This window comes from Streptomyces dysideae, assembly GCF_001514305.1.
Classification (GTDB): domain Bacteria; phylum Actinomycetota; class Actinomycetes; order Streptomycetales; family Streptomycetaceae; genus Streptomyces; species Streptomyces dysideae.
In genome coordinates, this window is sequence record NZ_KQ949083.1 from 219,332 (window position 1) to 277,002 (window position 57,671).

Below are 57,671 nucleotides of genomic sequence, written 5' to 3' on the forward strand. Positions count from 1 at the left end.
ACCACCGTCGTCGCGGGGTGCGCCGCGCTGACCGCCGGGCTGCACCCGCCGATCGGCCTGGCCACCGAGACACCGGTGTTCGCCGGCAGCGGCCTGCCTCCGCTGGCGTCCCTCGTCTTCGGCGGCCACGACACGGTGGACTGCCCCCTGCCCAAACGCGCGGAAGCGCTCGCGGCGGGCGGCGTCCTGCCGGCCGGTCTCCCCGCGGCTGTACGGGCCGAACTGTCCGCCGCCGACCGGGAGATCAGGCCCGGCGGCCCGCTCACCGGGGACGCACGAGGCGAGGAGGAGCTGATCGCCGCCTTCGCCGCGGACATACGGGACTTCGTACGCCGGTGCCGGCTCGCCCGGGCAGTCGTGGTGAACCTGGCCTCCACCGAGCCCACGGCCGCAGGCGACGCACTTCCGCCCAGCTCTCTGTACGCGGCGGCGGCCCTGCGCGCGGGCTGCCCCTACGTCAACTTCACCCCGTCGACCGGCCTGCACCACCCGGCGCTGACGTCGGCGGCGGCAGCGAGCGGCCTCCCGCACGCGGGCCGCGACGGTAAGACCGGCCAGACGCTGCTCCGCTCCGTCCTGGGCCCGATGTTCACCCAACGGGCGCTGGCGGTCCGGGCCTGGTCGGGCACCAACCTCCTCGGCGGCGGGGACGGCGCCTCCCTGGCCGACCCGGCCGCGGCCGCGGCGAAGAACGCGGGCAAGGAACGCGTCCTGGCCGACACTCTCGGCACCACCCCCGAGGGCGAGGTCCACATCGACGACGTTCCCGCGCTCGGCGACTGGAAGACCGCCTGGGACCACATCGCCTTCGACGGCTTCCTCGGCACCCGCATGATCCTCCAGACCATCTGGCAGGGCTGCGACTCCGCCCTCGCCGCCCCTCTCGTCCTCGACCTGGCACGCCTGACCGCCCGAGCCCATGAGGCAGGTCTGACCGGCCCGCTCGGCGAGCTGGCCTTCTACTTCAAGGACCCGGTGGGGGAGGCGCCGGCGGGGTTGGCGGAGCAGTACGGGGCGCTGACGGGGTTCGCGAAGCGGTTGCGGGACGTGGATGCGGGGGAGCCCGAGCGGCGTTCCGGCACGGGGGAGGAGGAGCGGTGAGGCGGCGCCGGGTGGGGAGGGGGCCGAGGGGGTCGGGGATACCGGCGGCACGTGTGGCAACGATGACGGGCGGACTGTTGGCACGCGTGGAAGCGGTGGGGTCTGGCGGACCGGCGGCACGTGTGGCCAAGGCGCTTGGCGGACCGGCGGCACGTGCGTCGGCAGCGACCTCCGGAACAACGGCACGCGCGTCCACGGCGACCGGCCGAACGGCCGAGCCCTCGAACCCCATGTCCGCCTGGCCCGAACTTCTCCGTCTCCCAGCCCTGTTCACGGTCCCCGGCGACTCCCTGGCAGGCGCTGCCGCGACCGGCGCTCCACCCAACTCCCGCACCCTGCTCGCCATCGGCTCCTCCCTCTGCCTGTACGAGGCCGGCATGGTCCTCAACGACTGGGCGGACCGCGAGGAGGACGCCAGGGAACGCCCGCACCGCCCCCTCCCCTCCGGCCGCGTCGGCCCGGCCACGGCCCTCACCGCGGCCTGCGCTCTCACCGGCGCCGCCCTGGCCCTCGCCGCCCGCGCCGGCCGCCCCGCCCTGGCGGTCGCCGCACCGCTCGCGGCCACCGTCTGGGCCTACGACCTCACGCTCAAGCACACTCCCGCCGGTCCCGCAGCCATGGCCGCGGCCCGCGCCCTGGACCTCCTCCTCGGCGCCGCGGCCACCACGGGCCACACCGGCGCGGCGTTCCCCTCCGCCGCTCTGCTCGGCACGCACACCCTCGCGGTCACGGCCGTGTCCCGCCGGGAGACGACCGGCGGCGCACCCCTGGCACCCCTGGCGGCCCTCGCCGCCACCGGAGTGTTGACCCGACTGGTGACGCGGCCGCCCGCCCGACCCCCGGCCGGCCGACGGGACGCAGCCGCCCGTGGCCTGTCCGGCGCCGGAGCGAGTGCGGTGCGCACCGCACTCACCGCCGCGTACGCCGCAACCGTGGCCCGCCCCTACTTCCACGCCGCCCTCAACCCGTCACCCCCGCTCACCCAACGCGCCGTCACCGGCGGCATCCGCGCCACGATCCCCCTCCAGGCCGCGCTCACCGCCCGCTCCGGCGCCGCCCCCACCGGCCTGCTCATCGCCGCCCTCACCCCACTCGCACGACGGTTCGCGAAGAAGGTGAGCATCACATGAGCCCCGAGAAGAACACCGTCTCCACGTCTCAGGACCTCACGGCGACACGGGCACTCACCGCCACCTCCCTCCGCTTCGGCTACGGCACCAACGGCCTGGCCGACCTCCGCCTCGACGACGCCCTCGCCCTCCTCGCCGACCTCGGCTACGACGGCGTCGGCCTGACCCTCGACCACATGCACCTCGACCCGCTCGCCCCCGACCTCGCCGCCCGCACCAAGCGCCTCGCACACCGGCTGGACGCGCTCGGTCTGGACGTCACTGTGGAGACGGGCGCCCGCTACGTGCTCGACCCGCGTCGCAAGCACGGCCCGTCCCTGCTGGACTCCGACCCGGACGCCCGCGCCCGACGTGCCGACCTGCTGCTCCGCGCCGTCGAGGTAGCCGCCGACCTCGGTGCCCACGCCGTGCACTGCTTCAGCGGGATCACACCGAAGGGAACGCCGTCGGACGAGGCCTGGCACCGCCTTGCCGACGCGCTCACCCCCGTGCTGGACGCCGCCGCCACCGCCGGCATCCCCCTCGCCGTCGAACCCGAACCTGGCCACCTCCTCGCCACCCTCGCCGACTTCCACCACCTCCGCCGCGCCCTCGGTGACCCGGAGCCCCTGGGCCTGACCCTCGACATCGGCCACTGCCAGTGCCTCGAACCCGTCCCGCCCGCCGACTGCGTACGCGCCGCCGCTCCCTGGCTGCGCCACGTCCAGATCGAGGACATGCGCCGCGGCATCCACGAACACCTCCCTCTCGGCGAGGGAGAGATCGACTTCCCGCCCGTCCTCACGGCCCTCGCCGCCGCCGGCTACCAGGGCCTGACCGTCGTCGAACTGCCCCGCCACTCCCACGCGGGCCCCCACTTCGCCGAACTCTCCCTCCCGTTCCTCCGTCACGCGGCGACCACCGCCGCCCCTCCACCCGGCCCCGCAGACGCGACCAGCTCGGCCGGCCACGCCGACGCAGCACACCCGGCCGCCCCGGCATCACCCACGCCGACCGCCACACCACCCCGAGGCGATCCCTCCGCCACCCCTGAAGGGAGCACCCCATGACCCACCCGGACACCACGCCGGGCACCTCGGCACAGGCCACTCAGGCCTCCACCTCGGCCACTCCGGCGGAGGGCGTCCGGGGGACCACGCCGGGCACCTCAGCCGAGGGCACCCAGGACACCACGCCGGGCACCTCGGCACAGGCCACTCAGGCCTCCACCTCGGCCACTCCGGCAGAGGGCGTTCGGGGGACCACGCCGGGCACCTCGGCACAGGCCACTCAGGCCTCCACCTCGGCCACTCCGGCAGAGGACGCCCAGGGCACCACCACCCCGGCCACCCCGTCAGCGGCCCCCCAGGCCCTCGCCCTTCCCCACACCCCTCCCACCGACCTACGCGACCACCTCGCCCCCCGCCTCCCCGCAACCGCCCGCACCTGGCTCGACCAGGCCCTCGCCGAGGCCGCCGCTCACCCCGGCACGCACGGGCCCATCTCCGTGTGGGAGTTGCGCCTCGCGGAGGCGGGACGCCGTTGCGGGCCGGAGCACGCCGATGCCGCCCGCGTCCTCATCCTGCACGCGGCCCGCGCCGACGCGGACGCCCTTACCCGCGTCTACTTCCAGGGCACCGCCGCCGAGCGCCGCGCCGTTCTGCATGCCCTGCCCCACCTCGTGCCGGGGCCGAACGCCCTGCCGCTCGTCGAGGACGCACTGCGCACCAACGACACCCGGCTCCTCGCCGCCGCCGTCGGCCCGTACGCCGCCCGGCATCTCGACGCCCACCAGTGGCGCCACGCCGTCCTGAAGTGCCTGTTCACCGGCGTGCCCGTCGACACCGTGGCCGACCTGGAGCACCGCGCCCACGCCGACGCGGAACTCGCCCGCATGCTCGGCGACTACGCCGCCGAACGTACCGCCGCGGGCCGTCCCGTGCCCGAAGACCTGCACCGCGTCCTGACCCTGACCGACCCCACGGCCACCCCGCCCGCCGACCACGGCCCCAGCCGCCGCGGCACCGACGGCAAGGAGTCCTGATGCGCATCTTCGACCCCCACATCCACATGACGTCACGGACCACCGACGACTACGAGGCCATGCACGCCGCAGGCGTCCGCGCCGTCGTCGAGCCCTCCTTCTGGCTCGGCCAGCCCCGCACCTCGCCCGCCTCCTTCCTCGACTACTTCGACTCCCTCCTCGGCTGGGAACCCTTCCGCGCCGCCCAGTACGGCATCGCCCACCACTGCACGCTCGCCCTCAACCCCAAGGAGGCGAACGACCCGCGCTGCGTCCCCGTCCTCGGCGAACTGCCCCGGTATCTCGTCAAGGACCAGGTCGTGGCTGTCGGCGAGATCGGCTACGACTCGATGACCCCCGCCGAGGACACTGCCCTCGCCGCCCAGCTCCAGCTCGCCGCCGACCACACACTGCCCGCCCTCGTCCACACCCCGCACCGCGACAAACTGGCCGGCCTGCGCCGCACCCTCGACGTCGTCCGGGAGTCCGCACTGCCCCCGGAACACGTCCTGGTCGACCACCTCAACGAGACCACTGTCAAGGAGGCCAAGGACAGCGGCTGCTGGCTGGGCTTCTCCGTCTATCCCGACACCAAGATGGACGAACGGCGGATGATCGCGATCCTCCGCGCGTACGGGCCCGAGCAGGTCCTGGTGAACTCCGCCGCCGACTGGGGAAGGAGCGACCCGCTCAAGACCCGCGAGGTCGGCCACCTGATGCTGGCCGAGGGGTTCACCGAGGACGACGTCGACCGGGTGCTGTGGCGCAACCCCGTCGCCTTCTACGCCCTCAGCGGCCGCCTCACCCTCGACGTCACCGCCACGGACGCGACCCACGAGGGCAACTCCATCCTCCGCGGCGCCCCGCAGGACCCCGACGCGCTGACCGGCGCCCCGGCCCCGGAGGCGTGAGCCATGCGCTTCCGGCACCCCGACGGCTCCACCGTCCACCTCGCCTACTGCACCAACGTCCACCCCGCCGAAACCCTCGACGGCGTCCTCGCCCAACTCCGGGACCACTGCGAACCCGTCCGCCGCCGCCTCGGCCGCGACCGCCTCGGCATCGGCCTGTGGCTTGCCAGGGACGCCGCCCACGCCCTCGTCACCGACCCGTCCGCCCTGCGCGGACTGCGCTGCGAACTCGACGGGCGCGGCCTCGAAGTCGTCACCCTCAACGGCTTCCCGTACGAGGGCTTCGGCGCCGAAGAGGTCAAGTACCGCGTCTACCAGCCGGACTGGGCCGACCCCGAACGCCTCGACCACACCACCGCCCTCGCCCGCGTCCTCGCCGGTCTCCTCCCCGACGACGTCACCGAGGGCAGCATCTCCACCCTGCCCCTCGCCTGGCGCACCGCCTATGACGACGCCCGCGCCGAGACGGCCCGCACCGCACTCCGCACGCTCGCCGAACGCCTCGACGCCCTCCAGGAGCTGACCGGCCGCGACATCCGCATCGGCCTCGAACCCGAACCCGGCTGCAGCGTCGAGACCACCGGCGACGCCATCGCCCCGCTCACCGTGATCGGCCACGACCGCATCGGCGTCTGCGTCGACACCTGCCACCTCGCCACCTCCTTCGAAGACCCGCACACCGCCCTGGACGCGCTCAACCAAGCCCGCATCCCCGTCGTCAAGTCCCAGCTCTCAGCCGCCCTGCACGCCGAACACCCCCATCTCCCCGAAGTCCGCGACGCCCTCGCCGCCTTCGACGAACCCCGCTTCCTGCACCAGACCCGCACGGCCACCGCCGCCGGCCTGCGCGGCACCGACGACCTCGGCGAGGCCCTGCGCGCGGACGCCCTCCCCGACGCATCACCGTGGCGCGCCCACTTCCACGTCCCCCTGCACGCGGCCCCGGCCGCGCCCCTCACCTCCACGCTCCCCGTCCTGCGGACCGCCCTGACCCGGCTCGTCGGCGGCCCGCATCCCCTCACCCGCCACCTCGAGGTCGAGACCTACACCTGGCAGGCCCTCCCACCCGAGCTGCGCCCCCGCAGCCGATCCCAGCTCGCCGACGGCATCGCCGCCGAACTCGCCCTCGTCCGCGACCTGTTGACGGACCTCGGCCTCAAGGAGCTCCCATGAGCACTCCCACCACAGGCCCGACCCCGCTTCTCGTCCTCGACGTCGTCGGCCTCACCCCCCGTCTCCTCGACCACATGCCCCACCTCAAGGCGCTCGGCCAGTCCGGCTCCCGCGCCCCGCTCGGTACTGTCCTGCCTGCCGTCACCTGCGCCGCCCAGTCCACCTTCCTCACCGGCACCCACCCGGCGGAGCACGGCATCGTCGGCAACGGCTGGTACTTCCGCGACCTCGGCGACGTACTCCTGTGGCGCCAGCACAACGGCCTCGTCACCGGCGACAAACTCTGGGACGCCGCCCGCCGCGCGCACCCCGGCTACACCGTCGCCAACATCTGCTGGTGGTACGCCATGGGCGCCGACACCGACATCACCGTCACTCCCCGTCCGGTCTACTACGCCGACGGCCGCAAGGAACCCGACTGCTACACCCGGCCCCCGGCCCTGCACGACGAACTCACCGAGAAATTCGGCACCTTCCCGCTGTTCCACTTCTGGGGCCCCGGCGCGGACCTGGTCTCCAGCCGCTGGATCATCGACGCGACCCGCCACATCATGCGCACCCGGCACCCCGATCTGACGCTCTGCTACCTCCCTCACCTCGACTACGACATGCAGCGCTTCGGCCCCGACGACCCGCGCTCCCTCAAGGCGGCCGCCGACCTGGACGCGGCCATGGCCCCGCTCCTCGACGACGCCCGCGCGGAGGGCCGTACCGTCGTGGCACTCTCCGAGTACGGCATCACCCGTGTGAACCGGCCCGTCGACATCAACCGCGCCCTGCGCCGCGCGGGCCTGCTGGAAGTGCACACGCAGGACGGCATGGAGTACCTCGATCCGATGGCGTCACGGGCCTTCGCCGTCGCGGACCACCAGATCGCCCACGTCTACGTGCGCCGCCCGGAGGACCTGGACGTCACCCGGGCCGCGCTCGCCGGCCTGCCCGGCATCGGGGAACTCCTCGACGACGAGGGCAAGAAGGCCCATCACCTCGACCATCCGCGCTCCGGCGAACTCGTCGCCGTGGCGGAGCCGGACGCCTGGTTCACGTACTACTACTGGCTCGACGATGCCCGCGCGCCCGACTTCGCACGGCTCGTCGAGATTCACCGCAAACCCGGCTACGACCCGGTCGAACTGTTCATGGATCCGCTCGACCCCTACGTCAAGGTCAAGGCCGCGACCGCGCTCGCCCGCAAGAAACTCGGCATGCGCTACCGCATGGCGGTCGTGCCTCTGGACCCTTCACCTATTCGCGGCAGCCACGGCCGCCTTCCGGCGAGCGACGACGACGGTCCGCTCCTCATCTGCTCCACCCCCCGCGCTGTCGGCGACCGCGTCGCGGCCACCGACGTGAAAGCACTCCTGCTCCAACTGGCCGGTCTCTGCTGACCGGTCACAAGTGAAGCACTCACCACTGACAACGCCCTCCGACCTCGAGGAGTTCCGGTCATGAGCCGCACCTTCCAGTCCGACCCCGAACTCACCCACCGCCTCACCAGACGTGGCATGCTCGGCGTGGCCACGGGCGCCACCGCCGCGGCCCTGCTCGGCGCGGCCGCTGCCCCCGCGACGGCTGCCACCGACACCGCGTCCGGCGTCGCCGGCCGCGGCCGTCCCGTCCTGCCGCCCGGCCGGCTCGGCATCCAGCTGTACAGCCTCCGTGACAAGGTCTCCACGCTCGGCTTCGCCCCCGTCTTCGCCGAGCTGGCGAAGTACGGGTACGACGAGGTCGAGTTCGCCGGGTACACCCAGGGCTCGGCCGGCCCGATCACCCTGGCCCAGCTGAAGCGGCTGGCCCGGAACCACGGCCTGAACTCGATCGGCAGCCACGTCGGCTACTACTCCAGCGACCCGAACGCCTACACCTTCGCCCAGAACCTCACCAAGGTCCTCGACGACGCCCAGGCCCTCGGCCTCAAGCACATCGGCACCGCCTCCGGCCCGTTCCGCTACGGCTCGACCGTCGACGCGTGGAAGCGCGCGGCCGAGGAGTTCAACACGTACGGCGCGGCCGCCAAGGCGCGGGGCATGAAGTTCTACCAGCACAACCACTCCGAGGAGTTCTCCTTCGCCACCGACAACCCCAAGGTCCGCCTCTACGACGTGCTGCTCGCCGAGACCGACCCCGACCTGGTGTTCCTGGAGATGGACATCTTCTGGGCGTACTCGGGCCAGTTCCGCTTCTCACAGCGGCCCGACGGCACACCCGCACCCTTCGAACCCCTCGACTACGTGCTCAGGCAGCCCCACCGCTACCCGCTCTTCCACGTCAAGGACGGGGTGAGCGATCCGGCGAACCAGTACGGCTACCGCATGGTCGACGTCGGTGAGGGCGACATCGACTACAAGGAGTTCATCTCGAAGGTCACCAGGCGCACACACGGCGGGCGGCGCTATCACCACTGGCAGACGGAACACGACAATCCCGTCGAGTCCTTCGCCTTCGCCCGCAAGTCCAGTGAGCACCTGAACTCACTGCGAGAGAGGTGCGGATATTAGGGATCCGTAGGCAGCAGGGCCGGCCCGGAATTCAGGAGGTTCCGGGGCCGGCCACCTGTTTTCAGCTCACTCGTTGAATGTCTTCCAGTTCGAGCAGGCGACCGGGGAGGTGTCACTCGAGCCGTCCACCGTACACACCCTCATCCGGTATGCGAGGCCCGTGAGGACGTCGTACCTGAATGATGCTTACGTGCCCGAACCCCTGCCGGTGTACACGGTGTCCGCCAGTGACCAGCGGTTGCCCACCGGGTGGAACACCTGCAAGGTCCCCCGCACCCCGTGGCCGTCGGCGCGGTCGTCCCAGACATGGAAGTCGTCACCGTCGTCGATGTGCACCATCGATGCGGACGATCCGAGGTATACCCAGGTGTTCCCGAGGATCGAAACGCCTCCGCCATCGGCGAAGGCTGAATCGACGCCAGTTATGGTGATCAGGGGAGCTGCAAGGATTGCTGCGACGCGGAGTGACCTTTGTCTCAGCATGAACGTCCCATCGCTCGAAGGTTGATCGCGCTCCCGTACCTGATCTCTTTGGTTCACGGCACGGGGCGCGCGGTACGAAGTGAGGGGCCCGGCCGAAGCCGGGGCCACTCCGGTGTGTGCGGTCAGGCGGGCTGGGGAATCAGTCCATCTCCCGGCTGATCGGCTGGGGATTCGGCTTGATCCCGCCACTGCTCCTGGTCCTGGGTCGTCCCGGTGGGGTCAGGAAGAGCGCCACGAATCCGGCGAAGAACGAGATACAGCCGGCCAGGATGAAGGCGCCGTCGAGCCCCCAGGCGTCGACGACCACGAAGCCCATACCCGCGCCGAGGCCGGACACGAGCTTCGAGCTGTAGACCATGCCGTAGTTGGTCGCGTTGTTGTTCTCACCGAAGTAGTCGGCGGTCATCGCCGCGAACATCGGGAAGATGGCGCCACCACCGAAGCCGGAGATGGCGGAGAAGATCAGGAACAGCGGAAGGTTCTCGGCCTCGGCCGACCAGAGGATGCCGAACTGGGCAGCGCCCAGAATGACGCAGACGTACAGCAGGCACCTCTTGCGGCCGTAGAGGTCGGAGAGCCAGCCGATCACACCGCGCCCGGTGCCGTTGACGATTGCCTTGAGCGACATGGCGGTGGCCACGATCCCGCCGGCGAAGCCTGCCTCCTTGCCGATGTCGATCTGGAAGGAGATACCGAAGATGTTCACGCCCGAAGTGCAGGCGAGACAGAACCACATCAGCGCCACCCGGCCGGTCTTCCATGCCTCCACGGGGCTGTACTGGTGTACGGCCGGCGGGTTCTTCTCCAGGGAGCGACGCGCGCGCCGGTCCTCCGGCGGGTTCAGCGGGTCGATCTCGGCAGGCCACCAGTTCTTCGGCGGGTCCTTGAAGAAGGAGCCGGCGACGGCCACGACACCGGCGAGGAAGACGCCGACCGTGACCAGGACGACCTTGAAGTTGGAGATGTCCATCACGTTGGTGAACAGGAAGACGAAGGGCACCGAGCCGTAGGCGAAGCCGCCGTTGACGAAGCCGGTCTTGCCGCCCTTGCGTTCCGGGTACCACTTGCCGACCATGTTGACGCAGGTGGCGTACACCATGCCCGCGCCCATACCGCTGAACATGCCGAAGCCGATGAAGGCGAGTGTGACACTCGGCGCGTAGGCCAGCGACAGATAGCCGCAGAGCGTTCCGAGGGCGCCGAGCATCATCGCCCAGCGGGCCGGCAGCTTGCCGGTCTCACGCAGCCGCCCCGCCGGGAAGGCCACCGCGGCCTGGAAGAACACCCAGGTGGTCAGCAGCCAGAAGATGCTGCCTTCGGACCAGAGATGTGCCTGGTGCAGAGTGTCCTCGGCGGACGCGAAGGCGTACTCGGCCGAGCTGATGCCCATCATGCCGACCCACGGCAGGATGACCATCCACTTGCGTTTGCGGCCCATGATGTCGATGTCGGTCTCACCGAGGCGGTAGACGCGACCGTTCGCGTCCGTCACCTCTCGGTAGGGAACCGATGTGGGTAGATCAGTCGTTGTCATGTCGTGTTGCACCCCTTGCGTTCGAAAGTTCTGGCCAGCGCCCCCTGTCCAATGCCTTTCGTGCGCGCTCGGGTCCCGGGGCCGGCCGACGCGCACCGTCGGCCGGCCCCCGCTCACTCACCTCATGAACCGCCCCCCAACAGGCCTGCCGCGCGCGCCCACCGGTACTTCGCGCCGAGCACGGCCACCGGCTTCTCGGTCGTGTACGGGTACGCCACGACCCCCCGCTCGAAGAGGTACTGGCACGCCTCCTCCACCTCGACGTCACCCGCGAGCGACGCCACCACTGGCTTCTCGATGCCGCGCTCCCGGAACTCGGCCACCACGCGCGCGGTGAGCTCCGCGAAGACCATCGGGGGAGTGACGATCGTGTGCCAGTAGCCGAGGACGAGCGCGTGGATGCGCGGGTCCTCCAGACCGAGCCGGATCGTCGCCTCGTACGTCGACGGCGGCTCGCCCCCGGTGATGTCCACCGGGTTGCCCGCGGCCCCGAAGGGCGGGATGAACTTCCGGAAGGCCTCGTCCAGATCAGTCGGGATCTCCATCAGGGACAGGCTGTTGTCGGTCACCGCGTCGGACAGCAGGACGCCACTGCCGCCGGCCCCGGTGATGATCACCACGTTGTCGCCCTGCGGGGCGGGAAGCACCGGCAACGCGCGCGCGTACTCCAGCATCTCGTTCAGCCCGGGCGCCCGGATGACACCGGCCTGCCGCAGCATGTCGTCGTACACGGCGTCGTCGCCCGCGAGAGCCCCGGTGTGCGACCCGGCGGCCTTCGCCCCCGCCGCCGTACGCCCCGCCTTGAGCACCACGACCGGCTTCTTCGGTACGGTCGCCCGCGCGGCCTCGACGAACGCGCGCCCGTCCTTCAGGTCCTCCAGGTGCATCGCGATGCACTCGGTGTGCGGGTCCTCGCCGAACCAGGTCAGCAGGTCGTCCTCGTCCAGGTCCGACTTGTTGCCGAGCCCGACGATCGCCGACACACCCGTCTTCGTGGTGCGGGCGAAGCCCAGGATGGCCATCCCGATGCCACCGGACTGCGAGGTCAGCGCCACCCCGCCCTTGACGTCGTACGGCGTGCAGAACGTGGCGCACAGGTCCTGCCACGTCGAGTAGTAGCCGTAGATGTTCGGCCCGAGCAGCCGGACGCCGTGCCGTTCGGCGATCGCCACGATCTCCGCCTGGAGTGCGTGCTCGCCGGTCTCCGCGAACCCGGAGGGGATCAGCACGGCGTTGGGGATCTTCTTGCGTCCCACCTCTTCCAGGGCAGAGGCCACGAACTTGGCGGGGATCGCGAAGACCGCCACATCCACCTCACCTGGAACGTCGGTGACACTCTTGTACGACTTGCGGCCGAGAATGTCATCGGCCCTGGGGTTCACCGGATGGATGTCCCCGGCGAAGCCGCCGTCGATGAGGTTGCGCATCACCGAATTGCCGATCTTGCCCGGCTCGTTGGAGGCGCCGATGACGGCGACCGAGCTCGGCTGCATCAGCCGGCGCATGGAGGTGAGGATCTCCTCGCGTGTGTACGTCCGCCGGGGCGGTGGCTGCGACTCGGCGAGGATCACCCGGATGTCGGCGGCGACCGCGGCCTCCGGGGTGGCGATCACCGGGTTGAGGTCCACCTCCGCGATCTCCGGGAAGTCCGCGACGAGTTGGGACACCCGGCGGATCTGCTCGGCGATCGCCCACCGGTCCACGGCCGCCGCGCCCCGCACCCCGCGCAGGATCTCCGCCGACCGGATCGAGTCGAGCATCGACAGTGCCTCGTCCGCGTCGACCGGCGCCAGCCGGAAGGTGACGTCCTTGAGGACCTCGACGAGGACCCCGCCGAGCCCGAACGCCACGATCTTCCCGAAGGTCGGGTCGGTGACCGCGCCGACGATGACCTCCTGGCCCTTGGGCAGCAGCTCCTGCACCTGTACGCCCTCGATGCGGGCGTCCGCGTCGTACGCGCGCGCGTTGTCGACGATCTTGTGGAAGGCGGCCCGCACGTCCGTGGCACCCTCGACGCCGACGATCACGCCGCCGGCGTCGGTCTTGTGCAGGATGTCCGGGGAGACGATCTTCATCACGACGGGCCCGCCGAAGCGTGCCGCGTACGCGACCGCCTCGTCGACGTCGGTCGCCAGTTCTTCTCCGGGCACGGCGATCCCGTACGCGTCGGCGATCACCTTGCCCTCGGGCGCGGTCAGCGCGGTGCGTCCCTCGGCCCGCACGGAGTCGAGGAGCGTGCGCACCCTCAGGACCCGGTCTTCGGCCATCACGTCAGATCACTCCGTTCGACTTGAGCAGGCGCAGCTCCTCGTCGCCGAGGCCGAGCTCGCCGATGTAGACCTCTTCGTTGTGCTCGCCGAGCAGCGGTGAACTGGTCACCTCGACGGGGGAGTCGGACAGCTTCAGCGGACTGCCCACGGTCACGAAGTCGCCCCGCTCGGGATGGGGCACGGTGACGACCATGTCGTTGGCGACCAGCGACCCGTCCTCGATGATCTCCCTGGTCGACAGGATCGGCCCGCACGGGATGTTGTGGGCGTTGAGCTTCTCCAGCACCTCCCACTTGGGCAGGGTCGAGGACCACTCCTCGATCAGCTGGAACATCTTGTTCAGCTTGGGCAGCCGGGCCTCCGGCGTCGCCCACTCGGGGTCGTCGGCCAGTTCGGGCCGGCCGATGAGCTCGCTGAGCGGCTGCCAGCCGACGGGCTGCACGATGACGTACACGTAGTCGTTCGGGCCGCCCGGCGCGCACTTGACCGCCCAGCCGGGCTGGCCGCCGCCGGACGCGTTTCCGGACCGGGGAACCTCGTCGCCGAAGTCCTCGTTGGGATATTCAGCGAGCGGGCCGTGTGCCAGGCGCTGCTGGTCGCGCAGCTTCACCCGGCAGAGGTTGAGCACAGCGTGCTGCATGGCCACATTGACCCGCTGACCGCGCCCGGTGTTCTCCCGCTGGTACAGCGCCGCGAGAATCCCCGCCACGGCGTGGACGCCCGTGCCCGAGTCCCCGATCTGGGCCCCCGTCGCCAGCGGCGGCCCGTCCTCGAAACCGGTGGTCGACATCGACCCGCCCATGGCCTGCGCGACGACCTCGTACGCCTTGAAGTTGGTGTACGGGCCCTCGCCGAACCCCTTGATGGAGGCATAGACGATACGCGGATTGATCTCCTGGATGCGGTCCCAGGTGAAGCCCATGCGGTCGATCGCGCCCGGGCCGAAGTTCTCGACCATGACGTCGGAGCGCCGGATCAGCTCGGTGAGGATGTCCTTGCCGCGCTCGGTCTTGGTGTTGAGGGTGATGCTCCGCTTGTTGCAGTTGAGCATCGTGAAGTAGAGGGAGTCGACGTCCGGGAGGTCGCGCAACTGCTTGCGCGTGATGTCCCCGGTCGGCGCCTCCAGCTTGACGACGTCGGCGCCGAGCCAGGCGAGCAGCTGGGTCGCGGAGGGCCCGGACTGGACGTGGGTCATGTCCAGGACGCGGATGCCTTCGAGTGCCTTGGTGGACGTAGCAGTCATCGGGGGCACCTCACTTGTACATGGTCTGGTTCATGGTTCCGGGGGCGTACGCGTCGGGATCGACCCAGACGTTGATCAACGAGGGCTTCCCGGACTCGCGGGCGCGGCGCAGCGCGGGGCCGATGTCGGCGGGGTCGCGGACCTCCTCGCCGTAACCGCCCAGCATCTGGGCGAACTTGTCGTAGTGGACGTCGCCGAGGGTGTTGCCGACCCGCTCGCGTTCCTCGCCGTACTTGGCCTTCTGGCCGTAGCGGATCTGGTTCATGGAGGAGTTGTTGCCGACGATGCCGACGAAGGGGAGGTCGTAGCGGACGAGGGTCTCGAAGTCCCAGCCGGTCAGGGAGAAGGCGCCGTCGCCGAAGAGGGCGACGACCTCCTTGTCGGGCCGCGCCTGCTTGGCCGCGAGCACGAAGGGGACGCCGACGCCGAGGGTGCCGAGCGGGCCCGGGTCCATCCAGTGGCCGGGTGACTTGGGCTGGACGACCTGTCCGGAAAAGGTGACGATGTCGCCACCGTCGCCGATGTAGATCGAGTCCTCGGTGAGGAAGTCGTTGATCTCGCTGACCAGCCGGTACGGGTGGATCGGTGAGGCGTCCGACCGCAGGCTCGGCAGCCGCTTCTCGATGGCGGTCTGCTCGGCCGCGCGCAGCTCGTCGAGCCACTCCTTGCGCTTCGACGCCCCGCCGTTGCTGTATCCATGAGAAGCGTGACCCGAGGCGGCCTCGGTGACCGCCTTCAGCACCAGCCCGGCGTCGCCGACGATCCCGAGGTCGATGTCGCGGTTCTTGCCGACGGTCCGGTAGTCGAGGTCGATCTGCACGACGGTCGCCTGCGGCGACAGCCGCTTGCCGTAGCCCATGCGGAAGTCGAAGGGCGTGCCGACGATGACGATGACGTCGGCGTTGGAGAAGGCGTAGCGGCGCGACAGCTGGAAGTGGTGCGGGTCGCCGGGCGGAAGTGTGCCGCGGCCCGCTCCGTTCATGTACGCCGGGATGTTCAGCGTCCGTACCAGCTCGATGGCCGCCTCGGTGCCGCGTGTCGTCCACACCTGGCTGCCGAGCAGGATGGCCGGCTTCTCGGCGTGGACCAGCAGGTCGGCGAGCTTCTCGATCGCCTCGGGGTCGCCGGCCGAGCGGGTCGACGCCCGGTAGGCGCCCGGCTTCGGCACGCGTGCCTTCGCCGCGGGCACCTTGGCGTCCAGCACGTCGCGCGGGATCTCCAGGAAGGAGGGGCCGGGCGCGCCGTGGTAGCACTCGCGGAACGCCATCGACACCATGTCCGCCGCGCGTGCCGTGTCCGGCACGGCCGCCGCGAACTTGGTGATCGGCGTCATCATGTCGACGTGCGGCAGGTCCTGGAGGGACCCCATCTTGTGCTGGGTGAGGGCCCCCTGGCCGCCGATCAGCAGCATCGGGGACTCCGCGCGGAAGGCGTTGGCGACACCGGTCACGGCGTCGGTCGTACCGGGACCCGCGGTGACCACCGCGCAGCCCGGCTTGCCGGTGATACGGGCGTAGCCGTCGGCGGCGTGGGCGGCGACCTGCTCGTGGCGGACGTCGACGACCTCTATGCCCTCGTCGACGCAGCCGTCGTAGATGTCGATGATGTGGCCGCCGCACAGGGTGTAGATGCGGTCGACCCCCTCGGCCTTCAGGGCTTTGGCGACGAGGTGACCGCCGGAAATCACGTCCTGGGTGTCGTCGGGCATGGCGAAGTCCTGTCCCTTCATAGGGGGTTGGAACGCTCTCGCAGTACATTGCATACAGTCGACGAATACTGTATGAAGCTTGTTATCCCGCATCCGGTGGGTGGTGTCCAGGGGGCGTGCGGCAATTTCCAGTCATCGGAGTTCGGCCTCGCGATGACTTCGCAGACAGGAGCCGAGATGGACCTGTACGAACACCAGGCAAGGGAACTCTTCGAAGAACACGGCATCTTGGTGCCGCGGGCCGAGGTCACCGACTCGCCCAAGGAGGCGCGCGGGATCGCCCGCCGCCTTGGTGGCCGCGTCGTAGTGAAGGCGCAGGTCAAGGCCGGCGGACGGGGCAAGGCGGGCGGCGTGAAGCTCGCCGCGGACCCGGCCGCAGCGGAGTTGACGGCACGCCAGATCCTCGGCATGGACATCAAGGGCCACCTGGTCGGCAAGGTGATGCTGGCCCAACCTGTAGACATCGAGAGCGAGTTCTACGTCTCCTACGTCCTCGACCGCGCGGCGGGCCGCTTCCTCGCGATCGCCTCCACGGAGGGCGGTATGGAGATCGAGGAGGTCGCCGCCAGTCGACCGGAGGCAGTCGCCCGTACACACATCGACCCGGCCGAGGGCGTCACCTCCGCGAAGGCGGCCGAGATCGCCGAGGCCGCCGGACTGCCGCCGCAGACCGTCGACGTCCTCATGCGGCTGTGGGAGGTGCTGGTCCGCGAGGACGCCGTCCTCGTCGAGGTCAACCCGCTCGTCCGGACGGAACGAGGCCGGATCCTCGCCCTCGACGGCAAGGTCACTCTCGACGACAACGCCCGCTTCCGGCAGGAGCGTTGGGGCGCCGAGGGTGTGGAGCACGGCGACGCGCTGGAGGCGGCGGCCGCGGCCAAGGGGCTCAACTACGTCAAGCTCGACGGCGAGGTCGGCATCATCGGCAACGGCGCCGGCCTGGTCATGTCGACCCTCGACGTGGTCGCCGGCTGCGGTGCCCGCCCCGCCAACTTCCTCGACATCGGCGGCGGAGCGTCCGCCCGCATCATGGCCGACGGCCTGTCCCTCATCCTCTCCGATCCGGCCGTCAAGTCGGTCTTCGTCAACGTCTTCGGCGGGATCACCGCCTGTGACGCGGTCGCCGACGGCATCGTGCAGGCCCTGGACGAGGTGCAGTTGACCAAGCCGCTCGTCGTCCGCCTCGACGGCAACAACGCCGCTCGTGGCCGCGCCATCCTCGACGAGCGCGCCCACCCGCTCGTCCAGCAGGCCACCACCATGGACGGCGCCGCCCGCCGTGCCGCCCAACTCGCCACCGCAGCCTGAGGAGACGGGAACCATGGCCATCTATCTCACCAAGGAGAGCAAGGTCCTCGTCCAGGGCATGACCGGCGGCGAGGGCATGAAGCACACCCGCCGCATGCTCGCGGCGGGCACCGACGTCGTAGGCGGCGTCAACCCCCGCAAGGCGGGTCGCACCGTCGACTTCGACGACCGTGCGGTGCCCGTCTTCGGGTCGGTCGCCGACGGTATGCAGTCGACCGGCGCCGATGTGACCGTCGTCTTCGTGCCGCCCGCCTTCGCCAAGGCGGCCGTCACCGAGGCCGCCGACGCCGGCATCGGCCTCGCGGTCGTCATCACGGAGGGCATCCCGGTCCACGACTCCGTCGCCTTCACGGCGTACGCGAAGTCGAAGGGCACCCGGATCATCGGCCCCAACTGCCCCGGCCTGATCACCCCCGGCCAGTCCAACGCGGGCATCATCCCCGCCGACATCGCCAAGCCGGGCCGGATCGGCCTGGTGTCCAAGTCGGGCACCCTGACGTACCAGCTCATGTACGAACTCCGCGACATCGGCTTCTCCACCTGCGTCGGCATCGGCGGCGACCCGGTCGTGGGCACGACCCACATCGACTGTCTCGCCGCCTTCCAGGACGACCCCGACACCGAACTGATCGTCCTCATCGGGGAGATCGGCGGCGACGCGGAGGAACGCGCGGCCGCCTACGTCCGCGAGCACGTCGCCAAGCCCGTCGTCGGCTATATCGCCGGTTTCACCGCACCCGAGGGCAAGACGATGGGGCACGCGGGCGCGATCGTGTCCGGTTCGTCCGGTACGGCGCAGGCGAAGAAGGAGGCGCTGGAGGCGGTCGGCGTCAAGGTCGGAAGTACACCGACCGAGACGGCCCGACTGGTGCAGGCGGCGCTGGAAGCGGGCCGTGACGTCACTCATGGTTGATGCGAGATTACTATACGGAGTCGCAGTGCTTCGCTAGCGTCCCCCGTAGCCATGCACGACCCGCCCCGACTGTGCACCGAGAGCGGAGAACCCCGATGGCAACCACCCTCACCTCAACCCTCACCCTCAAATCGGGCACGTCCTGGACCGACGCCTGGCGGCGCTGCCTCACGGCCGCCCCCGAAGCCTTCCGGGACGACCGTGTCCTCAACCTCTGGAACGGCACCTGGCAGGCGGACGGCCGGACGCTGCCCGCCACCAGCCCCGTCGACGGCAGCCCCGTCGCGGGCCCGCCGCGCCTGGACCGGGCCGCCGCCCACCAGGCCGTACGCGCATCCCTCGACCAGCACCGCGCCTGGCGGCACATCCCGCTCGACGAGCGCCGGGCCCGCGTCGCGGCCACCCTCGACGCCCTCACCGCGCACCGTGAACTGCTCGCCCTCCTGCTCGTCTGGGAGATCGGCAAGCCCTGGCGGCTCGCCCAGGCGGACGTCGACCGGGCCATCGACGGTGTGCGCTGGTACGTCGACGGCATCGAACCGATGGTGGCCGGCCGGGCCCCGCTGGACGGCCCGGTGTCCAACATCGCGAGCTGGAACTACCCGATGAGCGTGCTCGTTCACGCAGTGCTGGTACAGGCGCTGGCAGGCAACGCGGTCATCGCCAAGACCCCGACCGACGGCGGCGTCGCCTGTCTCACCCTGGCCTGTGCGCTCGCCGCCCGCGAGGGGATCCCCGTCACCCTCGTCAGCGGCAGTGGAGGCGAGCTGTCCCAGGCGCTGGTGCGGGCGCCGGAGATCGGCTGCGTCTCCTTCGTCGGCGGCCGCGACACCGGCGCCGCCGTCGCCACGGCCGTCGCCGACCTGGGCAAACGGCATGTACTCGAACAGGAGGGGCTCAACACCTGGGGCATCTGGAACTACACCGACTGGGACGCGCTCACAGCGGTCGTCCCCAAGCTCTTCGACTACGGCAAACAGCGCTGCACGGCGTACCCGCGCTTCGTCGTCCAGCGCGAGCTGTTCGACGAGTTCCTTGCGGCATACCTCCCGGCGGTCCGCACGCTCAGGGTGGGCCACCCGCTGGCGGTCGAGCAGCGCGACGACCCCCACCCGACGCTCGACTTCGGGCCGGTGATCAACGCCGCCAAGGCCAAGGAGCTGCAGGACCAGGTCGCCGAGGCCGTCGACCGCGGCGCCGTCCCACTGCACCGCGGCAAGCTGAGTGACGCCCGCTTCCTGCCCGGCCAGGACACCTCGGCATACGTCCAGCCGGTCACGCTCCTCAACCCGCCCCCGTCCTCCCCCCTCCACCACGCGGAACCCTTCGGCCCGGTCGACACCATCGTCCTGGTCGACACGGAGGCGGAGCTGCTGGCCGCGATGAACGCCTCCAACGGCGCGCTGGTGGCCACGCTGGCCACGGACGACCGGGCGACCTTCGACCGGCTGGCACCGCAGATCCGCGCGTTCAAGGTCGGCCACGGAAAGCCGCGCTCGCGCGGGGACCGGGACGAGCTGTTCGGCGGGTTCGGTGCGTCCTGGCGGGGCGCGTTCGTCGGCGGCGAGCTGCTGGTGCGTGCCGTGACGCGGGGGCCGGCGGGGGAGCGGCTGCCGGGGAACTTCCCCGACTACCACCTCATGCCGTGAGCGACAGCCGAACGTATCCCGTCAGTCGCTCGAGGTGAGCTCACCGAGGGGCCGGGGACATCGTCCCGGCCCCTCGCTGGAGGAAGGAAACGCAGGTGAAAGGCACTCCGAAAGCTTGGTATTGTTGTCCATGTCGCCGCGGGGAACATCCCCGTCCAGGCGGCAGACACCTGGTCCGGGTGGCGGAATGGCAGACGCGCTAGCTTGAGGTGCTAGTGCCCTTTATCGGGCGTGGGGGTTCAAGTCCCCCCTCGGACACACACACAGGGACGTTCACGAGATCGTCCCGAAGCGTTCACGAATTACCGGTCGAGTCATGTGACTTACCGGTAATTCGTCGTTTCTGGGGCCTCGAGCCTCGTGATCGGCTCGATGAGGGGGTGAGGCGGTGGCGGTCCAGGTACTGCGCCTCTCACCTGTGGAAACAGGACATGCCTGCGCGACGGCTGGTAGCCGTGGCGCAGGCATGTGGGGTTTTCAGGGGGCGGAGCGCGGCGGAGGTGTGTCACTCGCGTGGCGGAGGCTCGACCTGCTCGGTCGGAAGCGGTCGCGCCTGGGGCGGGTCGGTGGCCTCACCGGGTTGGGGTGCGGCGCTCTGCGTGCTGGCTTTGCGGGGCTGGATGCCCTGGTCGCGGAGGAACCGTCGGATGGCTCTGAGGTTCGCCACAAAGATGATGACGGCATTGAGCAGGGTCTGTGCCACGCGTCCGTGCGGCAGGCGGAGCCGGGGGTTGTCGATGCTGTCCAGGGCGGACTTCTTGAGGTTGCCGTTGCCGCCCTCGTTCCGAGAGGGCGGTATGAGACCCGATGCCCGATTTTTCGTTTCGTGCGGGGCAAGCGGGCAGGTAGTGGCGATGTCGGTCGACTACGGCCGAGGCTGGGTGAGCAAGCCTGGCTCGGTCTCGGTCAGGATCCCGCGGCCGACCAGCCGCTTGAGCTTGAGGCGGACGTTGTTGATGTTGTTGGGCGCGACCGCCACGTCCATCGCCTCGCACACCTGCCTCGCACGCAGCGGATGGTCGGCCGCCAGGTGGGCGGCGATCTCGCCGTGCGTGAGCCTCTTCGCGGACAGCGACAGCACCATCTCGTCGACTCCGGTCAGCCGCCGCTGCCGCTTCTTGACGATCTGCGGCTCGAACGTGCCCGAGGTGTCACGCGGGACTTTGACCTCGACCGGCCCGACGTCGGTCAGCACGGTCTTGGCCCGGCCCCCGTTGCGGGAGTTGCCGCTGCCCCGCGGTTTGGCAGGTCGCCACTGTTTCGGGCCGAATGAGAGGCGAACAGGCTGCGGCCACCGCCTCCTTATGGTGACGGAAGCTGCCAGTTTGGAATCACCCTTGGCCGGAGTACCTGGGTGCATCCGGCCAAGGGCGATGGTCAGTGACGGTTCAATTGGTTGGGTCCGCGCCCGGCGTGTTTACGAGTCGCATTGCGTCGCGTCGCCTGCCGGGTGCCTTGTGGGCACCTGCAGTGCTGTGCCGGGCTTGACCTTGCGTATGTCATCGCTGCCGATGCCGACCTGGACCGGGAGCGGCGGGCCGGAGCTCAGGGTCAGTTTCGTTGTCTGCTGGCCGACTGACAGGTCGAACGTGCGCCCCTGCCATTTCACCCCGGTGATGTCGACGCCCGGCAGCTGCGGCGGCAGGAAGGGGTCGATGGTGATCGCGTCGGTGCCCCAGCGCATCCCGGTGAACCCGTAGAGGAACTCCTGCAGGTAGCCGCCCTGGCCAGTGGTGAAGTTGAAGGCTCCGCCGTTGCGGGTCTCGTACCACTGGTTGAAGGGTGCGGCCTGGTACGGGTCGACGCTGTTCCGCATGTAGGTATAGGTCTGGCAGCCCGGTGATCCGAGGGCTGCGCTGGCGATGGTGGCGATCGCGTCCGTCATGGAGGGGCCGTTCGGGTCGGTGCGCGCCTGGTAGTAGTCGAGGTCGTTCTGGGCCAGGCTGGGCGACATCGGCACACTCCAGGGGTATTGCAGCAGCGTGACGTCGGCCTGCTTGACGGTCTGCCCGTTGTAGCCCTCGAACTCGGGGTGGATGTTGAGTTTCGTGTCCACCGGGATCTTCAGGCCGTCGGCGACCTTGCTCCATTCCGGATCGGCGGGCCGGCCGAGGATGCGGGCGGCGCGGGCGGCGATACGCAGCGATGCCTGGGCGCCGGCGTTGGTGGTCACGCTGTTGTCGACGTAGTCGTGGTACTCGTCCGGGCCCATGACGTCGTTGATGTCGTATCCGCCGGCCGGGTCGGGCTCGGCGCGCGTGGCCCAGAAGTCGGCGATGTCCTTCAGTACCGGCCACGCCTTGTCCCGCAGCCACGCCTTGTCGCCGCTCGCCTGGTAGTACTGCCACTGCGCCAGGGCGATGTCGGAGCTGATGTGGAGCTCGGTGTTGCCCTCGTTCCAGGGCGGCGGGGTCTCTTCCTTGCCGGTCAGCGCGCTCTGCCACGGGAACTTCGCGCCCTTGATCGGGTGGGTGGGAGTGGACAGTTCCTTCGCGGCGGCCCTGGCGGCGGGCAGCAGTTTCTGCCGGTAGGTGTTCGCGCCGTTCGCGATGTCGGGGTACTGGGCGAGCAGGGCCGGGTACATCCAGGTCTCCGTGTCCCAGAACACGTGGCCGCCGTAGCCGTCCGAGGACAGTCCGGCCGGGCTGAGGCTCCAGTTGACGCCGGCGCGTGTGCTCGCGAGCAGGTAGAACATGGATGCGCGGATCTGTGCGGTCATGGCGGTGTCACCGGGGATCGAGATGCTCGCCTGCCACAGGCGTGACCATGCCTTGTTGTTGCGGGCGAGAGCCTGCTGGTAGCCATCGGCGGCGGCGCGGGCCGCGGTCTTCGCGGCGGCCTGCTGCGGAGTCGCGGATCGAAGCGAGCGGTCGGTGTCGACGCTGGAGGCCACGCCCACGTATTTGGTGATCCGTAGCGGCTGGCCGGCGCGGACCGGGATGGTCGCGCTCTGTGCGGCGCTGCCGTCGTCGGGTTCGTCCATCGCCTTGGTCGGCACGGCTTTTTCGTTGACGCGCAGGACGGAGTTCAGCCCGGCGGTGACCAGGTTCCCGTCGCTCACGACGGTTTGTGACAGCGTCGCGGTCCTGCCGTCGACGCGCCTGTTTCTGGTCGAGGCGTATTTCAGTCCCTGTCCGTCGAACTGGTCCACGACGGTGGCCGTCCCGCTCCAGTGCGGTACGGCCCGCACGCTCACGGTGCCCAGATGGCCGTCCGCACGGTTGGCGTTGACCTCGTAGTCGAAGCTGGTCGTGTCGCCTGCGGGTGAGGTCCAGTCGAACGACGTGCTCAGTACCCCGGTGCGCAGGTCCATCGACTGCTGGTACTTGCTGGTGGTGCCGACGGTGGCGGAGGCGACCTCGGTCGGTGGTTGTGCGCCGTCCGGATACACCGTGAGGTGGTCGACGTTCACGCGCGCCGTGTCACCCTCCTCGACGGTGATCTTGAGCGTGTTCGCGCCCGCTGTCAGCGTCACCGGCACGGTCTGCACCGCCCAGTCGTCCCAGCCGCCCGTGCTGGACAGGGTCAGTTGCTGGAGTGTGCCGTTGACGCCGAGGTGGATGGTCTGCGGGCCGCCGCTCCCGTTCGCGTACCGCACGGCCAGCGTCGCCTTGCCGGCCGGCGCGTCGCGGATCGGGACGACGCCGGTACCGCCGACCGTCGGGGTGTTGTTGCTGTTCAGGCCGGCCAGGTAGCCGCCGGCGACCGAGCCGGGATGGGAGGTCTCGACGAACGCGCCACCGGAGATCTGCCCGTACATGGCCGGGCACAGCTGGTTGAACGCGCAGGACCAACGCCCGATCCCGTACGCAGCGCCGTTGCGGCCGAAGCCGAGTGTGGTCCAGCTCGGCAGGCTGGCCCGGTCCTCGAACTTGCTGGGGAGACGGGCGTAGAAGCCGGCGAGCTGGGACTGGGTGACGATGGGAGTGCTGCCGTAGCCGTGGCCTGCCGCGGGCACCCGCGCGGCGAGGTAGCCGTTGCCGATGAACGTCGGGTGATAGTCCTTCGAGGTGTCGGTCGTGCTCAGCACCCAGCCGTCGTCGCCGCCGGACTGGGCCTGTACCGGTGCGGGCGAGGCAGGTACCGCAACCATGCCCAGGAGCAGGCAAGCAAGGGCGAGCCCGATCGACGCCGTTCTCCTGGTCGTGCGTGAGAGGGCATGCCGACGGGCGGTCGCCGACGGCACCGTGTCCTCCGCGGTCCGGTTGCGGTCTCGGGCGCCGGATCCGGCGCGGGCGCCCGGGCTGGTCACCTTCGATACCGCGGCAGTCGCCACGGCCGTGAAACGGCCCCAGGCCGACATGCGGCGTGAGGTACCGAGCCTCACTTCTATGTCGTCTACGGACTCGCCGTACTCCTTCATCGAAACGCCACCTCCTTGTGGGTTAGGGATTCAGGCCGACCGCGTGGTGAAGATCGCGGCGCCGCCGGCGGGCAGTCGATAGCTGTACGTTGTGCTGCCCCACGGGACGTCGAACGTGGCGGGACCGCTGCCGGAGTTGTAGACCGCTGTCAGCCGGGTGCCGTCAGGCAGTTCTGCGCCCTTTCGCTGGATGCCGTTGTCCGTCTCCGCATGGGAAGCGGCCTTGCCGTCGGGGGCGAGGACGGAGACGTCGTGAATGGACCACCAGCTGCCGGAGCTGGCCTTGTTGACCACTCGGATGTAGCGGGCGGTGGTAGTGGGCAGCTGAATTCGGGTCACCGTGCTGCCGGGGCCGGTGGCGACCGGCTTGCCCCAGGTGGTGCCGTCGTCGGAGGTGTACACCTCGTACTGGCGGGCGAAGTCGCCGGACGATGCGCTGGTGTCCAGGACGATCTGGCTGAACATCTGGGCGGAGCCGAGGTCGAGCTGGAACCAGTCGCCCGGCTGCATGCCGTGGCCGGAGCTCCAGCGGGTTGCCACGTCGCCGTCGATGGCCTTGGACGGCGGGTCGTCCGAGCTGCTCGCGGAGGCCGATGCCTGCCAGCCGTCGCGGGGCAGGGCCGCCTCGCCGGTGAGCGGGGTGAGAGAGGCACCGGTGGGCAGGGTGTAGCCCAGCCACTGGTCACCGATGCGTACCTGGGGCTGCTGGGTGAGCAGCTTGCTGTCGTAGGTGATCAGGGCCTTACTGCCGTCGGCGTTGCGGAAGGGGATGTCGACGGAGCCGATGGCGGCCAGGTCGGTGCTGCCCCGCTGGGTGCCGTTCCAAGTGAAGGTCGCGGCCGCTCCCGCCGCCAGGGTGTAGGTGAAGTGGCGCTTGCCCCAACCGACGTTGAAGGTACGGGCCGTGCCGCCGGAGTTGTAGGTGACCAGGGCGGTGGAGCCGTCGGGGTTGGTGAACGCGACGTCCTCGACGCTGCCCTTGCCGAGGGTGTTGGAGGCGACCCGGCGGGCGCCGGGCTGGACGAACTTGCTGGCCTGGGCGAGCCCCCAGTAGTCAACCGTTGGCGTGTACGACCACGTGCCGTCGGCGTCCTGAGCGACCGTCACCACCGGGCGGCAGCCTTCGCATCCGTTGTTCCTGGGGCCGCCGTCGGTGTCCAGGGCGATGTTCCAGCGGACGATGCTCTGGGCCCAGTTCCGCGGGCCGTTGATCACGTTGTCCATCGCGCCGGCGAAGCCGCCCTGCGCGTCGCCCTCCCAGTTGCCGCCGGAGCACTCGGTCTGGAAGGCGGGCTTGTTGGGGTAGTCGTTGTGGACGACGGTCTGGTTCAGGACCAGCTCGGCGGCGGCGTAGCAGTGCCAGGCCGTACCGGCGACGTTCCGGGCAGTGGCCGGGTCGGCGTAGAGGGATTCGGGGTAGCTGGGGACGTCCCAGTTGTGGTCGTAGCCCAGGACGCGTGTGGACAGCCCCTGTCTGCGCAGGGTCGGGGCGAGGTGACGGGTGATGAAGGTCTTCGCCTCGTCGGTGGACAGGCGCATGCCCGGGTAGGCCGACGGTTCGTGCAGCGGCTCGTTCTGCGGGGTGATGTAGCGGACCGGGAGGCCGGCCGCCGCGTACGCCTTGAGGAACTTGGCGAAGTAGTCGGCGTACGGCTGGTAGGCGTCCGCTCGCAACCGGCCGACGACCATCGAGTCGCTGGTCTTCATCCATCCCGGTGGGCTCCACGGGGTGGCCATGACCGTCATGTTCGGGTTGAGCGCGTGGGCTTGCTTCAGCAGGGGGATGGTGTACGAGCGGTCGTGGTCGATCGAGAAGTTCGCGAGCGTGGGGTCGCTTTGGCCGGCGGGCATGTCGTCGTAGGAGTAGTTGCCGCTCACGGTGAAGTCGCTGGCGCCCATGGGCTGGCGCAGGACACTCAGGCCGATGCCGTCGCGGCGGCTGAACAAGTCGCGCATCAGCGCGGCACGCTGCTTCGAGTCGAGCTTAGTGCCGACCAGCCAGGCGGAGGAGTCGGTGAACGAGGCCCCGAAGCCTGTCATCGGCTGGTACTTGCGGGTGGTGTCCACGGTGATCGTCGAACCGGATGAGCCGGAGGGTGCGGGTCCGGCCTTCCAGGTCACGGACGGCTGCTTGGCCAGGCGGGTGCCGGTGGACAGGTCAGTGAGCCAGACCTGCGCCTTCCCGGGTGTGGGGGCTGCGGAGGCCGGTGCGGCTGCCGGAAGGACGGGGAGTGTGGTGAGCAGGGTCGCGGCGACTGCCAGGGCGGCCCGGCGCCGTTGCCGGGTGGTGGGTTTCATGGTGCGGCTCCTTGCGTGCAGTGCAGTGCTTCGGTGCAGGACTGCGGTGGTGCGAAACCGGCGCGTGGGGGGCAAGGAAAGGCGCCGGAGCTGGGGTCACTTCAGGCCGGTGGTGGCGATGCCGGCGACGAAGTGGCGTTGGAAGAGGAGGAAGAAGATGCTCACGGGGAGCAGGACGATGACGGCGCCGGCGAGGAGGATGCCGAAGCGGGTGAAGTCCTGTCCGCTGCTGGCCAGGGCGAGGCCGACGGGGAGGGTGTACTGGCTCTCGTTCTGGGCCACGACGAGGGGCCAGAGGAAGTTGTTCCAGGAGCTCAGGAAGGTGATGATCGCCAGGGTGGCGAGGGCCGGTCTGGTCAGCGGCAGGATGATCTTCCAGAAGATGGCCAGTTCGCGGCAGCCGTCGACGCGGGCGGCGTCGATCAGTTCGTCGGGCAGGGTGGAGATGAACTGCCGCATCAGGAACACGCCGAACGGGGTGGCCAGGAACGGCAGGATCAGCCCGAGCAGGGAGCCGGTCAGCTGCATGTTGGACACCAGCACGTACAGCGGTACGAAGGTGACCAGGCCGGGGACCATGAGCGTCGCGATGACGACAGTGAACACGGCGCGCTGTCCGCGGAACTCCAGTTTGGCCAGGGCGTATCCGAGCATCGAGCAGAAGAGCAGGTTTCCGGCGGTGACCGCCAGGGCCACGATCACGGAGTTGGCGAACATGGTCGTGAAGTCCAACGTGCCGAGAAGTTCTCGGTAGTTGGCGAGCGTGGGGCGGGTGGGGATCAGGTCGGGCGGGATCTTGCGGATGTCGGCCTCGGGCTTGAACGCTCCGGACAGCATCCACAGGAACGGCGTGACCATGAGCAGCAGGAGGCCGGTGAGCGGCAGGTAGAGCCAGGGCCGGCCCCACTCCTGACGGATGCGGCGGCGACGTAGGACCTTGTCCGTGGCCGATCGTGTACGGGCGGCGGAAGCGGCGGTGGTCATGGCGCATCAGTCCTTGTCGCGCAGCAGGCGGAACTGCAGCACGGTGAGAGCGATGATCAGGACGAAGACGACGTAGCCAGCCGCCGACGCGACGTCGTAGTTGCCGTTGCCGAACTGTTTGTAGGCGTACAACGTGGCCGACAGCGTGGAGTCCAGCGGTCCGCCGTCGGTCATGACGAACGGCTCGTCGAAGAACTGCAGATAGCCGATGCCGGTGGTGACCGCAGTCAGCAGCAGGGCGGGGCGCAGCAGCGGGAAGGTGACGCGCCAGAAGCGTTGCCAGGCCCCGGCGCCGTCGATTTCGGCCGCCTCCAAAAGGGACTGGGGTACGGACTGCAGACCCGCCAGCATGATGATCATGACCGTGCCGAGGTTGCGCCACACGGCCATCACGATCATGACGGGCAGGGCGAAGCGAGTGTCCGCCAGCCAGGCCGGGCCGTCGATCCCGAACCAGCCCAGGACGGTGTTCACCAGGCCCGTCCGTGGTTCGAGGAGGGTCTTCCAGACCACGGCGACGGCCACGATGCTGGTGATCACCGGCAGGTAGAAGCCGACCCGGAAGACGGCGCGGAAGCGGCGGATGCCGCGGTCGAGGGCGACCGCCGCGGCGAGACCGGCGGCCAGTGTCAGAGGGAGGGCTGCCAGGACGAACACGGCGGTGTTGCGCAGGGCGTTGAAGAACTGCGGGTCCTGGAAGAGGCGTACGTAGTTGTCGAAGCCGGTGAACGAGACGTTCAGCGGGGTGCGCAGGTCGGCGCTCTTGGTGTCGGTCAGGCTCATCAGCGTCGACCAGACGACCGGCAGCAGCATGAAGGAGAGGAACAGGGCGAGGAACGGGGCCGCGAGGATCCACGCGGCGCGGGCCTGGCGGCCCCGCGCGGTGCGCCGCAGCCGCGGCGAAGGGGTGCGGCGGCGGGCCGCCGGCTGCGGGCCTGCGGCGTCACGCTCCTTGGTGCCCTGCCCGCCGAGGGTGCTCGTGGGCATGGTTGTCATCCGTCCGTACGAGGGACACGCGCCGTACGAGGGCTGCGCGCGGCGGCGGTTCAGCGGCCGGTGCCGATGCTGGTGGCCTTGGACTGCAGGGTCTTCTGCGTCTCGGCGACAGTGGCTTTGCCGTAGGCGAGCTTCTCCAGCTCGCCGTCGATCGTGTCGGCGATCTGCTGCCAGGTCGTGATGGCCGGCGGGGCCTTGGTGACCTTCAACTGGTCTTCGAAGGCGGCCATCTTGGGGTTCTCGCCCAGCTTCCCCTCCGACCAGGACTGGACGACGGCGGGCAGGTTGCCGGTGGCGTCCGCGTACTCGGCGAGCTTCTCGGGCTCGGTGAGGAACTGGACGAACTTCCACGCCGCGTCCGCGTTCTTGGCGTCCTTGAAGACCGCCAGGTCGCTGCCGCCGGCCAGTCCGGCGGACTGCTTGCCCTTCGGCAGGGGCATGGTCTGCCACTTGCTGTCCAGCTCGGGGGCGTTCAGGTGGAGGTCGCCGCCCATGCTCGGGCCCTGCTGCGCGGTGCCGATCAGCGTGTTCTGGAAGTTCTGGCGGGCGTCGGTCTTGTCGTTCGGCGTCAGGCCGTCCTTGAAGATGCCGCTGTAGTACTCCAGCGCCTTGGTGACTTCGGGCGAGTCGAAGGTGAACTTCTCGGTCTCGGCGTCGTAGATGTCACCGCCCTGCTGCCACACCAACGGCAGCCAGAACAGCCAGGAGTTGAAGCCGGTCTGCAGCTGGGTGGCGTGGCGCAGCTTGGGATTCTGCTTGCCCGCGGTGGCTTGAATGGCCTTCAGATCATTCAGATAGCCGTCCCAGTCGTCGGCCGGGGCTCCCTTGATGCCGGCCTTCGTGGTGAGGTCGGTGCGGTAGTAGATCACCGAGGTGTCGGCGGTGAACGGGACGCCGTACGAGGTGTCCTTGTACTTCGTGGTGTCCCACTGGCCGGGGAAGAACGCGGACGACTTGAACGAGGTCGGGGTGGCCTGGAAGCCGTTCATGGAGGCCATCTCGGCCATCCATGTGGAGCCGATCAACGACAGGTCGGGGGTGTTGCCGCCGGCGATCGAGGTGGTCAGCTTCTCGTGCGCGGCGTCCCACGGCACCGCGGTGATCGTGACCGTCACGTCCGGGTTCTGCTGCTCGAACTCCTTGGCCAGCTCCTGCAGGGGCTTGTCGGCCTTGTCGCCCATGGACCACATGATCAGCTTGCCCTTGGCCTTGCCGCTGCCGATCTTCGTCGGGGCGTCAGCGTTCGCGGAGTCGTCGCTGCGGCCGCAGCCGGTGGCCAGCAGGGCGGCCGCGACGGTGGCGCAGGCTATCTGGAGTGTTCTGGTGGTGGGACGGATCGTGCTCATGGTGCGGCTCCTTGCTGTCGAGGAGGTGAGGAAGGAGGGGTGGCGGAGGGCGAAGTGGATGGCGGGTGGGTCAGGCTGCGGCGTGGAACTCGCCGTTGTGGACGGTGACTTCGGCCAGGAGGCGCAGATCGCGGCTTGAGCGTCCGACGCGCAGCCGGTAGCGGCCGGGCGGAGTGCGCCAGCCGCCCGTATCGGTGTCCCAGACCTGGAAGGCGCGGGCGGGCACGTGCAGTTCGGCGGTGGCGCGTGTGCCTGCCGCCGCCTGGACGGTGGCGAGGCCGGCGAGCAGACGTACCGGCCGGTCGATGCCGTCCTGCGGCGGCTCCAGGTATACCTGGACGACCTCACGACCGGCCCGGGGCCCGGTGTTGGTCAGTGCCACGGTCAGCTTGAGTCCGTCTCCACCCGCGGGGTCGGGCAGAATGGTGGAGACGGACGACTGTGAGACGGCCACGGACTGGTACGTCCACCGGGTCCAGCCGAGCCCGTGGCCGAAGGGGTAGGCAGGGGCGAGGCCGCCCTTGTCCCAGGCCCGGTGGCCGATGTGGACGCCCTCGCTGTAGTGCACGATGCCGTCGCGGGGCAGGGCGTCGGGGACAGGTACGTCCTCCGCCCGGGCGGGCAGCGTCCACGGCAGTCGGCCCGACGGCTCGGTCCGGCCCAGCAGTACGTCGGCCAGGGCGTGACCGGCCTCCTGGCCCGGCAGCCACGCCCACAGCAGGGCAGGTGTCTCATCGGCCCAGGGCAGTAGCACGGGGGCGCCGGCGTTGACGACCACGATCGTGCGCGGGTTGGCGGCGAGAACCTTGCGGACCAGTTCGTTCTGGTGGGCGGGCAGGTCGAGGGCGGTGCGGTCCCAACCCTCGGACTCGACTTCCTCGTTGGTGCCCACGACGACCACGGCCACGTCAGCGGCCTGCGCCGCCGCAGCGGCCTCGGCGATCTCCTCGTACGCCGTGGGTCCGGGCGGGGCGTGGCGCAGCTGGGCGGTGACAAAGCGGTCGTAGCCGCCCGGCTCGACCACCGTGAGGTCGACGACGAGGGTGATCCGGCGCGGCTGCGGGCCCACCTCCAGGTCGATGCCCCGCAGCGGCGGGTTGCTGTGGCTGGAGTCGAGGATCAGCTCCACGCCCCGGTCGTCGTCCCCGGAGAGAACCTCCTCGCCGTCCACGGTCACCGCATAGCGGCCGACGCAGCCGATCTCGAGGCGGTGCGTGCCCGGCTCGGTGAGGGTCAGCTCGGTGCGCAGCACCACGCGGTGCGTCGTCGCGTCGAAGCCGGTGTATCCGCTCCAGTCACCGCAGGGCCGAATCTCACCGCCGACTCGGTTGCCGTCCGCGTCGAGGTGGTCGGCGCGCACGCCGACGGTGCCGGTGTCGGGATCGGTGAGCAGTGCGGCGGACAGGTAGGGCGGGCGCAGGCGGGCGTCGCCGCCCCGGTGCACAGACAGGTGCACACCCTCGGGAAGTGCGGCGCGCAGCCCGTCCTCGAACGACACTGTGCGCACCGCCGGGACGAAGGCGCTGCCACCGCCCTGGAGGTACGGCGCCACGGCGTTGGGGCCGATCAGCGCGACACTGCGGACGCCGTTGTGCGTCAGCGGCAGCAGGTCTGCCTCATTGCGAAGCAGCACCATGCCGCGGGCGGCGACCTGGCGGATGAGACGGAACTCGTCCTCTCCGGGCCCCGCTGGGGCGGCGGGCGGCGCGGACTTCTGCCCGGGTTCGCCGAGCCGGCCGGTGTGCCGGGCCAGGCGCAGTAGCCGAACCACCTTGTCGTCGATGAGCTGCTCGTCCACCGCGCCCGCGCGGACAGCCTCCACCAGGGGCGCGCCCCACAGCGGATCAGGTCCGGGCATCACCAGGTCGAGGCCGCCGACCGCCGAGGCCACGGTCGAGCGGGCGGCGGCCCAGTCACTGACCACGGGCCCGGAGAAACCCCACTCCTCCTTCAGCACCCCCCGCAGCAGCCGCGCGTTCTCGGTCATCGGAGCCGACTCGGTGCCGTCGTCGACGCCGGAGTAGGCGGCCATCACGCTCCAGGGCGCGGCCTCGGCGAGGACCTGCTCGAAGGGGGCCAGGTAGACCTCCCGCAGTGTGCGCTCATCGAGCCGGGAGCGATAACGGGTGCGGTCGGTCTCGGAGTCGTTGGCCACGAAGTGCTTCAGGCAGGCGCCCACGCCCCGGTTCTGCAGACCGCGTACCAGGGCGGCGGCGAGGGTGCCGGTGAGCAGCGGGTCCTCGGAGAAGTACTCGAAGTGCCGTCCGGCGACCGGGGTGCGCTGCAGGTTCACCACCGGGCCCAGGACGACGTCCACGTCCTTGCGGCGTGCCTCGGTCGCGAACAGCGCCCCCAGTCGCTCGGCGAGGTCGGTGTCCCAGGTGGCCGCGAGTGCGCTGGGGGCGGGGGCCAGCAGCCCGGTGGCGCCGGGGTCCTCGCCGGTTCCGCGCACTCCCTGCGGGCCGTCGGACATCGTCACCGCGGACAGGCCGAGGCGGAGCTCGGCCGGGAGTCTCCACATGGTGGCACCGGTCAGCAGCCGCACCTTGGACTCAAGGTCCAGGGTCCGGATGCGGTCGATCAGCTCGGTGTCATCGGGGAGGTCAGGGCGGCTCATGCTCGTCCTTCCAGGCCGGCGGCGCGGCACGAAGCGGGCGGAACGGGAGCAGGAAAGCACACTTACTAAGTACTTAGTAAGTCCTTGTCCTCAAGTTCTTTCCAGGCTTGGATGGGCACGTGACCACTGATAGACAGCCCCGTAGACTCCGCACGATGAGCGAGAGCAGGCCGAGCGGGGAGCGGCAGCCCCGCACAGGGAAGAGCCTCAAGGCCCAGCAGCGACGGCAGGAGATCCTGCAGATCGCCATGGACACCTTCGCCGACCGCGGCTACAACAACGCCTCCCTGCAGGAGATCGCCGACCGTGCGGGAGTCACCCAGGCCGGCGTTCTGCACTACTTCCGCTCCAAGGCCCAGCTGCTCACCAGCGTCCTCGCCCTGCGCGACGACACCGACATCGAACAGCTCGGCAGTGAACGCCCCCGGGGACTGGCCTTCCTGCGCCACCTGGTCGACACCGCCCGCCGCAACGCCGAGCGGGAAGGCATCGTCCGCCTGTATGCCGTCCTGTCGGCGGAGAGCGTCACCGAAGGCCACCCCGCGCAGGACTACTTCCGCGACCGCTACGCGGGACTGCGCACCATGGTCACCGAGGCCCTCGCCGAAGCACACGAACTCGGCGAGACCCGGGCTGACCTGAACCTCGAAGACGCGGCCAACGCGATCATCGCCGTCATGGACGGCCTCCAGGTCCAGTGGCTGCTCGCCCCCCACTCGGTCGACATGGCTGCCTCCACTGACCGCGTCATCTCAGCACTCCTGGCAGACCTCACCGAACCGGGCACCTGAGGCGATGTTCTCCGCACAGGCCGTCCGGGATGGGTGGTAACCATCCGCTGGTGGTGGTCTGTGCAAACAGCCCCGCGCGGGACGGGCCACCACGGCCCGATCCCACACAGGGTTCGTCTCGCGCAGGGTTCACTCACAGGTCACCGGCGCGGCTGACGAGTGATCTGCTGGGCCGGCGGTGCGAGCCACCGTGCCCTTCGCCGTCCCGATCTCGGGGCCGACCTGTCGGCCGGGATTGCTCCGGCTGCGGCTCGTTCGTCCGTCATGCGTTGTCGGCGGTCGCGAGGTGCACCAGCTGTCGCTGCTACGGCGGGCTGAGGCCGGCGACCAAGCAGGTCAGGGCTGCGACGCGGGTGGCGAACCGGCAGGCTTCCCGCGACATCGTCGAGCCCGAGACCGACCGGGCGTCCACCGAGGAGCCCGCGGGTGCCGAGGTGGTGGAGCAGTCCGGCGGTAAAGGAGTCTCCGGCGCCGACGGTGTCGATGACGTCGACGGCCGACGCCGGGATCGTGACGCGTACGCCGCCGAGAGGGGCGAGGGCCCCGCGGCTACCGAGAGTGATGATGACGAGGCGGGCGCCAGTCGCATGCCAGGTGTCGCAGGCTTCTTCGGGGCCGGCTCCGGGGAGGAGCAGGGCGAGGTCGTCCTCGCTGAGGCAGAGGATGTCGGCGAGGGCGCATCAGCTGTCGAGCCGTTGGCGGTAGACGGCGGGCGGTACGAGCAGGGGGCGGACGTTTGGGGTCGATGGACACCCTGGTTTGCTCACGGGCCTTGGCGAGGTGGTCCTCGATGCGGCTGCCGCCGGGCTGGCGTATCAGTGCCAGGGATCCGGTGTGCAAGCAGACGGTGTCGTCCTGCGTGGTGGCGGCCAGTTCGTCGTCGGTCCACTGCCAGTCGGCGGCGCCGTCGGCGAAGAAGGAGTAGATGGCCTGGCCGTCTCATCCAGGTCGGCGATGGCGAGGGTGCTTGACTCGGGCGCTCACGCTGCCGGTCAGGTCGACGCCGGAGGCGCTGAGGCGGTGGCGGAAGAGAGTGCCGAAGACGTCGTTGGCCAGCCGCCCGAGGAAGCGGGTCGGGGTACCGAGACGGGCGAGGGCGACGGCGGTGTTCGCGGGGCCGCCACCGGGCAGGACGCGCAGGGCTAGCGCCCCGGCAGGCAACGTTCGCCCGTTGAGGAGCGGCGTCCGGCACGCTCCCCCACTGCCTCAAGGGCGTGGGAGGTGCCCCCACTCGCCGCACCGGCCAAAAGCCCAAGTACGTCCAGTACGAGGGCTTTCGTCCGGCGCGCCGAGAGCACGCACCGGACACCGCGGGCACCGCACAGGACTTTCGAAACACCCCCTAGTTCGGTGGGGGTGGCCCGGGCGGGGTCGGTGAAGGCGTCGGCGACGCACTCGCCGAGGACGGTGACGCTGCTGGGGGCCTGGGGTCGGGCCATGGTGGCTGTCTGCCTCTCTCAGGAAGAGCGCGGGTAAACGAGGGACACCGGGCCGGTGGCCTGATGCAGCCCATGCGTAGGTATTGACATGCCGCTCAAGACGGACGTAACTTCCCTGCCACAAGGAAGTAACGCGCGTTATTAAAGCGCGAAACCGGAGGTGCTGTCCCTCCTCCGTGCGGCCGAAGGGAACCGAAAGTGGCCACGAACAAGACGCGTCGCGTGACCATGAGCGACGTGGCCCGCCTCGCGGGCGTCTCGCGGACCACGGTCTCCTTCGTTCTCAATGACAAGCCCGGTGCCGCCATCCCCGACGAGACCCGTCGGCGGATCCTGGAGGCGATCGACGAGCTCGGCTACCGGCCCAACGCCGGGGCGCGGGCGCTGGCCGCGAACCGCAGCGGGTGGTTCGGACTGATCACCGAGATCGTGACCGGCCCCTTCGCGGCCGAGGTGATCACGGGCGCGCAGAGCCGCGCCTGGGGCGACCGGAGGTTCCTGCTGATCGCCGCGAGCGAGGGCGACCCCGCGCAGGAGGCAGCCGCGCTCGACCAGATGCTGGAGCACCGCGTGGAAGGGCTGCTGTACGCCACGACCTGGCACCGGGCCGTCACCCTCCCCAAGGCCGCCCGCGAGGTGCCGACGGTGCTCGTCAACTGCTACGACGCGGAAGGGGAGCTGCCGTGCATCCTGCCCGACGAGGAGTCGGGGGGACACCGGGCGACCCGCCGGCTCCTCGACGCCGGGCACACCCGCATCGGGTTCATCAACCTCGACCCGGCGATCCCGGCCGCCATCGGCAGACGCGAGGGGTACGAACGTGCCCTGCGCGAGGCCGGGATCACCCCCGAGCCCTCCCTCGTCATCCCTGGCTGGGCCACCGCCGACGGCGCCTACACCGCCGCCTGCGAACTGCTGGACCGCCCGGCCGCCGCCCGGCCGACCGCGCTGTTCTGCGGGAACGACCGGATGGCGATGGGCGCGTACGACGCGATCAAGGAACGTGGGCTGCGCATCCCGCACGACGTGGCCGTGGTGGGGTTCGACAACCAGGAACTCATCGCCGCCTATCTGCGGCCGAAGCTGACGACGCTCGCCCTGCCCTTCGAAGCCATGGGCACCAAAGGCGTCGACATGCTCGCCGCTCTCGCAGCGGGGCAGCCGCTCGACACCCACCGGGTGACGATCGACTGCCCGCTGCTCGAACGCTCGTCGGTCTGACCGCTAATCAGCCCGCCGAGTAATCCCATCCCCGCCTTCGCCCTGTGTGTTGAAGAGAGGAAAAGAGTCTCCATTATGGCACCCTCCATAGCCTCACGGCGGCTTCGGCCCGCCCTGAGAGCGGTCACCGCGACCGCCGCCGCAGCCCTGGTCCTGTCCGCCTGTACGGGTGGCTCGGGCGCCTCGGGCGCCGGTGACACCTCCGGCAACCAGCTGCTCACCATCCCGCGCGAGGACCTGGCGACGTTCACGCGCAACTTCAACCCGCTCTCCCCGCAGGCCGCCCCCATGACCAAGGAGGCCGTCTACGAGCCGCTCGTGGTGCACAGCATGGCGGACGCCAAGGACACTCCGTGGCTGGCCACCAAATGGGAGCAGGCCAAGGACGGCAAGTCCCTCACCTTCACGCTGCGCGAGGGCGTCAAGTGGTCGGACGGCAAGCCGCTCACCGCCGATGACGTCGTCTACACCTTCGAGCTCCAGAAGAAGGTGCTGGGCGGCTTCGACTACCTCGACAAGGTCACCGCGGTCGACGCCCAGACGGTGAAGTTCTCCTTCAGCAAGCCCTTCTCGCCCGCCTTCTTCGAGATCGGCAGCCACTACATCCTGCCGAAGCACATCTGGTCCAAGGTGAAGGACCCGGCGAAATTCACCAACCCGAACCCGATCGGCACCGGCCCGTACACCAAGGTCGACAAGTTCCAGAACCAGTCGTACGAGCTGCGCAAGAACCCCGACTACTGGCAGCCCGCCAAGCAGCGGATCGCCGGCATCCAGATGCTCGCCTTCTCCGGCAACGACAGCGCCAACCTCGCCTTCACCAACGGCGAGGTGGACTGGACACAGTCGTTCATCCCGGACATCGAGAAGTCCTTCGTCGCCAAGGACAAGAAGCACAACCACTACTGGTTCCCGGCCACCGGCGCCGTGATCAACTGGCAGTTGAACACCACCAAGGCGCCGTTCAACGACCCTGCCGTCCGCAAGGCGCTCAGCATGGCCGTCGACCGCGACCAGATCACCAAGGTCGCGATGAACGGCTACGCCGAACCCGCCGACTGCACGGGTCTGGCCCGCACGTACGACGAGTGGCGCGACACCTCCCTCGCCGCCTCCTGCACCTGGACGAAGCGCGACACCGACGCGGCGGCGAAAGCCCTCGACGCGGCCGGCTACAAGGAGAGCGGCGGCAAGCGGAAGCTGAAGAACGGCAAGGACTTCACGCTCGACATCTCCGTCGGCTCCGCCTCCACCGACTGGATCTCGGTCGCCAACATCATCAAGCAGGACCTGGCGAAGGTCGGCATCACCGCTACCGTGAAGACGCCCGACTGGTCGGCCGTCTCGTCGTCGTACAACACCGGCACGTTCGACACCGGCATCGTGTGGAGCAACAACGGCGCCACCCCGTACGAGTACTACCGCGGCGTGATGTCGACCAAGATGCTCCAGCCGGTCGGCAAGCAGGCCACCGAGAACTACCACCGCTTCGGAGACGAGAAGGCCGACAGGCTCATCGACGCCTTCGCCGCCGCCACCGACGAGAAGACGCAGCGCGAGCAGATGAACGGTCTGCAGGAGCTGTACAACGAGGACGCGCCTGTCGTCCCGCTGTTCACCGGCCCCGAATGGGGCGCGTACACGGACGCCCGCTTCACCGGCTGGCCCACCGAGAAGAACCCGTACGCCACCCTCGGCAACCGCAACGGCAGCACGATCCTCGTGCTCACGTCGCTGAAGCCCGTCAAGGGCTGACGCCGCCCGCGGACCGGCGGCCGCCCTCCTCCCCGGACGGCCGCCCCCGCGCACCGCCTCACCGTTCGCCCCCTACTGACAGGGAGCACGACCCGTGCGTCTCATCCTGCGCAACCTGGGGTTCTATCTGCTCGCCTTCTGGGCCTCCATCACCCTGAACTTCGTTCTCCCGCGTTTCATGCCGGGCGACCCGGTCTCCCGGATGTTCGCGCAGGCCCAGGGCTCGATGCAGCCCGACCAGATAGCCCAGTTGCGAAAACTCTTCGGCCTGGACGACCGCCCCCTCTGGGAGCAGTACGTCTCCTACGTCAAGAGCGTCTTCACCGGCGACCTCGGCATCTCCATCTCCCGCTTCCCGACCCCGGTCTCCGAGGTGATCGGTTCGCAGATCGGCTGGACCCTGCTCCTCGGCGGCGTCGCGCTCGTCATCGCCGCCGTGGCCGGCAACCTGCTCGGCATCGTCGCCGCCTGGCGGCGCGGCGGCGTCCTCGACTCCGCCTTCCCGCCCCTGCTGATCTTCGTCGGCTCGTTCCCGTACTTCTGGCTGGCGATGGGCGCGCTGTACCTGTTCGGCGTGAGCCTGGGCTGGTTCCCACTGCGGCACGCCTACGACGTCGGCCTGACTCCCGGCTTCAACGGCGAGTTCCTCGCCGATGTCGCCACCCACCTGGTGCTGCCCGCGCTGACCATCGTGCTGGTCTCCATCGGCGGCTGGATGCTCGGCATGCGCAACACCATGATCGCCACGGCGGCCGAGGACTACATCACGATGGCCGAAGCGAAGGGGCTCAGGCCCTCGCGGATCATGTTCCGCTACGCCGCCCGCAACGCGCTGCTGCCCTCCGTCACCAACTTCGGCATGGCGCTCGGCTTCGTCGTCGGCGGCGCCCTGCTCACCGAGGTCGTGTTCGCCTACCCCGGTATCGGCTACCAGCTGCTGATGGCCGTCCAAGGCCTGGACTACCCGTTGATGCAGGGCATCTTCCTGACGCTCACGGCGGCGGTGCTGTTCGCGAACTTCCTCGTCGACCTCGTCTATGTCCGCCTCGACCCGCGCGTCCGCGTCCGCTGAGGAGGTTGCCGACATGACCGCCATCGAGATCGCGACGGCCACCACGCCGACAGTACCCGCGCGCCCTGCCCGCCGGCGCGGACTGCTGCGCCAACTCATCGACAGCAAGAAGGCGTTCACGGGCCTGGTGGTGCTCGTTCTCTTCGCGCTGCTCGCCCTGCTCGCTCCCGTCCTCGCCCCAGGCGACCCGTCCCTCATCAACTCCACGGGCAGCCAGGCCCCTTCGGCCGCACACTGGCTCGGTACGACCGCCAAGGGACAGGACGTGCTCGCCCTCACCCTGTGGGGCGCGCGCAGCTCCCTCTTCGTCGGATTCACTGTGGGGCTCGCGGCGACCGGGGTCGCCATCGTCGTCGGCCTCGCGTCCGCGTACTTCGGCCGCATCCTGGACGACGCGCTGACCCTGGTCACCAACGTCTTCCTGCTGCTGCCCGGACTGCCCCTGCTCATCATCCTGGCCGCGTTCCTGCCGCCCGGGACCTCCACCGTGATCCTGGTACTCGTCGTCACCGGCTGGGCGGGCTCCGCCCGAGTGCTGCGGGCGCAGGCCAAGTCGATCCGCGGCAAAGACTTCGTGGCCGCCGCGGTCGTCACCGGGGAACGCCCGCTGCGGATCATGTTCCGCGAGATCCTGCCCAACATGGCGTCCGTGGTGATGACCACGCTGCTCGGCTGCGTGATCTTCGGCATCGGCGCCCAGGCCGGCCTGGAGTTCCTCGGCCTCGGCGACAGCAGCGTCGTCAGCTGGGGCACCAACCTGTACTGGGCCGGCAACGACGGCGCGCTGATGACCGGCACCTGGTGGGCCTTCGTCCCCTCCGGACTCTGCATCGCGCTCGTCGCCTTCGCGCTCGCCCTGGTCAACTACGCGGTCGACGAGATCACCAACCCGAGGTTGCGCAACCGCCGTACCCGCCGTGAGAGGAGGGGCTGAGCCATGGAACCCGTACTTGAGGTAAGTGGCCTGCGCGTCGAATACCGCGGCGACGGACGCACCGTCGTGGGCGCCGACGACGTCTCCTTCTCCATCGGCCCCGGAGAGATCTTCGGCCTCGCCGGCGAGTCCGGCTGCGGCAAGTCGACCATCGCCAACGCGGTGATGCGGCTGCTGAAGCCCCCTGCGGAGATCACCGCGGGCAGCATCCGCTTCCAAGGCGGGGACGTCCTCGCCTTGGGCGAGCGGGAGCTGCGTGCCTTCCGGTGGCGGCAGATCGCCATGGTCTTCCAGTCGGCGATGAACTCCCTCAACCCCGTCCTGACCATCGGTGAGCAGATCGTCGACATCTTCACCACGCACGAGAAGCTGAAGAAGCGGGTCGCGCGGGAGAAGGCGGGCGAGTTGCTGGAGCTGGTGGGCATGGACCCCGGGCGGCTGAAGGCGTACCCGCACCAGCTCTCCGGCGGTATGCGCCAGCGCGTGGTCATCGCCATGGCCGTAGCGCTCCGCCCCCGGCTGCTGATCATGGACGAGCCGACCACCGCGCTCGACGTGGTCGTGCAGCAGGAGATCATGGCGCAGATCCGCGACCTCCAGCGGGAGCTGGGCTTCTCCATCCTCTTCATCACCCACGACATGTCGCTGATGGTCGAGCTGTCGGACCGCATGGGCGTGATGTACGGCGGACGGATCGTCGAACTCGCCGACGCCAAGGACCTGTTCGCGAAGCCGCTCCACCCGTACACCGAGGCACTGATGAACGCCTTCCCGCCGCTGACCGGCCCGCGCCGCGAACTCACCGGCCTCTTCGACGCCCCGCGCACCGCCGACAGCTGCGGCTTCCACGTTCGCTGTCCCGAGGACCGCTCGGACTGCTCCATGAACATCCCCGACCTGCGCGAGGTCGCGCCCGGCCGCTGGGTGGCCCGGAGTACAGCCCGGAGTCCGGAAGGAGCCTCCCGATGACCGAACCGATCGCATCGACGGAATCGACCGAATCGACCGCACCCCTGCTGTCCGTACGGGGCCTGACCAAGGACTTCCAGGTCGGCACCGTCTTCTCCCGGCGCCGTGTCCGAGCCGTGAACGACGTCTCCTTCGATCTCCCTGCGGGCCGGATCACCGCCCTGGTCGGCGAGTCCGGCAGCGGCAAGTCCACCATCGCCCGCTGTCTCGCCCGCCTCGAACAGCCCTCCTCCGGTGAGGTGCTGCTCGACGGCCAGGACGTCCTGCGCACCGAGCGGCGCCGGGTGTCACGGGCGTACCGCCGCAAGGTCCAGATGGTGTTCCAGGACCCCTTCGGCTCACTCAACCCCGTCCACCGCATCGAGCACTTCCTCACTCGGGCCCTCGTCCTGCACGGCCACTCCGCCTCCCGCGAGGCGCTGTGCGAGCTGCTGACGACGGTCGGCCTGACCGAGGACATGTTGCAGTCCTACCCGCACGAACTCTCCGGCGGCCAGCGTCAGCGCGTCGCGATCGCCCGCGCGCTGGCAGTGGAACCGCGCCTGATCCTGGCCGACGAACCGACCTCGATGCTGGACGTCTCCGTGCGCGTCGGCGTGCTCAACCTGATGCGGCGCCTGCGCGACGAGCGGGACATCGCCATGCTCTACATCACCCACGACCTGGGCTCCGCGCGCTACCTCGCGGACACCACGATGGTCATGTTCGCCGGCGAACTTGTCGAAGGCGGCGACGCGTTGGCAGTGATGGACGCCCCCGCCCACCCCTACACCCGCCTCCTCCTGTCCGCGGTACCCGACCCCGAACGGGCCGGGAGCTACGACCCGGTCGAGCGCGCCAAGCTCCGCGAGGCCATCCTCAACCCCACGTCCTGCCCCTACGGCGACGACGGCACCTGCAGCCGCACCGAGCCCGTCCGGCACATCGTCGGCGAGGACGACGGACAGCCCCACTGGGTGCGCTGCCACCTGCGCGCACCCGCCTCCGACATCGCCCGCCGCGTCCTCAAGGCCACCGACCGGCCGGACGGCGAGGCCACCGACACCACCGACGCCACTGAGGAAGCGGAGACCACCGCCGCATGACCCACGACCTCACCCTCCCCTCCGGCACTCCCACCGCCGAGGGGCTGGCCGAGCGCGCCCAACGCGACCCCCACCGCCCGCGCTTCCACTTCACCTCACCCGGCGGCTGGCTCAACGACCCCAACGGCCTGAGCCACTGGAACGGCGTCTACCACCTCTTCTACCAGTACAACCCGCTCGCCCCCGCCCACCACCACATCCACTGGGGCCACGCCACCAGCACCGACCTCGTCCACTGGACCGACGAGCCGGTCGCCCTCGTCCCCGGCACCGACGGCCCCGACCGCGACGGCTGCTGGTCCGGCGTCCTCGTCGACGACGGCGGAGTGCCCACGCTCGTCTACTCGGGCAGGCACGGAGAACGCGAACTACCTTGCGTGGCAAGGGGATCGGCAGACCTGAGGTACTGGACCAAGGACCGGGCCAACCCGGTCATCACCACCCCGCCCGAGGGCATCGACACCACCGCCTTCCGCGACCACTGCGTATGGCGGGAGGACTCCGGCGAGGGCACGGTGTGGCGGCAGTTGGTGGGCTCGGGCATCCGGGGCGTCGGCGGAACCGCCTTCCTGTACGAGTCGGACGACCTGCGCACCTGGCGATACGTCGGCCCCTTGCTGACCGGCGACGCCTCGCAGAACCGGGGCGAGCCGGACTGGACCGGCACGCTGTGGGAGTGCGTCGACCTGTTCGGCATCGGCGACGGCGATGGCACGGACGTACTCGTCTTCTCCGCCTGGGACGAGGGCACCACCCACCACCCCCTGTACTGGACCGGCCACTACCAGGGCGACACCTTCACCCCGACCGCCCTCCACCGCCTCGACTACGGCGGCCGCTACTTCTACGCCCCCCAGTCCACCCGCGACGAGCACGGCCGCCGCATCATGTTCGGCTGGCTCCAGGAAGGCCGGACGGACGAGGCGAACGCGCAGGCCGGCTGGTGCGGTGCGATGTCCGTGCCGAGGGTCGTCACGCTGGGCACGAACGGCCGTCTGCACCAGGCCCCGGTGCCTGAACTGACCGTGCTGCGGCGGGAGCGGGTGGAGGTGGCGCCGGGCGCGCTGACAGACCCGTACACCCGGCTGCACGCCGTGCGCGGGGATCAGCTGGACATCGAGACGACCCTGCGCCTCGCCCCCGGAGCCACCGCCCGGCTCGTGGTCCGCGAGACACCGGACGGCGCGGAGCGCACGGTCGTGGAGGTGAGCAGGGCACTCGACGGCGTGGGCGGCATCCTCCGCCTGCACCGCGAGACCAGCAGCCTCGACCCGACGGTCGACATCGAACCCCGGTACGGCGAGCTGCCGTTGGACGCGGACGGCCTGGTCGACCTGCGTGTCCTCGTCGACCACTCCGCACTGGAGATCTTCGCGAACGGGCGCCCCCTGGCCGCCCGCATCTACCCCACCCGCCCCGAGGAGGCTGTCGGCGTCGGTATCGGTGCCGACGGCGACGTGACCCTGGAGCGGTTCGACGCCTGGCAGATGGCGTCGGCCTTCACAGAAGGGCCCCGGCCGCTGTGGCCGTGACGGTCTTACACACGACCACGGCCCGGGGTGTGGACGTCCCTCCGGGCCGTGGCCCACCCTTCCCCGCTCTCCCTCAGGAGCCGCCATGAGCGTGTCCCGCCGTACCCTCCTGCTGGCAGGAGGCACCGCCGCCACCCTGCTGCCTCTCGGAGGCATCGTGCCCGCGGCGCAGGCCGCCGCCCCGGGCGCCGCCGGAGCAACCCGCGCCCCCACCCCGATCCCCGACCCCATCCCCGTCACCGGCACCTGGACCCGCACCTCCGACGGCGGCCAGAAGGCGACCGCCGGCCGTCGCGGGCCCGCCCTCGCCCTGTCCGAGCAGCAACTCGCGACCAACGGCACGTACGCGGCCCGCGTCACGCCCCAATCCGCCTCGTCCGTAGGCGCGTTGGTGTTCCGGGCAGCCCTCGACGGCTCGACCGGATACGCGGTCGCCCTCGACCCCGGCCGCACCCACATACGGCTCTACGACCTGGCCAGCGGCCACACACTCGCCACCGCGCCACTGCCGGGCGCGCGAACCGGAAAGCCCTACGACCTCGAAGTGGCCGTCGATGGACCGGAGTTGGCGGTGTCCGTCGACGGCAAGCGGATCCTCCACGCCGAGGACCACCGCCACGACACCGGCTCGGTGGGCCTGCTCGCCCAGGGCGGCAAGGTCACCTTCGGCCCGCCTTACCTCTCCGCCGTCACCACCAACCTCACCGGCTGGACCACGAGCGGCGGCGCCTGGACGGCGAGTCCGCTCGGCTGGCGCGCGGACCCTTCCCAAGGGGCCACCGCCCGTGCCGTCACCACGACCCAGGCGTACGACACCGCGCTGCAGGCCGACCTGCTCCTGCACGACACCTCCGCCATCGCCGCGTTGCTGGTGCGCACCAACGCCAAAGCCACGCGCGGCTACGGCGTGCAAGTGGACCCGGGTCAGGGCAGGTTGAGGCTGTACCGCATCGACGGGAACGTCACCCTCGGCACGTACGCGACCACCATCAAGGCCGACACGGTCTACCGTCTGCGTGTTGAAACCGAGCGCGGCGAACTGCGCGTGCACTGGCAGACCAACTTCCTCTCACCCGACGGCTACACCCCCGTCATCACCGCCCAGGACTCCACCCACACGAAGGGCCGACTCGCCGTCACGGCATCGTCCGGCACGGTGTCCTTCGAGAACATCGCCGCCGCCGACCTCGCCACCGCCCTCCAGGGCTGGACGGCCCACTCCGGCACCTGGACCCCCGACCTGCGCGGCATCCGCGGCGAGAACGGCCTGCGCACGGCCCCCTTTACCGAGGGCGACCTGGTGGCGAAGGCCGACATCACCTTCGGCGGCACCTCGTCCTCGGCCGGCCTCGTCCTGCGCGCGTCGGCGAAGGGTTCTGGTGGCTACGAAGCCCGCCTGGAAGCCGGCCGGAACGCCGTCGTCCTACTGGACCGCTCCTCCGGCGCCCGCCTCGCCTCCGCCTCCGGCCCGGTCCGGCGCATCACGGCCGGAAGCACGTACCGCGTCGAGGCCCGCGCGACGGGCAGGACGATCGAGGTGCACGTGGACGGCGTGCGGGCGCTGAGAACCCGCGTGTCCCGCACCACGGGCGGCGCGGTCGGCACCACGGCCTCGCACGGGACGTCGTACTTCCAGAACGTCGAAGTCCGCGCCACCGCCGACTACTTCACCGAGCCCTACCGCCCCACGTACCACTACTCCCAGCTCACCGGCTCCACCAGCGACCCCTGCGGCCTGCTGTACCACGACGGCGAGTACCACCTCTTCCACCAGGACGAAGGACGCTGGGCACACGCGGTCAGCACCGACCTCGTCCACTGGCAGGCCCTGCCGATCGCCCTGCCCTGGAACACGTACGGCCACTGCTGGACCGGTTGCGCGGTCGTGGACGCGGACGACACCTCCGGTCTCTTCGACGGCGGCTCGGGCCTGATCGCGTACTACACGAGCTACCACCCGGACAAGCCGGGCGGAAACGCGAGCGTGCGCATCGCGCACAGCAAGGACAAGGGCCGCTCATGGCAACTGCACGGCGGGTCGACCCCGGCCGTACAGAACCCGGGCGGCCCCGACGCCGGCTGGACCTTCCGCGACCCGAAGGTGATCCGCGACGAGAAGCACGACCAGTGGCTGATGGTGGTCTCCGGCGGCGACCACATCCGCTTCTTCGCCTCCACCGACCTCCTCACCTGGACCCAGGTCAGCTCCTTCGGCTACGGCGACTGGGTCACCCCGGGCGTCTGGGAGTGCCCCGACTTCTTCCCGCTCCCGGTAGACGGCGACAAGGACAAGGTGAAGTGGGTCCTCACCCTGAGCACCGGCGCCGTACGCGCCACGAACGGCTCGGCCGCCCAGTACTTCACCGGTGAGTGGAACGGCACCGGCTTCACCCCCGACCAGAAGGCCGGCACGGCCCTGCGCGCCGACTCCGGCCGCGACTACTACGCCGCCATGTCCTTCTACGGCCTGCCCGACAACCGCCGAGTCCGGCTCGGCTGGATGAGCAACTGGGACTACCCGTTCAGCGCCCCGACCGGCGCCTGGAACGGCCAGCTGAGCACCCCCCGCGAACTGACCCTCACGGCCACCACCGACGGCGTACGCCTGGTACAGCGCCCGGCCCCGGAGCTGACCACCCTGCGTGCGTCCACGACGACCCGCAAGGACCTCTCCGTCGACCCCGACTCCGCGAACCCGCTCGCGGGTATCGCCGGCATCGCATACGAGATCGAGGCCGAAGTCACCCTCGGCACCGCCACGGAGATCGGCTTCCGGCTCCGGACCGACGACGCCCACCACACAACGGTCGGATACGACGCCGAGGCGCAGCAGCTGTTCGTGGACCGCTCGGCATCGGGCCTGAGCGACTTCACCCAGTACTTCGCGGGCCGTACGGCGGCCCCGATGAAGGCGGCCGACGGCCGTGTGACCCTGCGCGTGTACGTCGACTCGTCGTCGGTCGAGGCATTCGGCGCGGACGGACAGGCTGCGGTGACAAGCCTGATCTTCCCCACCCCGGACGCCGACGGCATGGCCTTCTACGTCAAGGGCGGCACCGCACACATCGAGTCGCTCCAGGTGCACCGGCTGAACAGCACCTACCGCCTGGTGGACCGCGTGAAGCCGTTGGCAGTCGTCCCGACCGGCGGTGAATTCCGCTCGGACCTCGGCAAGTTGACGGTCACTCCCGCCGGCCACTGGTCGACGGAGAGCGCGGGCCGCGCAGGAACCTTCGACAAGGACTCCAACGCGATCTCGGCCCGCACGGCGACCGACCTGGACCTCACCACCCTGGTCCGCCTCGGCGGCCCCGACCCGGACACCGGCGGCGCCCTCTCCCTCCTCTGGCGCGCCTCCTCCGACGGCGCCGACGCCTACTGCCTCAACCTCGACCCCGACCTGCGCGTGATCCGCCTGGTCGCCAAGACCGACGGCCACTTCGATGACGGTGCTGCGCTCGCCCGCGTCCCGGCCCTGGTCCGCCGCGGCACCACCTACCCCGTCCGCATCCTCACCCAAGGCGACCGCATCCAGGTGTTCCTCAACGGCACCCGGATCATCGACATGACGGACACGACCTACACGAGCGGCCACATCGGCCTCAACGTGTTCGGAGGGAGAGCGGCGTACCAGGACGCGTACGCAAGGGAGCTGTGACCGCCGGTCAGGCCGACCTGCGACCGTGACCGTAGAGGCTCCGCGCCGACTACCGGGCGGAGCCACTACGAAGGACAGGAGCAGCCTGGACTGCTGTCGCCACGGATCACCGCCACCAGCATCCTGGATCTGGCGGCACCGATGCGGAGCCGCTTGCGTAGCGTCTCGGCGGAGATCGGCCGCTGGTGCAGTTCCCAGTGCTTGGCGTTCTCCCGCCTGGCACGCTCCAGAAGGTCGTCGTACGCGGGCCGCGTCCCTGCATCTGCATACTCCTTCGGACCGTCGGCGTGCGGCCCCGCCGCGCTCCCCGCCGAGTATTCGCCCCGGCCCTGGACGCCGCTGATGGCCTGCAGAAGACCGGGACCGACCTTCGCCCAGCCGATAAGGAGCAGCGGCCCCACCGCATCAGAAGCGGCCTTGCCGAACTGGCCCGCAAGCAGCGGATCGGTGATGTTCAGGGCCAGGGTCATCACACTGGAGAAGATCAGCAGTCGCCGGGCAGGGCGCAACTGCTCCGAGGCTGCGCCGTGCAGGGCGAGGTAGCCGGCGGTCGCGGGCCCCCGCAGTTGCTACCGCAAGGCCCCGTCGAGATCGGCCGCTGACACAGCTTCTCAATGACTCCCGGTCATCCGGTGCGGGAGTCAGAGCCGACCGGTGATCGCCTGGAGACCGATACCGGCCGCGCTGACGGCGGTCCAGAGGATCGCGCCCAGCAGCAGGGGGCGCGGACCGGCCTCACGCAGCTGCGAGAACCTCAGTGACAGACCGATCCCCGACAGGGCCACGGTGATCAGAAACGTGCTGATCATCGGCAGTACCGGCTGCCACGAGGCAGGGATGCCGTCATACGTGGCGACGGCTGACGCGGTCAGGAAACCGACGACGAACACGGGGAACGCCCGCCATATGCGTTTGACCGCGCTCTCGTCCCTCCGGACATTCCGGGCTCCCCGGCCGAACGACCGCCACAGCACCAGGACCGCGCAGATCGGCACGATCATGAGACTGCGGGTCAGTTTGACCACCACCGCGTACTGGCCGGCCCCGGTTCCGTAGCTGTAGGAGGTGGCGACGACCGAGGACGTGTCGTTGATCGCGGTGCCGCTCCACAGCCCGAACGCCTCCTGCGACATCCCGAGAAGATGGCCCACCGGAGGAAACAGGACAACCGCGGCGATGTTGAAGGTGAAGATGGTGCCGAGGGCATAAGCGACCCGGGCCTCGGCGGCGCCCACGGCGGCGGTTACCGCGGCGATCGCCGAGGCTCCGCAGACGCCCGTGCCGACTCCGATCAGCAGCCTCGTCTCACGGTGGACCCCCAGCAATCCGCCGACGGCCCAGGCGCCGAGCAGCGCCACGGCCAGCGTGCCCAGCATGACCGGGAGCGACCCCATCCCGACGCTCAGCACAGCACCAAGAGGAAGCCCGGCCCCGAGCACGATGATGGACACCTGCAGGACCTGTCGGCCCACGACCGCGAACCCGGGGCGCAGACGCTCGGCCGTTCCGGGTGGGGCGATCCGTCTCAGCAGAGCTCCGGCAAGAGCACCCACGACGATCCCGAACACCGGGCCCCCTATGGCCGGGACGAGACGGCCCAGCCAGGCGGCCGGCAGCGCGACCGTCACCGCCACCGCCAGTCCCGGCAGTACGGCCTTCGACGCTTTCCGGGCGCGCCTCCCGCCGGCGAGCACGCGTGGCAGCGGCTTGACCGGCAGGGCGTGGGACGGTTCCATGACGTCTCTCTTCCTGCATCCGTTTCCTGCAACGGGGCGGCCTGGATGGATCCGTATGGCGACCGCACCTGCACGATCGCCGCGTCCTGCCGGCGCCGGTAGAGACCCGTTTCCGAGGAGGTCATAAGCAGTGCTGATGAGCCTTCCGCCGGGGACACCGGAACTCAAAGTGCTGGACCTGCTGGTCTCCGTCGCCCAGACCGGCAGTCTCGGCCGGGCCGCCGCGCGGCATGGCATGAGCCAGCCGGCGGCGAGCATGCGGATCACCGCCCTGGAACGGCAGCTGCGGCTGGTACTGCTCGAACGCGGCCCCACCGGGTCACGCCTCACCCCGGCCGGGACCGCCGTCGTGGACTGGGCGCTGCCGGTGCTCGATGCGGCTCGGGCGCTGATCAGCGGCGTCGCCGCGCTCCACGCGGATCAGCAGGGCAGGCTGCGGATCGCCGCGTCGATGACCATCGCGGATCACCGGGTGCCGGGCTGGCTGATGGCCCTGCGCACCAGGCTTCCCGAGGTCAGGGTCGCTTTGCGCGTCGGCAATTCGTCACAGGTCGCCGACATGGTGCGGGACCGTGAGGCCGACCTCGGCTTCGTCGAGGGTCCGCACGCGCCGCACGGTCTCCGTAGCCGTACCGTCGCCGACGACGAGCTGGTCGTGGTGGTCGCGCCGGGGCACCCGTGGGCCAGACGCAGACAGCCGCTGCCCCTGCGGACGCTGGCGGCGACTCCCCTGATCGTGCGCGAACAGGGCTCGGGCACGCGCGACGCCGTATGGGAAGTCCTCTGCCGCTACGCGGGAACCACCCTCCTCCCGCATGCTTCTGACACTCCCCCTCCTCCCGTGTCCTCGGTCCGGTCTTCTCCTGTCAGGGCTTCGGGGAGTGCCGTCGGACGTGCCCCCACCCGGCCGGAGAACCGTGGGGAACCGGCGCCGCCCGCGGCGGAACTGGGCTCCACCACCGCCATCAAGTCGGCCGTGTCCATGGGCGACGCACCCGCCGTTCTGAGCCGTCTCGCCGTATCCGCCGAACTCGATGACCGGCGGCTGATCAGTGTGCCGCTGGAGGAACCCGCCCTGCTGCGACGGCGGTTCCGGGCCGTCTGGCTGCCTGAAACGCCTCCGGCCGGGCCCACGGCCGCGCTGCTGGCTCTGGCCTCCCGCCGATAGCCGGCGGGCAAGGGGCGAGCAGGGGCACAAGCCCGCCGTGAGCGACGGGCACCCGGAGCCGCTCCCTGGCGCCTGGCGTCCGTCGCGCACCAGCCGCGCCTGCGGTCCCGGGGCTCACTGCCCGGGATACGGCGACGTCGGCCGCCGCCCGTCAGAACCACTGCCCTCTGGGTGCCCGCAAGTCCTCCCGCTGCCCCGAGCCCTGGCGGTACCGGCTCGCTCATGCCTGTTCTCCCAGGTCAGCAAGGTGTGGGAGATGAGGAGGTTGGCGTAACCGGTGCGTAATTCCGGCAACCGGTCGGCGTAACACGTCCTCCGCAGCATTCCGGCCATGACAGGGATCACCGCTGGTGGCAGGGGTTCAGGCAGCCGTGTCGCACCGGTGCGGCGGGTTCGGGACGTACTACGCACCCGCGTTCTTACGGGCGTATACGGAAACCGGCCGCTGCCCTCCGAGGCGGCGCTGGCCGCTGAACTGGGGGCCAGCCGCAACGTCGTCCGGGACGTCCTCGCGCTGCTGCGTATGGAGGGTCTGGTCGACCGGATCCCCGGCGTCGGAACGTTAGTCGTGTCGGGAAAGGCCGTGCAGGGACTGGACCGGCTGCGCGGACTCGCGGAGAGCTTCGACACCGGCTGCGACCGTGTGGTCAACCAGGTGCTGCTGGCGGACACCGTGCCCGCCACACCCACCGTGGCAGAGCGACTTGAGGTCACTCCGGGCACCGAGGTGATCGCCCTGGAGCGGGTTCGGATGCTCGACGACCAGCCCCTGTCACTGGACGCCAGCTACCTTCCCGCGGACATCGGCCGGCCCCTGCTGGAGATGGACCTCACACGGCACGACGTCTTCGGGCTGATCGAGGGCGAACTGGGCCTGTGTCTGGGCGCGGCCGCTCTGTCCATCGAGGCGATCGCCGCCGACCGCACGGTCGCCGGGCTGCTGCGGGTGCCCGACGGCTTTCCCCTGCTGTTCCTCGAACGGCTGACATACACGGACGCGGGCCGGCCGATCGATCTCGAGTTCGTCCGCTTCCGCGGCGACCGGATGTCCCTGTCCGCCTGGCTGCACCGAACCCCCGACCCGCATTCGAACCACCCTTACTCCGAAAGGGGCTGACCTCCGTGCAGATCCCACCTCAGTCACAGCGGCGCGAGTTCACCTGCGACGTCCTCATCGTCGGCGGGGGCACCGCCGGCACGATGGCGGCCCTGACCGCGGCCGCGAACGGCGCCGACGTGCTGCTGCTGGAGAAGGCGCACGTGCGTCACTCCGGTGCCCTGGCCATGGGCATGGACGGGGTGAACAACGCCGTCGTTCCGGGCAAGGCGACCCCCGAGGACTACGTCGCCGACATCACCCTCGCCAACGACGGCATCGTCAACCAACGCACCATCTACGAGACCGCGACCCGCGGCTTCGGCATGGTGCAGCGGCTGGAGGGCTACGGCGTCAAGTTCGAGAAGGACGAACACAATGAGTACGCCGTGCGCAAGGTGCACCGCTCCGGTAGCTATGTGCTGCCGATGCCGGAGGGCCGCGACGTCAAGAAGGTTTTGTACCGCACGCTGCGCGCCCGTCATGTGCGCTCCCGGGTCACGATCGAGAACCGAATCATGCCGGTGCGGGTCCTCACCGTGGACGGCCAGGCGGTCGGCGCGGTGGGATTCGACACCCGGTCCGGGGAGTTCGTCACCATCTCGGCCGGCGCGGTCATCCTGGCCGCCGGGGCCTGCGGACGCCTGGGCCTCCCGGCCAGCGGCTATCTGTACGGCACCTACGAGAACCCCACCAACGCCGGCGACGGCTACGCGATGGCCTACCACGCGGGTGCGGAGCTTTCCGGCATCGAGTGCTTCCAGATCAACCCGCTCATCAAGGACTACAACGGGCCCGCGTGTGCCTACGTCGCCAACCCCTTCGGGGGCTACACGGTCAACGCCGACGGGAACCGCTTCGTCGACTGCGACTACTGGTCGGGCCAGATGATGGCCGAGGTCAAGCGCGAACTGGACAGCGCTCGCGGCCCCATCTACCTCAAGCTCAGCCATCTGCCGGACGCCACGATCAACCAGATCGAGGGCATCCTGCACACCACCGAGCGGCCCACCCGCGGCACCTTCCACGAAGGCCGCGGCCACGACTACCGCACCCGTGACATCGAGATGCACGTCTCGGAGATCGGGCTGTGCAGCGGCCACTCCGCCTCGGGTGTCTGGGTCGACGAGCACGCCGCCACCACCGTGCCGGGTCTGTACGCCGCCGGAGACATGGCCTGCGTACCGCACAACTACATGATCGGCGCCTTCGTCTACGGAGACATCGCCGGCGAGCACGCCGGTGCCTTCGCAGCCTCCGCCGGCCGCCCCGCGCTCCCCGAGGACCAGATCTCGGCGGCGCACGAACTGATCTACCGGCCGCTGTCCCACCCGGACGGACCGCCCCAGCCGCAGGTGGAGTACAAGCTCCGCCGCTTCGTCAACGACTACCTTCAACCGCCCAAGACCCAGCGCTATCTGACCCTCGGTCTGGAGGCGTTCGGACGGATGAGCCGCGAGATCGCAGGCATGGGAGCCCGCACTCCCCACGAGCTGATGCGCTGCGCCGAGGTCACCTTCATCCGGGACTGCGCCGAGATGGCCGCGCGCGCCTCACTGGCCCGTACGGAGAGCCGCTGGGGCCTCTACCACCAGCGCGCCGACTGGCCCGAACAGGACGACGCCAACTGGTTCCGCCACCTGAACCTGCGCAAGAGCGGAGCGGGAGAGGCCGGCGGGAGCGGGGAGATGGAGACGCTGACCCGGCCGGTGGCGCCGTACATCGTGCCGGTTCCCGGTTTCACCCGCCCGGACGGAGTGGCGGACGTGCCCGCCCCGACCGGTGCCGACCTCGCGGCGGTGTGGGGATGACCGGCAACACGCCCGCACAGGGCGGCCCCCACCGCATCCTGGCGCTCCTCGAACTCGCCGATGAGGTACCGACCACCGACGAACTGGCGGAGTTCCTCACCGACACCGACCCCGATGTACGCCGCACCGCGCTGACCGTGCTCAGCGAGGCCGCCGAAACCTGGGAGGAGCCGTCGTCGGTCTTCGCCGCGGCCCTGCTGGATCCGGCCGAGTCGGTCCGCCGCGCCGCCATCGAACTGCTCAGCGAGCTGCGCGAAGTACTGGTGTCCGGCGAGAGCTTCACACGGTCCCTGCGCGAGGCGTGCGGGCACCCCGACGCCGATGTCCGGTCCGCCGCCGTGGTCGCCCTGTGGCGTCACCGGCTGTGTGACGTCGAGGAGTTGACCGCGCTGCTGGCCGACCCGGACGAGGCCGTGCGCTGCGAGATCGTTCTCGGACTCGTCTCCCTGGACGCGCTCGACGCTCTGTCGGATGCCGCGGACGACCGGTCCGCCGCGGTGCGGCTCGCCGTGGCCCGAGGGCTGGCCGCCGTAGGAGACCCACGCGGAGCCGCCACCCTGATACGCCTCGCCGAGGACTCCGACTTCCTGGTGCGGGCCGCGGCCCTGTCCGCCATGGCACACACCGGCTGCACCGAGCAGGCGGCGGCCCTGGCCCGTACGGCACTGGCCGACCCCGCCTGGCAGATCAGGCAGGGAGCGGCGGCCGCGCTGGCGGTCGCGGATCCCCAGGAGGCGGTCGCCCCGCTGATCGCCGCGACCCGGGACACCAACCTCGACGTACGCAAGGCCGCAGTACGTGCCCTCGGGGGTCTGTCGGCGGGCCGCCCGGAGGTCCTGGCCGCCCTGGAGGCAGCCGTTGCCGACGTGGACGCCGATGTCCGCGCCTTCGCCCGCATGGGCCTCACCGACGCTCGTACGGACCTCACCGAATCCCCTGCCACCCCGAGCACCCCTATCACCCGGACCACCGCACAGGCTGAAGGAGACCACTGATGGCGCAAGCATCAAACCGGGTCGACGTACCGGTCACCATCGACGAATCCAAGTGCATCGACGGATGCACCCTCTGCGTGGACATGTGCCCGCTGGACTCACTGGCCATCCACCCCGAGACCGGCAAGGCGTACATGCACGTCGACGAGTGCTGGTACTGCGGTCCCTGCGCGGCCCGCTGCCCGGTCGACGCGGTCACGGTCGACATCCCCTTCCTCCTGCGATGAGTGGAGCCTGACATGTATCCCTTTCCGCACCCCGTCCCACGGCCCTCCCTCCCGCCGCGGTCTCGCCGCGGTCGGCCGTTGCTCGCCGCACTCGCCGTCCTGGGTCTCGGCGCCAGTTCCTGCGGTACCGACACCTCGGCCGGCTCCTCGACCGTGGTGGTCAACATCGGCTACCAGTCCAAGACCATCAACACCGTCACCGCGGGTACTCTGCTGCGCGACCGCGGCACCTTCGAGCGCAAGCTGAACGCCATCGGCAAGGCAAGCGGGGTGCGTTACAAGGTCGTCTGGCAGGACTTTCCCTCGGGGCCGCCGCTGACCGCTCAGATGATCGCCGGCAAGGTGGACATCGGCTCCATGGGCGACTATCCGGTGCTCGTCAACGGCTCGAAGACCGCCGAGTTCCCCGACGCCAGGTCGGAGCTGGTCGCGGTCACCGGCTACAACCTGCGTGGCTCGCTCAACCAGGTCGTCGTGCCGAAGGATTCCTCGGCGAAGAAGCTGACCGATCTGCGCGGCAAGGTGCTGTCCACCAGCGTCGGTTCGGCCGCACACGGAATGCTCGTGAACGCCCTGCGGAAGAACGGGCTCAGCCCCGACGACGTCAAGGTGCTCAACCAGGAACCGGCGGTCGGCGCCTCGGCGCTCGAGGGCAAGCAGGTCGCCGGGCTGTCCCAGTTCGTGCCCTGGCCACAGCTCATGGTGTTCCGCAAGCAGGGCAGGCTGCTCTACGACGGCGGGTCCAACGGCGTCCCGACGTTCCACGCCGTCGTCTCCCGCAAGGCGTACGCCGACGACCACCCCGAAGTGATGCGGGCCTTCCTGGAGTCGGTCCGCGACACGGCGGACCACCTCAACAAGAACCCGCTGGCCGCCGCCCAGCAGGTCGCCAAGGTCACGGGTATCGAACCCGAGGTGGTCTACCTCTACAACGGGCCCAGTGGCCTGGTGACCTTCGACCCGACCATCAAGCCCCAGCTGGTCGAGGCGCTCTCCAAGGACCTGCCCTTCCTCAAGGACCTCGGCTCGGTCAAGGACCTGGACCTGGACACGTTCGTCAACGACAGCTACCTGCGCGAGATCTACGGCTCCTTGTACGACGCCGCCAGCAAGACCACGACATCCCCGAGCATGCTCAGCGGTGAGGACCCGGTCTGCCACGAGCCCGTCAAGGATCCGCGCACCGCCTCGGAGGTGTGGTTCGCCGACCGGAAGTCCACCGGGGTCGCGGCGACTCCCACCTGCCTGCTGCGGCAGATCGCCGCCCACGACGGGGACGTACGCGCCGCCTACGTACCCGACGAGAAGCACGGGACCCGGATGTTCGCGTCCGCCGCGACCTGGGTGCTCGACCCCGACCGGCCCGCGAACTCCCGGCTGCTGCCGTTCGCGGTGGCCGCGGACGCGGATTCCTACCGGGCGGACCACTCCGGCGCCCGCGAACTCGGCTACGAGGCGGCACTGGAGGCTTCGTGAGCCGGCGGCGGTCGCAAGACCCGCCTGTCGCAGAGCCGAGCAGGTATCGCACGTATCGCAGGCTTCGCAGGAAAGAGGACGCATGACAACGACTCCCGTCTCCCAGCAGTCCCTGACACTCACAGATGATCCGATCGCCGCCACCCAGCGGCCGCGCCCTGGTCTGCGTGCCGGTCTGCGCCCGCTCACCGTGACCGGGGCATGGCCGCGCCGACTGGCCGCCGGGGCGCAGACAGCGCTGCCGCTGGCCGCGGCGCTGCTGGTCTGGTACCTGCTCACGGCCAACGGCGTCGTCCTGTGGCTGCGTTTCGACAAGGTGCCCGGCCCGGCCGACGTGTACGACACGCTCAAGGGACAACTGACGTCCGGCAGTTACTACCAGGACCTGCTGGCCAGTCTGCGCCGCATCCTGCTCGGCTTCGGGCTCGCCGCGGTGAGCGGGGTGGCCATCGGCATGGCGATCGGGCGTTCACGGGTCGTCCAGGCGCTGGTCCGGCCGCTCATCGAGGTCGCCCGGCCGATCCCGGCGATCGCCCTCGTCCCGCTGGCGATCCTCGTGTTCCCGACCGGCGAGCAGGGCATCGTCTTCATCACCTTCTTCGCCGCGTTCTTCCCGGTGGTGGTGAGCACCATCCACGCGATGAAGACTCTGCCCAAGGTCTGGGAGGAGGCCGCCCGGACGATGGGCGCCAGCCGGCTGTCCATACTGGCGCACGTAGTGCTTCCCGGAGCGATGCCCGGCATCTTCTCGGGGCTGTCCGTCTCCATGGGTGTCTCCTGGATCTGCGTGATCAGCGCCGAAATGATCTCCGGTCAGTTCGGTGTCGGCTACTACACCTGGCAGTCCTACGGCCTGCTCGACTACTCCGGCGTGGTCGTCGGAATGCTGTCCATCGGCATCCTGGGCTGGGGTACGGCCTGGCTGGTGGAGCGGCTCGGGTCCCGGATCAACCGCTGGCTGCCGAGGAACGCCCGATGAGCGCCGGAGCGCAGGTCCGGCTGGAGGGACTGAAGCTCGCCTTCGGCGACATGCCGGCCGCCGAGGTCGACCTCGATGTGCGGCCCGGAGAGATCGTCGTCCTGCTCGGGCCCTCCGGGTGCGGGAAGTCGACCATCCTTCGCGCCCTGGCGGGGCTGCTCACGCCCACCGCCGGACGCGCGGAGGTCGACGGGAAACCGGTGGGTGGCAGGGGTGGCGCCGACATGGCGTGTGCGATGGTCTTCCAGGAGGACGCTCTGCTGCCCTGGCGTTCGGCCGCGCGCAATGTCGAGTACGCCCTGAAACTGCGTGGCGTGCCCCGGCGGCAGCGGCGTCAGGAGGCCGAGGAACTCCTGGCCCAGGTCGGTCTCGAGGGCTTCTTCGACCATCTGCCGGGCCAGTTGTCGGGCGGTATGCGGCAACGCGTCCAGCTCGCCCGGACCCTGGCCACCCGCCCCCGGGTGATGCTGATGGACGAGCCGTTCGGCGCGCTGGACGCCCAGACCCGCTCGGAGATGCAGCAACTGCTGGTCTCGGTCTGGCGGCAGTACGGGACCACCATCCTTTTCGTCACCCATGACGTCGACGAGGCCCTGCTGCTGGCCGACCGGATCGTGCTGCTCAGCCCCCGCCCCGCCGTCGTACGCGAGATCGTCGACATCCCCGGCCCGCGGCGCCCGGGCGCCCAGTTCGAACCCGAATTCGCCCGCCGCCGCTACGAGATCCTCGCCTCGATGGGCGACGCTCCGGCCGCGGAGCTTTCCCCCGAAGGCGCCTGAGTAACTGTCAGTTCGCCCGGACCACGGACCACTACAGGTCGCCCGGACCACTACAGGTCGTTCGACCCCACACCGAAGGAGTCACCTCATGACTTTCGCCATCGGCGCCGCATGCGTCGACGTCATGGACCGCGCCTGCGTCGACGAGTGCCCGGTGGACTGCATCTACGTCGGGGAGCGTATGGCCTACATCAACCCCGACGAGTGCATCGACTGCAGCGCCTGCGAACCCGTCTGCCCGGTGGAGGCCATCGCCACGGTTGAGGAACTCGCCCCCGAGGACACGGCGTTCGTCACGGAGAACGCCCGCTTCTTCTCCGAACCGCTGCCCGGCCGCGCCGAGCCGCTGGGCTCGCCCGGCGGTGCGGCCGACCTCGGTCCGATCGGCGTCGACACACCCTTCGTCCAGAGTTACGTGGCG

Annotated in this window: 39 protein-coding genes, 1 tRNA gene and 4 pseudogenes (2 of these 44 running past the window's edge); 29 read left to right on the plus strand and 15 right to left on the minus strand. The window is 70.0% G+C overall.

Annotation, left to right across the window (positions count from 1 at the left end):
- The 8 genes and pseudogenes from AQJ91_RS17295 to AQJ91_RS17330 all read left to right on the plus strand — a co-directional run.
- Nucleotides 1-1,101: the 3' portion of an inositol-3-phosphate synthase gene (locus tag AQJ91_RS17295; protein WP_067022005.1), read on the plus strand. Its footprint begins 66 nt before the window's first position; the window shows 1,101 of its 1,167 coding nt (coding positions 67-1,167); its start codon lies beyond the left edge, outside the window; the stop codon is at nt 1,099-1,101.
- Between the two features lie 230 nt (nt 1,102-1,331).
- Nucleotides 1,332-2,231 carry an SCO3242 family prenyltransferase gene (locus tag AQJ91_RS17300; protein WP_067022007.1) on the plus strand — a complete coding sequence of 300 codons (900 nt, stop codon included), beginning with the start codon at nt 1,332-1,334 and terminating at the stop codon, nt 2,229-2,231.
- Nucleotides 2,228-3,280 carry a sugar phosphate isomerase/epimerase family protein gene (locus AQJ91_RS17305; protein WP_067022009.1) on the plus strand — a complete coding sequence of 351 codons (1,053 nt, stop codon included), beginning with the start codon at nt 2,228-2,230 and terminating at the stop codon, nt 3,278-3,280. Before AQJ91_RS17300 ends, AQJ91_RS17305 begins: the two co-directional genes overlap by 4 nt.
- A 269-nt stretch (nt 3,281-3,549) precedes the next feature.
- Nucleotides 3,550-4,254: pseudogene (locus AQJ91_RS17310) on the plus strand (EboA domain-containing protein); the annotation flags it as partial.
- Nucleotides 4,254-5,144: a TatD family hydrolase gene (locus tag AQJ91_RS17315; RefSeq protein WP_199847948.1), complete on the plus strand. Its 891-nt coding sequence runs from the start codon at nt 4,254-4,256 to the stop codon at nt 5,142-5,144. The pseudogene AQJ91_RS17310 and the gene AQJ91_RS17315, both read left to right, overlap by 1 nt.
- Nucleotides 5,145-5,147: 3 nt before the next feature.
- Complete coding sequence (gene eboE / locus AQJ91_RS17320; protein ID WP_067022011.1) at nt 5,148-6,317, plus strand: metabolite traffic protein EboE; 1,170 nt, start codon at nt 5,148-5,150, stop codon at nt 6,315-6,317.
- Nucleotides 6,314-7,705: an alkaline phosphatase family protein gene (locus AQJ91_RS17325; protein ID WP_067022013.1), complete on the plus strand. Its 1,392-nt coding sequence runs from the start codon at nt 6,314-6,316 to the stop codon at nt 7,703-7,705. The genes eboE and AQJ91_RS17325 overlap by 4 nt, the downstream gene beginning before the upstream one ends.
- 60 nt (nt 7,706-7,765) lie before the next feature.
- Nucleotides 7,766-8,815: a sugar phosphate isomerase/epimerase family protein gene (locus tag AQJ91_RS17330; RefSeq protein ID WP_067022015.1), complete on the plus strand. Its 1,050-nt coding sequence runs from the start codon at nt 7,766-7,768 to the stop codon at nt 8,813-8,815.
- A gap of 186 nt (nt 8,816-9,001) precedes the next feature.
- Here the strand turns inward: AQJ91_RS17330 and AQJ91_RS53615 are convergent, their stop codons facing one another.
- The 5 genes from AQJ91_RS53615 to AQJ91_RS17350 form a co-directional block, all read right to left on the minus strand.
- Nucleotides 9,002-9,154, minus strand: coding sequence for a hypothetical protein (locus tag AQJ91_RS53615; RefSeq protein ID WP_159054591.1), 153 nt, complete (start codon nt 9,152-9,154; stop codon nt 9,002-9,004).
- 283 nt (nt 9,155-9,437) lie between these two features.
- Nucleotides 9,438-10,832, minus strand: coding sequence for an OFA family MFS transporter (locus tag AQJ91_RS17335; protein ID WP_067022017.1), 1,395 nt, complete (start codon nt 10,830-10,832; stop codon nt 9,438-9,440).
- 122 nt (nt 10,833-10,954) lie between these two features.
- Nucleotides 10,955-13,099: an acetate--CoA ligase family protein gene (locus AQJ91_RS17340; RefSeq protein WP_067022130.1), complete on the minus strand. Its 2,145-nt coding sequence runs from the start codon at nt 13,097-13,099 to the stop codon at nt 10,955-10,957.
- Nucleotides 13,100-13,103: 4 nt separating this feature from the next.
- Nucleotides 13,104-14,345, minus strand: coding sequence for a formyl-CoA transferase (frc, locus tag AQJ91_RS17345; RefSeq protein WP_067022133.1), 1,242 nt, complete (start codon nt 14,343-14,345; stop codon nt 13,104-13,106).
- 10 nt (nt 14,346-14,355) lie between these two features.
- A complete protein-coding gene (locus AQJ91_RS17350) occupies nt 14,356-16,053 on the minus strand; it encodes a thiamine pyrophosphate-binding protein (protein WP_067022132.1) in 1,698 nt (565 codons plus the stop codon).
- 177 nt (nt 16,054-16,230) lie between these two features.
- Here AQJ91_RS17350 and sucC point away from each other — a divergent pair, with 177 nt between their 5' ends.
- From sucC to AQJ91_RS17370, 4 genes are all read left to right on the plus strand, one after another.
- Nucleotides 16,231-17,361 (plus strand): ADP-forming succinate--CoA ligase subunit beta, encoded by a 1,131-nt coding sequence (sucC, locus tag AQJ91_RS17355; RefSeq protein WP_067022019.1) that lies wholly within the window; start codon nt 16,231-16,233, stop codon nt 17,359-17,361.
- A 13-nt stretch (nt 17,362-17,374) separates the two neighbouring features.
- Complete coding sequence (gene sucD / locus AQJ91_RS17360) at nt 17,375-18,274, plus strand: succinate--CoA ligase subunit alpha (RefSeq protein WP_067022021.1); 900 nt, start codon at nt 17,375-17,377, stop codon at nt 18,272-18,274.
- A 95-nt stretch (nt 18,275-18,369) separates the two neighbouring features.
- Nucleotides 18,370-19,923, plus strand: coding sequence for an aldehyde dehydrogenase family protein (locus AQJ91_RS17365; protein ID WP_067022022.1), 1,554 nt, complete (start codon nt 18,370-18,372; stop codon nt 19,921-19,923).
- 173 nt (nt 19,924-20,096) lie between these two features.
- Nucleotides 20,097-20,181 (plus strand) — tRNA-Leu (locus AQJ91_RS17370).
- A gap of 766 nt (nt 20,182-20,947) precedes the next feature.
- Here AQJ91_RS17370 and AQJ91_RS54445 read toward each other — a convergent pair.
- From AQJ91_RS54445 to AQJ91_RS17410, 7 genes and pseudogenes are all read right to left on the minus strand, one after another.
- A pseudogene (locus AQJ91_RS54445) lies at nt 20,948-21,154 on the minus strand (transposase); the annotation flags it as partial.
- A gap of 186 nt (nt 21,155-21,340) precedes the next feature.
- Nucleotides 21,341-24,286: a glycosyl hydrolase family 65 domain-containing protein gene (locus AQJ91_RS17385; RefSeq protein ID WP_067022026.1), complete on the minus strand. Its 2,946-nt coding sequence runs from the start codon at nt 24,284-24,286 to the stop codon at nt 21,341-21,343.
- Between the two features lie 30 nt (nt 24,287-24,316).
- Complete coding sequence (locus AQJ91_RS17390; RefSeq protein ID WP_067022028.1) at nt 24,317-26,584, minus strand: discoidin domain-containing protein; 2,268 nt, start codon at nt 26,582-26,584, stop codon at nt 24,317-24,319.
- Between the two features lie 96 nt (nt 26,585-26,680).
- Nucleotides 26,681-27,568 (minus strand): carbohydrate ABC transporter permease, encoded by an 888-nt coding sequence (locus AQJ91_RS17395; protein WP_067022030.1) that lies wholly within the window; start codon nt 27,566-27,568, stop codon nt 26,681-26,683.
- 6 nt (nt 27,569-27,574) lie between these two features.
- Nucleotides 27,575-28,564 (minus strand): carbohydrate ABC transporter permease, encoded by a 990-nt coding sequence (locus tag AQJ91_RS17400; protein ID WP_067022032.1) that lies wholly within the window; start codon nt 28,562-28,564, stop codon nt 27,575-27,577.
- Nucleotides 28,565-28,614: 50 nt separating this feature from the next.
- The gene (locus AQJ91_RS17405; RefSeq protein ID WP_067022034.1) at nt 28,615-29,910 is read right to left on the minus strand and encodes an extracellular solute-binding protein; all 1,296 of its coding nucleotides are present in this window, start codon (nt 29,908-29,910) and stop codon (nt 28,615-28,617) included.
- 70 nt (nt 29,911-29,980) lie between these two features.
- The gene (locus AQJ91_RS17410) at nt 29,981-32,527 is read right to left on the minus strand and encodes a beta-glucosidase family protein (protein WP_067022036.1); all 2,547 of its coding nucleotides are present in this window, start codon (nt 32,525-32,527) and stop codon (nt 29,981-29,983) included.
- Between the two features lie 155 nt (nt 32,528-32,682).
- On the opposite strand from AQJ91_RS17410, the gene AQJ91_RS17415 reads away from it, so the two are divergent.
- The gene (locus tag AQJ91_RS17415) at nt 32,683-33,318 is read left to right on the plus strand and encodes a TetR family transcriptional regulator (RefSeq protein WP_267891204.1); all 636 of its coding nucleotides are present in this window, start codon (nt 32,683-32,685) and stop codon (nt 33,316-33,318) included.
- Between the two features lie 304 nt (nt 33,319-33,622).
- On the opposite strand, the pseudogene AQJ91_RS49500 reads toward AQJ91_RS17415, so the two are convergent.
- Nucleotides 33,623-34,479, minus strand: a pseudogene (locus AQJ91_RS49500) (carbohydrate kinase family protein).
- A gap of 476 nt (nt 34,480-34,955) precedes the next feature.
- Here AQJ91_RS49500 and AQJ91_RS17425 point away from each other — a divergent pair.
- The 8 genes from AQJ91_RS17425 to AQJ91_RS17460 all read left to right on the plus strand — a co-directional run bounded on the left by AQJ91_RS17425 (nt 34,956) and on the right by AQJ91_RS17460 (nt 46,983).
- On the plus strand, nt 34,956-35,978 hold the full coding sequence (locus AQJ91_RS17425) for a LacI family DNA-binding transcriptional regulator (RefSeq protein ID WP_079085021.1): 1,023 nt from the start codon (nt 34,956-34,958) through the stop codon (nt 35,976-35,978).
- Nucleotides 35,979-36,053: 75 nt separating this feature from the next.
- Nucleotides 36,054-37,733 carry an ABC transporter substrate-binding protein gene (locus AQJ91_RS17430; protein ID WP_067022040.1) on the plus strand — a complete coding sequence of 560 codons (1,680 nt, stop codon included), beginning with the start codon at nt 36,054-36,056 and terminating at the stop codon, nt 37,731-37,733.
- Nucleotides 37,734-37,827: 94 nt separating this feature from the next.
- Nucleotides 37,828-38,805: an ABC transporter permease gene (locus tag AQJ91_RS17435; RefSeq protein ID WP_067022042.1), complete on the plus strand. Its 978-nt coding sequence runs from the start codon at nt 37,828-37,830 to the stop codon at nt 38,803-38,805.
- A 13-nt stretch (nt 38,806-38,818) separates the two neighbouring features.
- Entirely contained in the window at nt 38,819-39,739 is a 921-nt protein-coding gene (locus tag AQJ91_RS17440; protein ID WP_067022140.1) for an ABC transporter permease, read from the plus strand.
- A 3-nt stretch (nt 39,740-39,742) separates the two neighbouring features.
- Nucleotides 39,743-40,708 carry an ABC transporter ATP-binding protein gene (locus AQJ91_RS17445; protein ID WP_067022045.1) on the plus strand — a complete coding sequence of 322 codons (966 nt, stop codon included), beginning with the start codon at nt 39,743-39,745 and terminating at the stop codon, nt 40,706-40,708.
- Nucleotides 40,705-41,793: an ABC transporter ATP-binding protein gene (locus AQJ91_RS17450; protein WP_067022046.1), complete on the plus strand. Its 1,089-nt coding sequence runs from the start codon at nt 40,705-40,707 to the stop codon at nt 41,791-41,793. The genes AQJ91_RS17445 and AQJ91_RS17450 overlap by 4 nt, the downstream gene beginning before the upstream one ends.
- On the plus strand, nt 41,790-43,325 hold the full coding sequence (locus tag AQJ91_RS17455) for a glycoside hydrolase family 32 protein (protein WP_067022048.1): 1,536 nt from the start codon (nt 41,790-41,792) through the stop codon (nt 43,323-43,325). Before AQJ91_RS17450 ends, AQJ91_RS17455 begins: the two co-directional genes overlap by 4 nt.
- 85 nt (nt 43,326-43,410) lie before the next feature.
- On the plus strand, nt 43,411-46,983 hold the full coding sequence (locus tag AQJ91_RS17460; RefSeq protein WP_067022051.1) for a glycoside hydrolase family 32 protein: 3,573 nt from the start codon (nt 43,411-43,413) through the stop codon (nt 46,981-46,983).
- A 65-nt stretch (nt 46,984-47,048) separates the two neighbouring features.
- Here AQJ91_RS17460 and AQJ91_RS17465 read toward each other — a convergent pair whose 3' ends face one another.
- Both AQJ91_RS17465 and AQJ91_RS17470 read right to left on the minus strand, forming a co-directional pair.
- Nucleotides 47,049-47,453, minus strand: coding sequence for a hypothetical protein (locus tag AQJ91_RS17465; protein WP_159054592.1), 405 nt, complete (start codon nt 47,451-47,453; stop codon nt 47,049-47,051).
- Between the two features lie 171 nt (nt 47,454-47,624).
- Nucleotides 47,625-48,719, minus strand: a complete 1,095-nt coding sequence (locus AQJ91_RS17470) for a YeiH family protein (protein ID WP_079085022.1) — start codon at nt 48,717-48,719, stop codon at nt 47,625-47,627.
- A 136-nt stretch (nt 48,720-48,855) separates the two neighbouring features.
- Between AQJ91_RS17470 and AQJ91_RS17475 the strand changes: the two genes are divergently transcribed.
- The 8 genes and pseudogenes from AQJ91_RS17475 to fdxA all read left to right on the plus strand — a co-directional run.
- The gene (locus AQJ91_RS17475) at nt 48,856-49,887 is read left to right on the plus strand and encodes a LysR family transcriptional regulator (protein WP_067022144.1); all 1,032 of its coding nucleotides are present in this window, start codon (nt 48,856-48,858) and stop codon (nt 49,885-49,887) included.
- A 331-nt stretch (nt 49,888-50,218) separates the two neighbouring features.
- Nucleotides 50,219-51,004, plus strand: coding sequence for a GntR family transcriptional regulator (locus AQJ91_RS17480; RefSeq protein WP_067022055.1), 786 nt, complete (start codon nt 50,219-50,221; stop codon nt 51,002-51,004).
- A 5-nt stretch (nt 51,005-51,009) separates the two neighbouring features.
- Nucleotides 51,010-53,789, plus strand: a pseudogene (locus AQJ91_RS49510) (fumarate reductase/succinate dehydrogenase flavoprotein subunit).
- Nucleotides 53,789-54,016, plus strand: coding sequence for a 4Fe-4S dicluster domain-containing protein (locus AQJ91_RS17495; RefSeq protein WP_067022061.1), 228 nt, complete (start codon nt 53,789-53,791; stop codon nt 54,014-54,016). Before AQJ91_RS49510 ends, AQJ91_RS17495 begins: the two are co-directional and overlap by 1 nt.
- Before the next feature lie 78 nt (nt 54,017-54,094).
- On the plus strand, nt 54,095-55,492 hold the full coding sequence (locus AQJ91_RS17500; RefSeq protein ID WP_067022063.1) for an ABC transporter substrate-binding protein: 1,398 nt from the start codon (nt 54,095-54,097) through the stop codon (nt 55,490-55,492).
- Between the two features lie 82 nt (nt 55,493-55,574).
- Nucleotides 55,575-56,471: an ABC transporter permease gene (locus AQJ91_RS17505; protein ID WP_079085024.1), complete on the plus strand. Its 897-nt coding sequence runs from the start codon at nt 55,575-55,577 to the stop codon at nt 56,469-56,471.
- A complete protein-coding gene (locus AQJ91_RS17510) occupies nt 56,468-57,250 on the plus strand; it encodes an ABC transporter ATP-binding protein (protein ID WP_067022065.1) in 783 nt (260 codons plus the stop codon). The genes AQJ91_RS17505 and AQJ91_RS17510 overlap by 4 nt, the downstream gene beginning before the upstream one ends.
- Before the next feature lie 88 nt (nt 57,251-57,338).
- On the plus strand, nt 57,339-57,671 hold the 5' portion of the coding sequence (gene fdxA / locus AQJ91_RS17515; protein WP_067022067.1) for a ferredoxin. Its footprint extends 6 nt past the window's final position; 333 of the gene's 339 nt are visible here — the first part of the coding sequence; its start codon is at nt 57,339-57,341; its stop codon lies beyond the right edge, outside the window.

What these genes read in the sequence shown, in the direction of transcription:
- AQJ91_RS17300 (WP_067022007.1), top strand. Translation starts at nt 1,332, where the DNA reads ATGTCCGCCTGGCCCGAACTTCTCCGTCTCCCAGCCCTGTTCACGGTC.
- AQJ91_RS17305 (WP_067022009.1), top strand. Translation starts at nt 2,228, where the DNA reads ATGAGCCCCGAGAAGAACACCGTCTCCACGTCTCAGGACCTCACGGCG.
- AQJ91_RS17315 (WP_199847948.1), top strand. Translation starts at nt 4,254, where the DNA reads ATGCGCATCTTCGACCCCCACATCCACATGACGTCACGGACCACCGAC.
- eboE (WP_067022011.1), top strand. Translation starts at nt 5,148, where the DNA reads ATGCGCTTCCGGCACCCCGACGGCTCCACCGTCCACCTCGCCTACTGC.
- AQJ91_RS17325 (WP_067022013.1), top strand. Translation starts at nt 6,314, where the DNA reads ATGAGCACTCCCACCACAGGCCCGACCCCGCTTCTCGTCCTCGACGTC.
- AQJ91_RS17330 (WP_067022015.1), top strand. Translation starts at nt 7,766, where the DNA reads ATGAGCCGCACCTTCCAGTCCGACCCCGAACTCACCCACCGCCTCACC.
- AQJ91_RS53615 (WP_159054591.1), bottom strand. Translation starts at nt 9,154, where the DNA reads ATGGTGCACATCGACGACGGTGACGACTTCCATGTCTGGGACGACCGC.
- AQJ91_RS17335 (WP_067022017.1), bottom strand. Translation starts at nt 10,832, where the DNA reads ATGACAACGACTGATCTACCCACATCGGTTCCCTACCGAGAGGTGACG.
- AQJ91_RS17340 (WP_067022130.1), bottom strand. Translation starts at nt 13,099, where the DNA reads ATGGCCGAAGACCGGGTCCTGAGGGTGCGCACGCTCCTCGACTCCGTG.
- frc (WP_067022133.1), bottom strand. Translation starts at nt 14,345, where the DNA reads ATGACTGCTACGTCCACCAAGGCACTCGAAGGCATCCGCGTCCTGGAC.
- AQJ91_RS17350 (WP_067022132.1), bottom strand. Translation starts at nt 16,053, where the DNA reads ATGCCCGACGACACCCAGGACGTGATTTCCGGCGGTCACCTCGTCGCC.
- sucC (WP_067022019.1), top strand. Translation starts at nt 16,231, where the DNA reads ATGGACCTGTACGAACACCAGGCAAGGGAACTCTTCGAAGAACACGGC.
- sucD (WP_067022021.1), top strand. Translation starts at nt 17,375, where the DNA reads ATGGCCATCTATCTCACCAAGGAGAGCAAGGTCCTCGTCCAGGGCATG.
- AQJ91_RS17365 (WP_067022022.1), top strand. Translation starts at nt 18,370, where the DNA reads ATGGCAACCACCCTCACCTCAACCCTCACCCTCAAATCGGGCACGTCC.
- AQJ91_RS17385 (WP_067022026.1), bottom strand. Translation starts at nt 24,286, where the DNA reads ATGAAGGAGTACGGCGAGTCCGTAGACGACATAGAAGTGAGGCTCGGT.
- AQJ91_RS17390 (WP_067022028.1), bottom strand. Translation starts at nt 26,584, where the DNA reads ATGAAACCCACCACCCGGCAACGGCGCCGGGCCGCCCTGGCAGTCGCC.
- AQJ91_RS17395 (WP_067022030.1), bottom strand. Translation starts at nt 27,568, where the DNA reads ATGACCACCGCCGCTTCCGCCGCCCGTACACGATCGGCCACGGACAAG.
- AQJ91_RS17400 (WP_067022032.1), bottom strand. Translation starts at nt 28,564, where the DNA reads ATGACAACCATGCCCACGAGCACCCTCGGCGGGCAGGGCACCAAGGAG.
- AQJ91_RS17405 (WP_067022034.1), bottom strand. Translation starts at nt 29,910, where the DNA reads ATGAGCACGATCCGTCCCACCACCAGAACACTCCAGATAGCCTGCGCC.
- AQJ91_RS17410 (WP_067022036.1), bottom strand. Translation starts at nt 32,527, where the DNA reads ATGAGCCGCCCTGACCTCCCCGATGACACCGAGCTGATCGACCGCATC.
- AQJ91_RS17415 (WP_267891204.1), top strand. Translation starts at nt 32,683, where the DNA reads ATGAGCGAGAGCAGGCCGAGCGGGGAGCGGCAGCCCCGCACAGGGAAG.
- AQJ91_RS17430 (WP_067022040.1), top strand. Translation starts at nt 36,054, where the DNA reads ATGGCACCCTCCATAGCCTCACGGCGGCTTCGGCCCGCCCTGAGAGCG.
- AQJ91_RS17440 (WP_067022140.1), top strand. Translation starts at nt 38,819, where the DNA reads ATGACCGCCATCGAGATCGCGACGGCCACCACGCCGACAGTACCCGCG.
- AQJ91_RS17445 (WP_067022045.1), top strand. Translation starts at nt 39,743, where the DNA reads ATGGAACCCGTACTTGAGGTAAGTGGCCTGCGCGTCGAATACCGCGGC.
- AQJ91_RS17450 (WP_067022046.1), top strand. Translation starts at nt 40,705, where the DNA reads ATGACCGAACCGATCGCATCGACGGAATCGACCGAATCGACCGCACCC.
- AQJ91_RS17455 (WP_067022048.1), top strand. Translation starts at nt 41,790, where the DNA reads ATGACCCACGACCTCACCCTCCCCTCCGGCACTCCCACCGCCGAGGGG.
- AQJ91_RS17460 (WP_067022051.1), top strand. Translation starts at nt 43,411, where the DNA reads ATGAGCGTGTCCCGCCGTACCCTCCTGCTGGCAGGAGGCACCGCCGCC.
- AQJ91_RS17465 (WP_159054592.1), bottom strand. Translation starts at nt 47,453, where the DNA reads ATGACCCTGGCCCTGAACATCACCGATCCGCTGCTTGCGGGCCAGTTC.
- AQJ91_RS17470 (WP_079085022.1), bottom strand. Translation starts at nt 48,719, where the DNA reads ATGGAACCGTCCCACGCCCTGCCGGTCAAGCCGCTGCCACGCGTGCTC.
- AQJ91_RS17475 (WP_067022144.1), top strand. Translation starts at nt 48,856, where the DNA reads ATGAGCCTTCCGCCGGGGACACCGGAACTCAAAGTGCTGGACCTGCTG.
- AQJ91_RS17480 (WP_067022055.1), top strand. Translation starts at nt 50,219, where the DNA reads ATGACAGGGATCACCGCTGGTGGCAGGGGTTCAGGCAGCCGTGTCGCA.
- AQJ91_RS17495 (WP_067022061.1), top strand. Translation starts at nt 53,789, where the DNA reads ATGGCGCAAGCATCAAACCGGGTCGACGTACCGGTCACCATCGACGAA.
- AQJ91_RS17505 (WP_079085024.1), top strand. Translation starts at nt 55,575, where the DNA reads ATGACAACGACTCCCGTCTCCCAGCAGTCCCTGACACTCACAGATGAT.
- AQJ91_RS17510 (WP_067022065.1), top strand. Translation starts at nt 56,468, where the DNA reads ATGAGCGCCGGAGCGCAGGTCCGGCTGGAGGGACTGAAGCTCGCCTTC.